Source organism: Erwinia sp. 198 (assembly GCF_003937915.1).
Lineage (GTDB): Bacteria > Pseudomonadota > Gammaproteobacteria > Enterobacterales > Enterobacteriaceae > Erwinia > Erwinia aeris.
Genome location: NZ_RHUM01000010.1, coordinates 110,713 through 168,383, shown reverse-complemented (window position 1 = coordinate 168,383; position 57,671 = coordinate 110,713). Strand labels below are relative to the sequence as shown.

Genomic DNA, 57,671 nt, shown 5'->3' with positions numbered 1-57,671 from the left:
CCTGCAGCATGGGCGGAATACCGGCAATAATAGGGCCGATATTGGGAATATAGTTTAAAACGAACGCCACCACGCCCCACATTAGCGCGAACTGCACATCCAGCAGCATCAGCACCAGCCACACGGAGAACCCGGTAATCAGGCTAATCAGCGTTTTCAACGCCAGGTAATGGGTAACGCCTTTTAGCGCTTTATGCAGCCCGGCGATGCGAATTTTAGGATTGATCAGCGCGAAACGCAGCTTGTAGGGCAGGTGATGCACCTCAAACAGCATAAATACCACCGTCATAATCAGCAGCACCAGGTTGGTCAGCGCGCCGGAAAACTGGCTGAGGATCAGCGTCGCCATGCCCATAATGGCGTTGGGATCGAGCCGGGCCGCCAGGCTGTTCGTAGAAAGATTAATATGAAAAGGCGCGACAACATGCTGAAGCTGCGCCAGCCTTTGCGTCATTTGCTGCTGAAGCTGCGGATAAACGGTAGAGAACTCATCCGCCGAACCGGCAATCATCGCCACCAGCAGCCCGAAGGCAACCAGCACCGCCGCGATCACCAGGCTGATAGCCATACCGCGCCGGACGCCGCGCCGCATCAGAGCAGTAACCAGCGGGTTTAAAATAATGGCCAGAAACAGGGCCAGTAAAAAGGGAACCAGGATAGCCGAAGCTGCCTTAATGCCAGCTAAAACCACGACCAGCGTCGCCATTTTTAGCAGCATATTCTGCCCCATCTTCTCCTGCTGTGGTGCGTTCATTCCTTCTCCTTCAGGCTTTTTGTGATTAAGTGTAGCGACTGTTTTCCGGCTGGCTTCTGATTTCAGGAAAGGTCTCAGCACCGGGATATTTTGTACGACGCAGAGCAGGATACGTCAGCAATAGCTGGTCTGGCTGCAGGCCGTGCTAAAAATAGCGTCCCGCATAATTTATGCACTGGCCGCCTGCGAGCCGGGAAATCAGGTTATAGTTATTATTTATGTCGTTTCGGACAGGATATTCTTCGCTATGCCTGAACAACCCGCTCCGGAGGCTCCGGGCGCTTTACGTCTGAACCTGCGCATCATTTCCGTTGTGATTTTCAATTTCGCCGCTTATCTGACCATTGGCCTGCCGCTGGCGGTGCTGCCTGGCTATGTCCATGATGTGATGGGCTACAGCGCATTTTGGGCTGGATTAGTGGTGAGCCTGCAATATTTCGCCACGCTGATCAGTCGTCCGCACGCGGGGCGCTTTGCCGATCTGCTGGGGCCGAAAAAAGTCGTGGTGGCTGGGCTTTGTGGCTGTCTGATCAGCGGGCTGTGCTATGCGCTTGCCGCGTTAACCGCAACGCTTCCGATGGTTAGCCTGCTTTTGCTTTGCTTTGGCCGGATCGTTCTTGGCATTGGGCAAAGTTTTGCCGGAACCGGCTCTACGCTTTGGGGCGTCGGCGTAGTGGGATCGCTGCATATAGGACGCGTAATTTCCTGGAACGGCATTTTCACCTATGGCGCGATGGCGATTGGCGCGCCGCTGGGCGTGGGTATTTATCGCTGGGGCGGCCTGCTGCTGCTGGCAGGCGTGGTAACGGCTATCGCACTGCTGGCGGTGCTGATGGCGCTGCCGCGGCCTGCCGTCAAAAGCAGCAAGGGCAGACCGCTGCCTTTTCGCGCCGTGCTGGGTAAGGTCTGGCGCTTCGGTATCCTTTTGGCGATGGGATCTGCCGGCTTTGGCGTAATCGCTACCTTTATTACGCTCTTCTACCAGGACAAAGGCTGGGACGGCGCGGCCTGGGCGCTGACGCTGTTCAGCGGCGCTTTTGTCGGCACGCGACTGCTATTTCCCAACGCCATTAACCGGCACGGTGGGCTGATGGTGGCGGCGGTTTGCTTTGCGGTAGAAGCCGCCGGTTTATTTCTGGTCTGGAGTGCGGCGGATCCGTGGATGGCGAAGCTGGGCGCGCTGCTGACCGGTGCCGGTTTCTCACTGGTTTTTCCGGCGATTGGCGTGGTGGCGGTGAAGGCCGTGCCCGCGCAGAATCAGGGCAGCGCGTTGGCGACCTATACGGCCTTTATGGATCTTGCGCTGGGCATCACCGGGCCGCTGGCCGGGCTGGTAATGAGCTATGCCGGCGTCCCGGTTATTTATCTGGTTAGCGCGCTGCTGGTTTGTCTGGCTATGCTGTTGACGTTGAAGGCCCGCCATGCGACAGCGGAAGGTGCCTGAGCTGCGTTTGCATTGCGCAGGGCGAGCGAGTTGCGCGGGAAGGCCGTTGCTAACGCTCATTGCACGGGAAAACTACTGATATCGCACATGGCACAGGAAAACTACTGATGAGGTATAGTTATGCGAACGGGCTGTTGATACGGTAAACGCGCTGAAAAAAAGGCGGCCATCAGACCGCAAGATACGACACAGATAAAAGAGAGGGAATAAGGGGGCAGAGCGCAGCCAAAGCGCCGGGCCGCGCGCTAAAAAATTTTATGCCTGCAACAGCTGAATGCTTTGACGGATTTCCCGCTCAATATCCGCAGCGCTCCAGTTTTCCATAACAGAAGAAAAAGGTTCCAGCGCGTACATGCCCCGATACCCCATACGTTCCAGCCGCTGTACCTGAGCCACGCTTCCCAGCATGTCACCTTCACTCAGCATAATGCGTTCTTCATCGGTCAGTTCCGCCGTTGGCCTTGTATCCTCGACGCCGGAAAGGTGGACCAGGCCAATATTGTCGATATCGATCCCGCTTTCAAATTCCGCTTCCGCCTTTTCGTACAGATGATGGTGGAAGGTATCCACTAACAGGCGGAAAGGCACGTTGGCATTGCGGATGAGTGCCTGGGCATGGACGGCGGAACGCAATGAACTGATCGGAAAGCCGAGAGGTTCAACCAGGCCTGCAATGCCATATTGCTCAAACAGCGGCGCCAGTTTTTTCAGCGCGCTGATAGTTTCTTCCGCAGAAACCGGCGTCCCGTCATTTAACGGACAGAGCACCAGCGCTTTTGCGCCCACGCCTCTGGCGTCTTTCAGCAGCGCTTCCGTTTTTGCCAGCAGGGCTTCATCCGCCTGGTTGAAAGGATAGACCGCGTTGATGGTAACGATTTCCAGTCCGTATCGCTGCGCCAGCTCGCGTACCTCTTCGTGGCTCAGATTGTCCGTCACCTTGCCGCTGGACATATCGTTGCGCAGCTCAACCTTATTCAGACCGAGCCCGTGAACCAGTTGGAAAAATTGCTCAATGCCAAGACCGGGAGCAATTTTACGGTTAATACAGATACGGGTTGGATCAATCGCCATCTTGCTGCTCCTGCAATGTAAAAGAGATAAATATCGAGGCTGTTGGCAAGAACTTTGACTGGCCTGCACCATCAGTAATCAGACCAGCACCGTTAACCTGAACTTTCAGCCTGTATCACAGACTGGCAAACCTTACGCCGCAGGAAAACATTTATTTCATTATAAGGGAATTATGAAACTTAAATTTTTAGATCTTCCTCGCAAAATTTCGTTTTGAGTCGGCTTTATAGATAAAATTCCGCGCCGTCCTGAGTAAGGGAAAACACCTGCATGTGCAAGAAGAAAAACCTCCGTTAAGGCTCACGATCCCTGTCACCGCTGGATTCTTAATTTTAACGCTCTGTGCTGGCGCAGCATAAAACCAGCGGGCAGTGCGAAAAGGAAAATGCGATCCAGGCCGCTAAAAACAGATTTTCTAAAGTGGAATATTTGAAAAATTCATTCCAATATAATAGTGTCTTTGCATGCATTCGGGAGTTGCCTGGTTGGGCCGTCCGCTAAAAGGCTGCGCCCACGGGGAATACCACCATTTAAGAGGCCAGAACATGACTATTACAGGAAACTTTATCGGCGGAAAAACGTCTTTGAGCGCCAGTAACGAAACAATTCCGGTTTACGATCCGGCGACCGGCAAACCGGTGCGTGAAGTGACGCAAAGTACGACACAAGAGGTCGCTCACGCCATTGAAGTCGCGCATAACGCCTTTGAAGGCTGGTCTCGCACGTCGCCGCTGCGCCGCGCCCGCGTCCTGTTTAATTTCAAGGCTCTGATGGAGCAGCATCGCGACGAGCTCGCTGCGCTAATCGTTAGCGAGCACGGTAAAGTCTGGTCAGACGCGCTGGGAGAACTGACGCGTGGTATGGAAGTTGTGGAATTTGCCTGCGGTATTCCTCATTTGATCAAAGGCGAAAATTCGGCGGACGTCGCGACAGGCGTGGACAGCTATTCGCTGATGCAGCCGCTGGGCGTCGTCGCCGGCATTACGCCTTTCAACTTCCCGGCGATGGTGCCGCTGTGGATGTTCCCTATCGCGCTGGCCTGCGGCAACACCTTTGTGCTTAAGCCGCCGGCGCTGGATCCCTCCGCCTCCGTGCGCATGGCTGAACTACTCACGGAAGCCGGACTGCCGGATGGCGTCTTTAACGTTATTCACTGTTCCAATGAAGATGCTGAACAGCTTTATACCGATCCGCGCGTTCAGGCCGTCAGCTTTGTTGGCTCTTCCGGCGTGGCGGAACATATTTATAAAACCGCAAGCGCACATGGCAAGCGCGTGCAGGCCTTCGGCGCGGCCAAAAACCATGCGATTGTCATGCCGGATGCGGATTTAGACGCCACGGTCAATGCCATTATGGGTGGTGCCTTTGGTTCTGCGGGCGAACGCTGCATGGCGCTGCCGGTAGTGGTCGCGGTAGGCGATGATACGGCCGATAAGCTGATTGCCGCGCTGACGCCGCTGGTCAAGGCTCTGCGCGTCGGTCCCGGCATGCAGCAAGGCAGTGAAGAAAACGAAATGGGGCCGGTGGTTTCCGCCGCACATCAGAAAAAAGTGCTGGGTTATATCGATAAAGGGGTAGAGGAAGGCGCGAAGCTGGTTGTCGATGGACGTAATTTCCAGGTGCCGGGCTATGCGGAAGGTTACTACGTGGGCGGGACGCTCTTTGATAACGTCACTTCCGATATGGTTATCTGGCGCGAAGAGATTTTTGGCCCGGTGCTGAGCATCATGCGCTCGCCGGATTACGAGACGGCGCTAAAACTGGTTAACAGTCATGAGTTCGGCAACGGCAGCGCGATCTTTACCAGTAACGGTCATACCGGTCGCGACTTTGTACGCGAAGTGCAGGCGGGCATGGTAGGGGTTAACGTACCGGTTCCTGTACCGATGGCATTCCACAGCTTCGGCGGCTGGAAGCGTTCCGTGTTTGGCGCGCTGAACGTTCATGGGCCGGACGGCGTGCGTTTTTATACCCGAATGAAAACCGCCACCGTTCGCTGGCCGAGCGGACAGAAAACCGTTTCTGAATTCAGTATGCCAACGCTGGGCTAACGCGTAAGGAGGAGCACCATGTCATTGCTGTCCAAAGCACAACGTCCGGATGCGCAGGGACGTATCCAGCAGATTACACCGGAAAGCGCAAACTGGCGCTATGTCGGCTTCGAGGCCTGGCAGCTGAAAAAGGGCCAGACCCTGCAGCTGGAAAGCGGCAGTCAGGAGCTGTGCCTGGTGCTGGTGGCCGGGCTGGCATCGGTAAAGACCCGCGACGCAGAGTTTCCGGATATCGGCAGACGCATGTCGCCTTTTGAACGCACGCCGCCTTACTCCGTTTACGTGCCGCATAACGATCGGGTAGAGGTTCGGGCTGATTCCGATCTGGAACTGGCGGTGTGTCGCGCGCCTGGCAACGGTAACCTGCCGGCACGCCTGATTGCGCCCGGCGACGTGGGCGTTGAGAGGCGCGGCAAAGGGCGCAATAAACGGCTGGTGCATAATATTCTGCCGGATGATCGGCCCGCTGACAGCCTGCTGGTGGTCGAGGTATATACCGACGAGGGCGATACCAGTTCTTATCCCAGCCATAAGCACGACAGGGAGGATTCAGAAACCGAAACCTATCTGGAGGAAACCTATTACCACCGTTTTAATCCGGAGCAGGGTTTTGCAATGCAGCGAGTCTATACCGACGACCGCTCGCTGGATGAGTGCATGGCGGCCTATAACCACGACGTGGTAACAGTGCCGCGAGGCTACCATCCGGTGGCGACTATCGCCGGTTACGACAATTATTACCTGAACGTGATGGCCGGGCCGGTTCGTCTGTGGAAGTTCAGCTGGGAAAAAGATCATGCCTGGGTAAACAGCGAAGATTACCCGCGCAAACCGGACTAGCGGATGGCCCTCAGGCGATAAGCGACAGTTTGTCATTGGTTATAAGCCCGGATTTGTTCCGGGCTTATTTATTTGATGATATTTCGTCCTGTTCCAGCGTATTTCGGGATTTGATGATATTCCGGCGTACTTCATTATATTTCAGGTATATTTGATGATGCTCCGCCTTATTTCATCGTATGCCCGGCACATTTAATAATGTCCAGACCTGCTTTACCCTGTTCCGGGCCTGCTTGATGATGCCCGAAATTATGCGATCGTCATCCCTTAATCGATCTCTTTGGCTTTCTGCTCCCTGGCCCGCCGCAGCAGCAGCCACATTCTTACCGTTCTGACCGCTACGCTGCGCGCGGCCGTAGACTGAACGGTTTCTTCGGGCGCGCATTCAACGCGGCTGTGTGTACCTTTACCATTCAGGATCAGATTCGCTACGATCGCTACACAGGTGCCGATCGTGATACCGCTGTGCAAAAACATTTTTGTCATTTCCGGCAGCTGTGCGAACAGCGACGGTACCAGTACCGGCATCAGCCCCAGCCCCAGCGTCAACGCCACCACCATGCCGTTATTGTTATTGCGGTAGTTGACCTCGCCGAGCGTCCGAATACCGGATACTGCCACCATGCCGAACATCACCACGCCAGCGCCGCCCAGCACCGGTTTCGGCACAATCACCACCAGCGCAGCCATTTTGGCAAATAGCCCCATCAGGATCAGAATGCAGCCGGAAACCGCCACGACAAAGCGACTTTTTATCCCGGTCAGGCTAATCAGCCCTACGTTTTGCGCAAAGGCCGCATAGGGAAACAAATTAAACAAGCTGCCGCAAAAAGTGGCTAATCCGCAGGCCAATAACCCCTTTTTCAGCGTTTCCTGGTCTGCTTTACGTCCTACGATTTCGCCTGTAGCCAGCATGGACGACATGGTTTCGACCATTACCACCACCATCACCATCGACAGCAGCAGGATCGGCACCAGATGAAATTCAGGTATGGCAAACCGTAGCGGCACAGGCAGATTTAACCACGGACTGGAAACCACACGGCTGAAGTCCAGGCTATCGACGAAATACCATAACGTCGTACCCGCCACCAGACCAATCAGCACGGCAATATTTTTAACCAGACCTGAGCCAAAGGTATAAATATTCAGAATGATAACCAGCGTCACGGCGGCCATCGCCAGTGCGGTCGCGCTGCCGAAATTGGTCATGTCGCTGCTCCCTCCGCCTATCCAGCCGCCCGCCACAGGCATAATTGACAGGCCTATCAGCGTAACGATGGACCCCATTACCACTTTCGGGAAAAAACGTACCAGCCGGCAAATCCAGAGCGCGCTGATTAGCGTGAAGGCCCCGGCAACCATGACCGCGCCTGAGATGCCGCCCATGCCGTACTCTTTGCCGATTAATACCAGCGGGATCAGTGCGGCAAAGGTGCAGCCCTGTACCACCGGCAGGCGACAACCCAGCCAGCGTCCGATGCCCAGCGTTTGCAACAGCGTAGCCAAACCGCAAACCACCAGATCGCAGCTGATAAGAATAATAATATCGGCATCTTTCATGCCCAGCGCTGCGCCAACAACCAGCGGCACCGCAACGGCTCCGGCATACATCACCAGCACGTGCTGTAGACCATAAAGGATCATCTGGCCGGCGGGTAATAACCGATCGGCAGGCGGTACAGAAACCGCAAGCGGTTCAGAATGGGTTACAGAGGCGTTCATTAATGTATCTCCCTTACGGCCGGGAATGCGCCCGGCTACGATTCGAAGGCGTACAGACCTATAGCTTTGCCATGTTTTGCCACAGCCTGGCCGCGGCTTTTTGCGCGCGCGCGTAGAGCGGTTCAATGTCGAAGGGGAACTGACGATCTTCATAGACCAGCCTGCCGGCGATCATGACGCTGTGCACTGCCGCGCTGTTAAGTCCAAAAGCCAGATGCCCGGCGAGATTTTCCGCCTGCAGCGGCGTCGGCGAAACGTAGTCGCAGATGGTCAGGTCAGCGGTATAGCCAGCCGCCAGCTGACCAAAAGGCTGGGCAAAGTTACGTTCCAGCAAAATATTGCCGTTATGCAACATGCGCAAAAAGCCGTCAGGCCAGAGCGGGCCGCCCGCGTCCCGATGTTTGAAATAAGCGAATTTCAGCTCCTCAAACATGTCAACGCCGATGCCGTCAGTGCCAAGCGCCGCCAGTTGATAATCAGCCAGGCGATGGTTGTAGCCGACGTGATTATTCATATTGGAGCGAGCATTGTGCGCCAGACAGGCGCGACGCTGGTTCAGTAACGCAATCTCATCGGCCGAGAGCCATAGCGCGTGGGCGATAAGCGTTTTCTCATCCAGCAGGCCGAATTGATCAAGGCGGGCAATGGGATCCATGCTGTATCTGTCATGACTGTGTGAAACGTCGTAACGATCTTCCGCTACGTGAATATGCAGACCACGCCCCGTTTCCTGCTTCGCTTCGGCCAGCATCGCCAGGCCGCTGTCCGGCACGGTGAAAGGAGCATGCGCGCCAAGATGGCATTCCACCAGGCGCTCTTCCAGACCTGCGCTTCGCCGGGTATCAATCAGCCGGGCAAAATCGATATTCTCCGCGACACCTGCTTCCAGCTCCTTCAGGCCGCCGTTGCGATCCGTGGTTTCAAAACAGGTCATACCGCGCAGTCCGGCTTCGATAAAGCCGCGCCGCAGGATCGCCAGCGATCCTTTAATAAGGTTTGGCGAGGCATGATGATCGATAACCGCAGTGCAGCCATGGCGGATGGCTTCCAGCGAGCAGATCAGGCCGCTGTAATAAAGCGACTCTTCATCCAGCGCGCGATCCAGCCGCCACCAAAGATTTTTTAACGTAGAGATAAAGTCCGGGCAGGGCGCTATCGGCGCCAGGATCCCTCGTGAAAGGCCGGAGTAAAAATGATTATGCGCACAGACCAGTCCCGGCATAACCAGTTTTCCGTGCAGAGATTTACATTGCGCATGGGGGTAATCCGCTGACAAATCGCCGCCGACGGCAATAATTTTTTCGCCATCGATGGCGATGTCACCGTTGTCGACAACCCGGGCGGGATTGAAGTCGATGAGAGTGCAGTTTTTTAGCAGCAGCATGGTTATTCCTCCACTCTGCTCAGCAGATAAGAATGCTGCTGACGCGTATAGCTGATGATACGGGCCATTGTCTTTAAGTCGTCAGGCAGTGCTTCCGTGATTTCGCCCCGGTCATCAACGTTGAGCTGCCAGACGCGATTGTTCAGCCGTAGCCGCACGCTCTGCTTATCCAACAGAAACCCGGGGTTGGCGCTGTTGTCAAAATCATCCCGACGACTGAACAGGGTAATCTTGTCCTGATAGGGTTTGCCCTGCCACGGACAGAACTGCGCGCAGTTGCCGCATTCGTTGCAAAGCGCATCCAGATGCAGGATCTGCTGACGACTGCTGAAACCCGGCACGGCAAGCGCGACGTTGGCACGGTTTGGGCAGACATCCACGCAGCGTGCGCAGACGTAGTTGCACTCCAGGCAGCGGGCCGCTTCCTGCCGGGCAAATGCCTCCTGGTCGTCTGCATCAATCTGCCGCACGGCAACAACGCCGTGCCGCTGATAAATGGCAAGGGGATCGCTGTTCAGCCAGCGCTTGTGCTCGTCGTCGCAGTGGATATTTTCTCGTTGGAGGATGGTGCGGGTCGCCTTACGCGCGTCGCCAATTGCGGCCACGACCGAAGCGGGGCCGCTCTGTACGTCGCCGATTAAGAAAACGTCTGGCAGGCTGGTTTCCAGCGTATGCGGGTCAACGTCAACCCGGCCGGAAGCGGAAAGCGGTAGGCCGATTTGCCTGAGAATTTCTCCGTCCGGTTTTTCTCCGGTAGCGGCTATCAGGGCATCAAAGCGTTGATTCAGCGTTTGTGACGTAGCTACCGGTCGACGGCGTCCCTGTGCGTCAGGCTCGCCGGGCTGCATCACCCGTAGCGTCAGGTCTCCGTCAGGCGTAAAGGTTTCCGGATTTACCAGCGTCATAAACTGCACGCCATCCTGCCGGGCTTCCGCTATCTCTTCCGGCCAGGCGGGCATATCCCGCTCTTCCCGACGATAAAGCAGCGTTACCGATCGCACGGCTGGCACCTTCAGCGCGGATCGGGCGCAGTCCATTGCCGTATTGCCCGCGCCGACTACCGCCACATTGCCCTGAATAGCCGGGTCAACACGCTGTTGGTTAAACCGCTGCAAAAACCCAAAGGCGTCGAACACGTGCGGATTGCCGCCCGCCAGCGACAGCGCATTGCTTTTTCTCGCGCCAATGCCTATGCAGATCCAGCGGAAGCCCTGCTGACGAAGCTGCTCAAGCGTCAGATGAGGGTCACAGTTGAAAACAAACTTCACCCCATGGTCGGCGATAAACTGAATGTCCTGCTCAATCAGCTGCGCCGGAATGCGAAAACGCGGCACGATATGCTGCACGATACCGCCTGGCGTGGCTTCCCGCTCAAACAGCGTGACCGGATGGCCCGCCCGCGCCAGAAAAAAGGCGGCGGCAAGGCCTGCCGGGCCAGCGCCCAGGATCGCAGCCGGATGTTTATCGCCCGAGCCAGCCGGTTTATGCCAGCGTTGACGGTACGTCTCCCAGCCTTTTTCCAGCACAATTTTTTTGATACGACGGATATTAAGCGCATTGTCGTAATCCAGTCGGGTGCAGTTGTTCTGGCACTGGTGGTCGCAAATATGGCCCGTAATGGCCGGTAGCGCGTTGCGTTGATAGATAAGATCCAGTGCCTCGACATAACGGCCTTCTCCCGCCAGCCGCAGGTATTCCGGAATATCCTGATGAATGGCACAGGCGGTGACGCAGGGCGCGACATAGCAGTCCGTCAGCGGCAGCGGGCCGCCCGCGTCTATCTGCTCGCGAGACTTCCAGGACTTTTGCGCCCACTGGGCGGAAAGGGCGTTGTCAGCCAGTTTTTGCAGTCCGGCAACATCAATGCACTGGCGTTCCCAGCCCTGACTGTTTTCCAGGATTTGCGCGCAGGCCTTCAACCGCAGATAGCCGCCGGGCTTGAGCAGGTCGGTAGCCAGGGTAATCGGTTGGATGCCGGTCGCGAAAATATCGGCGATATTGTACTGGCTGGCACCGCCGGAATAGGAGATGGGTAACCTGCCGGCGAAATGGGTGGAAAGCAGCGCCGCAACGTTAATCGCCAACGGATAGAGGGCACGCCCCGACATGTACATCTCTTCGCCCGGCAGGCGATGCTTATGATTACGGGTGCCCAACGTATTGGTCAGTTTTACACCGAAAGTCCGCTGTTTTTCCCGCCCCAGCGCCATTAATCTTTCAAGCATCCCTAATGCTTGCCCAAGCGGCAGATCGTGGCTGAAAGATGCTTCGTCCAACCCGACATAGTCAAAACCATTGTTATCGAGGATTTGCCGCACGCGCTGATATCCCAGCAGTGTGGGATTCAGTTTAACAAAGGTGTGTAGGTGTTTCTCCGTGAGCATATAGCGACAAATTGACTCGATTTCGTCAGGCGGGCAGCCATGCATGGTGGAGAGCGTGACGCTATTGACCATGCGGCCGGAAATGCGTGCTGGCAGCGCCTGTAAATCAACGAGCTGCGCTTTTTGCAGCAGCAGCCACTCGCCCTGCATAATAAAGTGCTGTAGCTTTTGTTGATAAAGCGCGAATTTCTCATTCTGAGCGGCATTCAGCATCTCATTGATAAAGGTCTGCATCGCGGGCTGCTTTATGCCCTGTAGATCGTAGCCAACGCTCATATTAAAAATAAAAGAGCGTTTTGCGCCGTCGCGTCGCGGCGTATAAACCGTTTCCAGCAGATGTAGAACAAACCAGGCCTTCAGGTACTCATCCCAGGCTTTCTTCAGCGTAAATTCGGTGGACCACTCGGTGTTAAACGCTTCGTCGCTGGCATCAATACAGGGCTTTTCAAGCTCCAGCCTGTCCAGTATCTGCACGGTTTTCAGCTCGATAAAGCTGCCGCCGGTCAGCCAGGACACAATGATGTTTTGCGCCAGCTGCGTATGCGGCCCGGCGGCTGGCCCGACAGGCGTGTCGCAGCTTTCGCCAAACAAGGTGATTTGGCGACGCGGATCCCGTTGGTAAAATTCCGTTTCCGGGATGCCGAAAATCGAACGACTCTCCTGGTACTCCGCGCAGGTTCGCACCAGAAGTTCATCGAAAGGAATGGGACGCATGATGTCACCCATAAGTAGCTCCTTAATGCTGCTGAGTAATGCCGCTTGTGTAAACGAATGCGGTTTTGTCAACGCTTAGCAACAACTGAGCCAGGGTCGTTTAAGGATATTTTTTCATGCAGGTTTCGTGACAGTATTCGCAAAATTGTGGTCTGGCTGACCACAGAAAAGCGGGTGATGAGAATAAGTAGCATTCAGAAAAGACAGCACTGGCGCGGCGTGGGAAAATGTTCGCAATATAAGAACGTAAGATCTCATTATGAGAAGGCCTGCCTCAGCCGGTTGCTCATCGCGTTGAAAAAAGCGGCACAGAGGTTGTAGCAAACCAGGAGGATCCACACTCAGCAGAAGGAAGTGAGCCTGTTTGCCATGGCCAGCGTTCTGGAGAAAGAAAATCACGTTTTTGCGCTATTACATGTCGTCTAATGTCACGGCTCTGCACCGCGTCATGCTGGTGCGGGAAGAGGGCAAAACGGACGGGACGATCGGGTGTGGAATGATTGAACGTCTGGCGCCGGAAGAGACAGCGGCAAGCATGGTGGCCGCGCAGCTCCGGCGCATCGGCGACAGGACAAGCCTGAAACAGCCGCCGATGCGCCCTCTGCCGCTATTGTTGAACAAGGGTGCCGGTCTGGCCGACAATCCCTTCTCTGGCCTTAGAAAGCATCGTAATCAGGGTCTGACGACCAGGCTTTGATTCGGCAAACGCGACGGCCGCTTCGACTTTCGGTAACATCGAGCCTGGAGCGAACTGATTATCAGCAATATGGTGCAAAGCTTCCTGCGGCGTCAGCGTGTCCAGCCAGCGCTCCGTCGGCTTACGGAAATCGAGAGCAACTTTTTCGACCGCGGTCAGAATAACCAGCATATCCGCATCAATATCCTGAGCCAGCACCGCGCTGGCAAGATCCTTATCAACAACGGCATTCGCACCCTGTAGATGATCCCCCTGGGCGACGACCGGGATGCCGCCGCCGCCAGCGGTAATCACAATCTGACCGGCTTCCAGCAGGGTTTTTACCGCGCGCGCTTCGATGATCTCCAACGGTTTGGGTGAGGCAACCACTCGCCGCCAGCCGCGCCCGGCATCCTCCATCAGCAGGATCCCTATTGATTTCAGCTTGCGCGCCTCCTCTTCTGACAGAAAAGAGCCAATCGGTTTGTCGGGGTGAGTAAAGGCGGGATCGCGCGCGTCCACGCGCACCTGCGTGATCAGCGATACCACATTTTTATCCATGCCCTGATTAAGCAACGCTTCCCGCAGCGCGTTTTGCAGGTCGTAGCCGATATATCCCTGACTGAGCGCCACACATACCGACATCGGCAGCACCGGAGAATGCGCCGCCGTATGGGCTGCCGCTTCAAAGGCCTGATGGATCATTCCCACCTGCGGGCCGTTGCCGTGCGTGATCACCAGCTCGTGGCCTTCGCCAATCAGCGCCGCAATGGTTTCCGCCGTATTCTGCACGGCCTGCATCTGCTCCATCAGCCCCGCGCCAAGCGCGTTGCCGCCCAGCGCCAGTACTATCCTCTTTTTCATAGGTGACTCCCTGTTACAAATGGCTTGCGGGAAACAAAGCGGCCGTGTCCTGCCTGGCCGGTAAAGCGACCTTCCCGACAGACCACCGTGCCGCGTGAAAGGGTCATAACGGGCCAGCCCTGGCAGCAGAAGCCCTCATAGGGCGTATAGTCGCCGTTATCATGCAGATCGGCATGATGGATAATCTGCTGACGTCGGGGATCGAAAAGCACCAGATCGGCATCCGCGCCGGGCTGTAGGCTGCCTTTTTCCGGCCACAGACCAAACAGTTTTGCAGGCATCGTGCTGGTTAGCGAAACAAAGCGTGAACGGCTGATACGTCCTTTCATTACGCCTGCGGAAAAAAGCAGGGCCAGACGATTTTCTACGCCCGGCAGGCCGTTGGGGCAGCGGGTAAAATCGCTGGCCGCCATCTGTTGGCGTTGCCGGTAAGGAAAATTGCAGTGATCGGTAGCCAGGGTATCAATCGCGCCTTCGGCGATGCCAACCCATAATTTATCCCGCTCGCTGCATGGCCGCAGCGGCGGGCTGAGGATGTATTTCAGCCCGTCAGGCCGCAGGTAGCGGTTGATATCCAGCAACAGATACTGGGGGCAGGTTTCTGCCCACACCGGCTGGCCGCTTGCCTGCGCCATACGAACATAATCCAGCCCGAGGCCGTTTGAGAGATGAACGATATATAAAGGCGCATTGTCCGCCAGCCTGGCCAGATTGATCGCGCGCGCGATCGCCTCCGCTTCGCAGGCCAGCGGACGGCTGTGAGCGTGCCAGACGGGCGCCGTTTTCCCCTGCTGCTTAAACTGCTGTCGTCGCCAGCGTATGGCCGCATCGTTCTCCGGGTGCACCGTGGCCAGCGCACCCGCTTCGTTAAGGCTCTGCAGAACGTTCAGAATATCTTCATCGTGCAGCATATAGTCGTAGGTCAGATAAAATTTGAAGCTGCTGATCCCCTCATGCTGCACCATCGGCGCGATCTCCTCCAAAATTTGAGGCGTCACATGCTGGATCACGCCGTGAAAACTGTAATCAATAACCGCATCGACCGCGTCGCGATGATACTTCTCCAGCTGGTGATGCAGCGTGCAGCCTGGCGGGCCAAAGCCCATATGATCGACAATAGTGGTGGTGCCGCCGCAGGCAGCGGCGCGCGTCCCGGCAAAAAAGTCGTCGCAGCTCTGTGCAATGCCGACGTCGATATTAAAATGGGTATGCACATCCACGCCGCCCGGCATTACCAGCAGCTCGCGAGCGTCGATAATGCTCATGGTTTCGTCCGCCTCGATTTGCGGCGCGCGACGAACGATTTTCCCCTGCATGATCAGCAGATCCTGGCGGTATTCCCCGGCATCATCCACCAGGGTGCCTCCCTTCAGTAACGTTTTCATTCCCGTCCTCCTGTCGACGCCGGTTTCCGTGCTGTCAGGCTTGCTGTTGTAGCCAGGTCAAAGGCGTCGCGGCATAGAGTGCGGCGCAGGTGACCAGATGCGCTTTCCAGGTTTTTTCATTCGGCGCGTGAGCTTCTGGCTCTTTACCTGGCCCAAAGCCGATAACGGGAATGCCATGACGGCCCATAATGGAAACGCCATTGGTGGAGAAAGTCCACTTATCCACTACCGGCTCGCGTTTAAACAGGCCTTGATAGGCCGCGCTAAGCGTTTTGACGGTGATGTGGTCAGGCTCCACTTTCCAGGTAGGAAAATAGCAGTCGGTTGGGTAGACCAGCCCCGTCCAGGAAGGGCGCTCGTAGGTATAAAGCGAGACTTCTGCCTTAGCCGCCTTTACGGCAGGCAAAGCGCGGATCTCCTCCAGCGCGTTTTCCCAGGTTTCGCCCCAGGTGAGGCGACGATCGATGGAAATGGCGCAGCTGTCTGCGACGGCGCAGCGGCTGGGCGAGGTGAAAAAGATTTCCGAAACGGTCAACGTGCCTTTACCCAGGAATTCGTCATTGCCCAGTTTGCCGGACAGCGCCTGCAGCTCGGTCAGGACTGGTGCCATTTTGAAAATAGCGTTATCGCCGCGTTCCGGCGCAGAGCCGTGGCAGCTGACGCCCTGAACCTCTACCCGTATTTCCATGCGGCCACGGTGGCCGCGGTAGATTTGACAGTCGGTAGGCTCCGTACTGATGACAAATTCAGGCCGAATATTCATCTGCTCAATAAGATATTGCCAACACAGGCCGTCACAGTCCTCTTCCTGAACCGTTCCGGTAATCAGCAGCGTGTAGTCGTCTTCCAGCCGGAGATCCTTGATGATCTTTGCCGCGTAAACCATTGCCGCCATGCCGCCTTCCTGATCCGAGGATCCTCGCCCGCCGATCAGCTCGTTATCCTCCATGCCTTCGTAAGGATCGAAACGCCAGTTTTTGCGATTGCCGATGCCCACCGTATCGATATGGGCGTCCATCGCCAGCAGGCGTGGGCCGTGACCGATATAACCCAAAATATTTCCCATGGGATCGATCTCGATTTTATCGAACCCTACTTTTTCCATCTCCTGACGTATGCGCGCGACCACACGCTTTTCATCGCAGCTTTCGCTGGGAATGGCGATCATATCGCGCAGGAAGCGCGTCATTTCCGGTTGGTATTTATTTGCCAGGGCAAGAATGTCGTCGAACGGAACGGATTTCATGATTAACTCCTGTTAATTAAGCGGTAATGCCGTCTTTTCCTTCCCACACCACTTCTCGGTAATGCTGAGGATCGGTGTCGCCTTCGGTACTGAGCAGCAGTACGCGCGAAGCCGGGGTAAGCCTGAGTTTTTCTTTTAATGCCTGCGACTGAGGATGATGCAGAACGGCAGCCAGCACGCCAGCGCTGACCGCCCCTGATTCGCCGGATATAATGCGTGGATCGCCGCCCAGGGGATTACCCAGCACGCGCATTCCCAAAGCGGCGACGCGATCTTCGCAGGAGATAAACTGCCGGACGCAGCCGCGCAATAGCGGCCAGCCAAGCGGATTTGGCTCACCGCAGGCCAGCCCGGCCATAATGGTATTCATCTCGCCGCCCACGTTGACCATTTCCCCGCGTTGGGCTGAACGAAAAAGACAGTCGGCTTTGTCCGGCTCTACGACCACGGCATGCAGGCTGGCGGCCTCATATACGTCGCACAAATAGCCGAGCACGCCAGCGGCCATTGCCCCTACGCCCGCCTGCAAAAAAACGTGGGTTGGCGAAGTGCCCAGCGCCTGCATCTGTTCTACGGCTTCATCCGCCAGCGTGGCGTAGCCCTGCATAATCCAGGTGGGCACCTCGCTATAGCCTTCCCAGGCGGTATCCTGCACGACTTTCCAGCCCTGCCTTTCGGCATTGCGCATGGTCAGACGTACCGTATCGTCGTAGTTCATTTGGGTAACGATGCACTCTGCGCCCAGGTCGGTAATATGCTTGACGCGGGCGGGCGAGGAGCCTTTAGGCATATAGATAACGGCATGTTGTCCCAGCTGGCGCGCCGCCCAGGCAACGCCGCGCCCGTGATTGCCATCTGTGGTGGTCGCAAACGTCATGGGTGCGCGCTGCTGCTGACGAAAGGCGGCAAAGGAAAATTCGTTAATCTCGCTGCCGGTTTCTTTGCAGAGCAGGCGGGCAATAGCCCATGCGCCGCCAAGCATTTTGAAAGCGTTCAGGCCAAAGCGTTGCGACTCATCCTTAACCAGGATTTGTTCAACACCGAGCGCTTTGGCCAGAGCGGGCAAAGAGAGCAGCGGAGTCGGACGATAGCCCGGCAGCTTGCTGTGGAAAACCCGTGCGGCCCTGGCGGTATGGCGGTTGAACAGATCGGACTGTGCGGGCGCATAAGCCGCGTTGTCCTCAATAAACATTTTTAACTCGAAGCTGGACATAGCTGACCTTTCCTCAAAAAGTAATCGGGAACCGAGGTTTTCTCAGCATTTGATCCTTGGCTGCGCTTCCTGGAGGCAGCGGGTCAACACGGCAGCGGGATCGGCAAATTTTCGGGCCAGGATCATGCTGGCGATGATCCACGGTTTCCAGCTGGCCTCTTTGTAGGTGGCAATGCGATAGCGCTCAAAAACGCCGGCGGCGACTTCGCCCGCCTCGCAGGAAACGCCGGTGATGTCGGCGGGCAGACAGTGCATATAGAGCGCGCTGCCGTCGCGGGTCAGCCTCATCATCTCTTCCGTACAGTGCCATTGTTGATGACGCGCATTTTGTTGCAGGCAATGCTGCTCAAGGGCTTTTAGTCCGGCGGTATCCTGATTGCGCAGCAGCGTGGTTCTTTGCTGCATCACCTGCCAGGGCGCCCAGGATTTTGGATAGACGATATCGGCGTCGCGGAACGCTTCTTCCATTGTGCTGACCTGACGGAAGCTGCCGCCGGACGCTTCGGCGTTGCGCCGGGTCACTTCCAGCACGTCGGGAATAAGATCGTAGCCCTCAGGATGCGCCAGCGTGACTTCCATACCAAAGCGGCTCATCAATCCAATAATGCCCTGAGGTACCGAAAGCGGTTTGCCGTAGCTGGGCGAATAGGCCCAGGTCATGGCGATTTTTTTGCCTTTCAGCTGGTTCAGCCCGCCGAAATGTTCTTTAAGCCAGGCCAAATCCGCCATTGACTGCGTAGGGTGATCGATATCGCATTGCAGATTGACCAGGGCAGGCCGCTGGGGCAGAACGCCCTGGCTAAAGCCCTCATCCAGCGCTGCACCGACTTCCCGCATATAGGCGTTACCCGCGCCCAGATACATGTCATCGCGGATGCCGATTGCATCCGCGCAAAAGGAGATCATATTGGCGGTTTCACGTACCGTTTCGCCATGCGCGATCTGCGATTTGCCCTCGTCCAAATCCTGTTGCGTCAGCCCCAGCAGATTCAGCGCCGAGGCGTAGGAAAAACGCGTACGGGTGGAGTTGTCGCGGAAAACCGAAATGCCGAGCCCACTATTAAAAATCCGGGTATCGATGTTTTTCTCACGCATGATTTTCATTAGCTGAGCGATGTCCAGCACTTGCTCAAGTTCTTCGCGGGTTTGCTCCCAGGTAAGTAAAAAATCTTTACTGGCCAGGCCAGTTTTTCTCTGGCCAATGGCCCGTAGCAGTGCGCCTGTCTCTTCCATTTAAACGGTTCCTCATAGCGATACATTATCTCTGCCGCTAACGGCACGGCAGAAAGCCTGACCGCTGTAATCAACTTCTATGCCAGGAGTGGGAGGCACGGCTATTGGCGGCGGAAAAACGTGATCTATCGCCGAATTTGCGAGATATGTAGCAATTTTAAAACGATGTGGTTAGTGAAGAGAGCCTGAGCAGGGTAATGGGCATGACAGCCAAGGGCATGACGGAGTATGGTGTTACGCGATCGTTGGATTCTCAGCGCTCAAAATGATAAAGCCTGCTGTTTCTCTCAAAATGAGATTCAGCACAGGGCTCTCCAGGATGAGAGAAGGGATTGTGAACACAAGGACGCACGTCATGGATGAAGCACCATCGTTACCCTCTGGCCTGATGGCCATACAGCCGACCATTCTGAATTTCAGCAGCCTGCTGGCTAACGTGTTGGAAATGGAAGTGGAAGTTGTCGATCGCCACCTCATTCGCATTGCCGGCACCGGCCCTTACAGCTATCGCTTCGGACATAGCCCGGAAAGCAATAACCATCTGCTCAGGAACGTGATCGAAACGCAAAAGGAAATGGTTGTCGTCGATTCACGTTACAACCCCCTTTGCAAAGCCTGTCAGCAACGACAGTTTTGCAAAGAGCGGGCTTTTATCGGCGTACCTATCCTGGCCCCTCACCGTTGTCTGGGCGTCATCAGCCTTATTGCCGTCAATAATGAGCAGCACCGAAAACTCAGCGATAACGCGGATATGTTTGTGCAGTATATGCGACACGTTTCCCGACTGCTGGTGGCTAATCTCGCCAGCGCTCAGCCGCGGCAACCGCAAAGCGATGCCGTCTGGCACACGCTATTAGGCAGTATGGATCAAGGGGTGATCCTGCTGGATCGGGACGGTAAAGTGAAAGCCGTTAACGATCGTGCGCTCAGCCAACTGGCTGCCACTCAGGAAAGTTTAACGGGAAGATCCCTGGCTATTGAGCCGCTTAGCCGTCAGCGGAAAGCGGCTGACGGCCATGCCCAGCACCGCGTGATTATGGGCGAGCAACAGATGCTGTTGACGGGGCAGCTACATCATATCGGTCAGCAAAAACTCTTTTTAATGGCTTTTCATCAGGACGCGCTTACCGCTTCTTTGCTGACTGAAAACGAGCCGCCTGGCATTGAACGGCTGGTAGGAAAATCCAAAGCAATCCACAAACTGAAACGGCTGATTATGCGTATTGCTTCCAGCCCTTCCAGCGTGATGATACTGGGAGAAAGCGGCACCGGAAAAGAGGTCGTGGCGCGGGCCATCCACAGGCTGAGCAAAAGGCACGACAGGCCGTTTGTGGCGATAAACTGTGCGGCTATTCCTGAAAACCTGCTGGAAAGCGAGCTGTTCGGCTATGTAAAAGGCGCTTTTACCGGCGCGGCTCCCGGCGGACGGTCGGGGCTGATCCAGTCAGCCAACGGCGGCACGCTGTTTCTGGATGAAATCGGCGATATGCCGCTGAGCCTGCAGGCTCGTTTACTGCGGGCGATAGAAAATCGCGAGGTGCTGCCCGTTGGCGCAAGTCGCCCTGTGTCTGTCGATATTCGAATTATTTCCGCTACGCATCAAAACCTGCGGCAATTTATTGAGGATGGAAAGTTCCGGGAGGATCTCTACTATCGCCTGAACGTGATCCCGCTGGAGGTACCGCCACTGCGCGATCGCGAAGGGGATATCGAACTTTTGATGCACTATTTTCTTAATCATCACTCGCAGCGCATCGGCTGCGCCTATCCGGGTATCAGCCGGGAAGCGATAGAGCTGTTACAACGCTACCTGTGGCCAGGCAACGTGCGCGAGTTAAGCAACCTGGTGGAATATCTGGTCAATATTGTTCCTGAAGGGGAGATAATAGACGATGCCTTACTGCCGCCGCTGTTCCATACCGCGATCCGTTCTGTGCCGTTGATGGCGTACCCGCCGAAAACGGTTTGCGACCCGATCGAAAAAGAGGAAGAGGAAGGGATAAAGCTGAAATCCGTAGAAAAAAGTCTGATAGAAGAAGCGCTGCAGCGCACCCGCAATAAGAAGCAGATAGCGGAAGAGCTGGGCATTGGCGTAGCGACGCTTTATCGGAAAATAAAAAAATATGGCCTGCATTCCTGAGCTTCAGCGGGCGTTGCCAAGGCGTTGCTGATACTGTGCGGGCCTGTCTAAATCCCAGTGAATGGTTGGGCTGTCGACCGGCACGCTGATGCAGCCATATTCCTGAATCAGCTTGCGCAGCGTACTTTGCTCAGGCGCTGCGATTATTTGCGCCGCCATTCCGGCAGGCAGCAGCACCGGATGCCCATTTTTGCCCGCGTAGCAGGGCAGTTGGCAACAGAGACTTTGATGCTGCCACAGCAGCGCATAGATTGCCGGATCAATCGCGGGCATATCTCCGGGCACTACGAAAAAGCGTCCGCCGGAAAGCGCGGCGGTGCCGCAGCGTACCGAAGAAAACATCCCCGCCTGGTAACCGGGGTTGTGACAAAGATCTACGGCAGGCCAATGGGCGTAACGCTGATGAAGCTCTTCGGCACGATAGCCTGTTACCAGGATAACTCTGTCGCAGAATGCCAGCGCATTGCGAACGGCCATGTCCAGCACCGTTGTATCCTGCCATGGCAGCAGCATTTTCCAACATCCCATACGCGATGAGAGTCCGGCCGCCAGCATAATACATTCCCTCATAATGGCTTTACTCCGTTTTCAGCACCGCCTTAATTGATTTAATAATTGGTTTGTAACCGGTACAGCGGCAAAGATTTCCCTCCAGCGCTTCTGCAATCTGCTGGTCGCTCGGGCGAGGGGTTTTATCCAGCAGCGCTTTGGTGCTCATCAGCACGCCCGGCGTGCAAAAGCCGCACTGTACGCCGCCGTGGCGCACAAATTCCTGCTGCAGCTTTCTACCGGTTTCATCCTGATGCAGTGCTTCAATAGTGCTGACCGTCGCATCATCGCACTGCGCCGCCAGCACCAGGCATGAACAGACAGACTTACCGTTCATGATCACCGTACAGGCGCCGCACTCGCCTACCGAACAGCCTTCTTTGGTGCCGGTCAGCTGTAAATCCTCGCGTAAAAAATCAAGCAGGCGGCGATTGTCCTCAACCGTTCTCTCAACCTCAACCCCGTTTACTGTCAGCCTGATCCTGTTCATTTTTTTGCTCCTTGTTTTGTCCCGGCTTCACGGGCTTCCTGCAACATTTGACGCAGCATATCTAACGCTACCGGCACCTTGTACGCGGCGGACCAGCGATTGCCTATAGCCGCCGTTAGCAGGGCTTGCAGCGCGCTGGCACCCGCCTCTATCTGCGCGGTCGTCAACGCCTGTCCGGTCAGAACTTTCTCTACCGCAATCAAGCGTTGAGGCTTACTCAACAGCGCGCCATCTACCAGACGGCAGCGCACCAGGATCCCCGCATGATTGAAGGTAAACTGGCCGGTAAAGCTCTGACGGGTAATGTTCAGCGCATTACGACGACCCAGCTGAAGATAGCGTTGCTCAAGACCAGGATCGCGATAGGGGACGGGCAGTATCACCGCGGTCAGTAACTCGCCGGGCTGTAGCCGGGTACGGTAGCCTGCGGTGATAAAGTCCGACAGCGGCATCCGGCGCTGCGCCTGCTGGCTCTGCAGCACGACGATAGCGTCATAGATAATCAGCGGCGGTACGGAGTCTGCGCAGGGCGCGGCGTTAACGATATTACCACCCAGCGTCGCCCGGTTACGGAGCTGTAGTGAACCAATGGTGTTGCAGGCGGTAATTAATAGCGGATAGTGCTCCTGAATCCGCTGATCGGCCGTCAAATCACTGAAGCAAACGCCAGCCCCGATGGCCAAGCCCTCATCGCAGAAAGCGATACGCTGTAGTTCTTTCAAACCTGAAATATCCACCAGCGGCAGCGACACCGTACTAAGCCGCGCCTGTACCAGCAGATCCGTTCCGCCTGCAATCGGCCTGGCCCGGCCGTCGGCCAGCGCCCGTAGCGTGTCATCCAGCGTGTCCGGCCGGTAAACTTGTAGCGTGTTCAGCCGTAAAACCTGTTTTTTACCGCCCGATTCAGCCTGTAGCTCGCTCTGGCGGACCGGTTTTTTCAACGCGTAGCCCAGGCGAACCTGCTCCAGCGTCAGCGGTAGCGTGTAGTTGCGACGTCCAAGCGCGAAGCTCACGGCGTTATTTAGCGCCGCGCCGCCAAGCTCCAGCACGGGTTCGCCGATAACCTTGGCGCCATAGGGACCCGCCTTGTCGTGATTTTCTACCGCGACGATGTCGATATTCGGCACGTCTTTAATCGTGGGCAGCAGGTAGGTATCAAAGTTCTCAGATTTAACCTCGCCTTGCTCTATATTGAACTCTTCCAGCATGGCGTAGCCGATCATTCCCTGAACCAGGCCGCCGTAAACCTGTCCTTCAAAACCAACTTTGTTGATCACTTTGCCGACGTCATGCACGGCCGTGGCGTTGTTAAACGTGATTTTTCCTGTGCGGGTATCCAGCGCGATATCGGCGATCTGACAGCCGTAAACCCAGGTAAAGTAGGGACTGCCGCTTCCTTTTTCTTCGTCCCAGTGGATAGCCGGCGCGACGTGCCAGCCGTAAGCCGAAAGATTGGCACCGGTAGCTTTCGTCATGTCAACGACCTGCCGGAACGCCAGTCGCTTAGAAGGGTATTGGCGGTGAAATACGGTGCCGTTTTCCCATACCAGATCGTCGGGATCGGTTACATCCAGCGTTTGCGCCAGCGCTTTAGCCATGCGTCGCTTGATGCTTTTCGCCGCGCTAAGCACCGCCTGTCCGCCCATTAGCGTGCCGCGGGACGCTACGGTAGATCCCCCATCGGCAATCAAGGCGGTCGGTGGATCGGTGAAATGAATTTGTGTCAGATCCAGGCCAAATGCTTCCGCTGCAATAAGCGACATGGTGGTCTGCAATCCCTGGCCGTTTTCAGACACGGAAGTGGAAAGATTCAGGCTGCCGTCGGCGTTGATCTGTATCAGCGCGGAAGAGGCATCCAGCCCCTCGGCCCCCAGTGAACAACCCCGATGACTGAGCGCCAGTCCAATGCCATATTTAATCGGCCCGCCCAGCTGATTGAGCTGCCGATAATGCTCCCGTTTCGCCAAAAACTCGGTTTTGTCGATAGCCTTTTGCAGGACTTCCTGCGCGGAAACCTGATGCTCGCTGAGAACCTGTCCAGCCATGCTGGTGTCGTTCTGGCGCAGTACGTTTCTCAGACGCAGCTCGACGGGCGACAGCCCCATTTTTTCCGCTACCTCATCCATCAGCGATTCATTGGCAAAAATAACCTGCGGCGCCCCAAAGCCGCGATAGGCGGAGGTATAATTATTGTTGGTATAGACGCCGGTAATATCGACACGCACGTTGGGAATATTATAAGGCCCGGCAGCCTGTACGGAGCTACGCCAGGTGACAAAAGGCGTTTGCCCGGCATAGCTGCCGCCATCCGCAAGGATATCTATTTTTATTGCCTGGATACGCGCCCGATCGTCCAGACCGATTTTGTAATGCATCTGATAAGGGTGGCGTTTATAGCTCTCCTGCATTGACTGTTCGCGGTTATAGGTCATTTTTACCGGGCGCGAAGTCAATACGGCCAGCAACGCCGCCCGGCAGGCAAGATGATCGATAATATCGTCTTTGCCGCCGAAAGAGCCGCCCAGCACGGAGCGCTTCACGTTAACCTTTGACTGCGGCAGATCCAGATATTTCGCCACCATGCCGCGCACGCGATGCGCATTTTGTATTGACCCATAAACCGTGACGATTTGTTCATTGTCGTCGTAGCCGACGGTGATGGACTCCGGCTCAATATAGGCGTGCTCCTGAAAGCCGACCTCAAAATCGCGCTCAAAGATATGGCTGGAGGCCGCAAAGCCCGCCTCAATATCGCCCTTAATCGTATGGTGATGATTAATAATATTATTTTCTTTGTCACTGTGGATGAGACGCGCCCCTGGTCTGATAGCGTCTTTAACCGATGTTATCGGTGTCCAGGGCGTGTAGGTCACGCGGATTTTATCGGCGGCCTGGCAGGCTATTTCATAGCTTTCCGCCGCGATCACGGCAATTACGTCCCCGCGAAAAGCGATTTCGCCTTCAACGATAGGCGGATAGTCCGGAATAACCACGCCAACATAGCGCTGGCCGGGGATGTCCTTCCATGTTGCAATTTTTACCACGCCAGGCAGTTTTTCCGCCTCCGTAATATCCAGCGAGGCGATTCGCCCTGCGGCGATATCGGCATAGCGACACACGCCATAAAGCATGTTTTTCAAAACAATATCGTCGCCATATACGGCAGCCCCCCTGACCTTCGCCAGGCCGTCGACGCGCGGCACTTCACTGCCCACTAAAAGAGTTTTCACGGGTTTTGGTCTCCTGATGCTTCCCTGGGGCAGCCCTAAGCAAGGGATATGCCAGAGTATGGCGATGCCTGCGACAAGTTCCAGGGCTGCGAGGCATTCCGAAGAAAGCGGGCAAAAACAAGTCTGTTATTCGCTTGTATGTCGCCGGAGTTGTTTCACTTTGATGTCTTTTTCTCAAAATGAGATGGTAATTCTCTGTCTACGTCAGCCATAGCGACGACATCCCTCTCTTAAACCGACGTTCTCGCCAGCAACTGCGTAATGCCTCACAAAAATCAGCTCTGAATGGCTTTTTTCCGCAAATGTGCCCTTTTTTTGCATAGCCCGACGAAAGGGATTTGTGCGGCATAAAAGGAGTAAAAATGAACCGGTTTGTCACTGTTAATCCCGGCGAGTGTATTGATTGTCATGTTTGTGAAGTGGCGTGTGCATTAGCGCACGGCGATGGCGAATGGCCAGTCGATCGTGGGCAGTTTCGGCCGCGCATTCATCTTGTCAAAGGCTGTGGCCCCGTTACCTGTCGTCAGTGCAACCATGCGCCCTGCGTCGCCAGCTGCCCAACTCAGGCGCTTGTTTTTCAACGCGGCAGCGTGCGGCTGCATGAGGAAAAGTGCATAGGCTGCAAAAATTGTCTGCTGGCCTGTCCGTTTGGCGCGATTGAACCGGCTGCTTCTGAAGACGTTATGAGTAAGTGCGATCTCTGCGAGCAAACCGGGCAGGGCGGCCCCGCTTGTGTGGCTTCCTGCCCGACCCGGGCGCTGCACGTGATGGATGAAAATACATTGACGCGGCTTCGGCAGTACCGTCAGTACGCCACTGCTGACGATAAAGCGCTGCGGCCAGTAGCCGGACGCGCCGCGCAGGCGTTGGATAAGCTGCCGCGCATTGGCGCCCGCAAGCTTAAACCCACGGATCGCGTCAGGCATTTCTGCGAGATTTATCAGGGCCTCTCGCCGTCGCAGGCGGGTTATGAGGCCGAGCGCTGTCTTTATTGCGCGCAAAAAGCGTGGTGCGGCTGGGCCTGCCCGCTGCACAACGCCATCCCCGATTTTATCCGCCTGGTACAGGAGGGGCGAATTATCGATGCGGCAGAGCTATCGCATCAGACCAGCAGCCTGCCGGAAATTTGCGGGCGTGTCTGTCCACAGGATCGGCTCTGCGAAGGCGCATGTACGCTCAGCGGTCGGTCGGGCGCGGTTTCGATAGGTAACCTCGAGCGTTACATCACTGATGAAGCGTTCAGGCAGGGCTGGCACCCGACGCCGCCAGCGATTGAGGCCCGGCCTGAAAAGGTGGCGGTGGTGGGCGCCGGGCCTGCCGGGCTGGGCTGTGCTGATATCCTTGCGCGCAGCGGCGTGCAGGTGGATGTCTACGATCGCCATCCCGAAATTGGCGGGATGCTGACCTTTGGGATCCCCTCTTTCAAGCTGGATAAACAGCTGATGACAACCCGCCGCGCGATTTTCAGCAAAATGGGAATTAAGTTTCACCTTAACTGCGAAATTGGTCGTGACCTTTCTTTCTCTCGTCTGCTGGCGGATTACGACGCCGTCTTTTTAGGGGTGGGCACCTATAAATTGATGCAGGCGGGCCTTGAGCATGAGGATGCGCCCGGCGTCATGCAGGCGCTGCCTTATCTGACCGCTAATACGCGCCGGGTAATGGGGCTGGCAGAGGACAAACAGCAGCCTTATGTCTCACTGAAGGGGAAAAAAGTCGTAGTTCTGGGCGGTGGCGATACGGCGATGGACTGCGTGCGTACCGCCATCCGGCAGCAGGCGAAACAGGTTATTTGCGCCTATCGGCGCGATGAAGAGAGTATGCCTGGCTCTAAAAAAGAGGTCGCCAACGCGTGCGAAGAAGGCGTGGAATTTATGTTTAACCTGCTGCCGCAATATATCGAGCTGGATAAGGGCGGTCGTCTGAGCGGCATAGGGATGATCCGCACCGTTGCCGGTGAGCCAGGCAGCGACGGGCGCCGGCGACCGCAGCTGGTCAAAGGATCTGAGTTCGTGCTGGCTGCCGACGCGCTGATCCTGGCCTTTGGCTTTCAGGCGCACGAGATGCCCTGGCTGGCGGGACAGGCGGTCCGTTTCGATCGTCGGGGGCTGATTAAAACAGGCCAGGCGGGTCGCACAACGCAAACGCATCATCCAAAAGTGTTTGCCGCCGGGGATGCCGTGCACGGTGCCGATTTGGTGGTAACGGCTATGGCGGAAGGGCGTCGCAGCGCGCGGGAGATGCTGGCGATGTTTGAGCAGAGCGCGAAAATGACCCGCGCAGAAATAAAGGAGCGGGCCTTATGAGCCAGTTTATCTTCGCCCAGCCTGAAAAATGTATCGGCTGCCATACCTGTGAGGTTGCCTGCGCCGTGGTGCATACGGGCACGCCGTTACTGGCTACGCAGCACTATTTCCCTCGCCTGAAGGTTATTAAATCGTCGCAGGTTAGCGTGCCCGTTATGTGCCATCAGTGTAATAACGCGCCCTGCGTCTCTGCATGCCCCGTCGCGGCGTTGTATAAGGGCGAGCTGGGTATGATAGAAACCCGCAGTCATCGCTGTATTGACTGCAAAAGCTGCGTGATTGCCTGCCCGTTTGGCGTCATTGAAATCGTCAGCATGCCCGAAGAAAAGCCGCTGATAGTGAAATGCGATCTTTGCGCTGGTCAATCCGACGAGCCCGCCTGCATCCACGTGTGCCCAACCGGTGCGTTAACGCTGATGACCGCCGCCGGACTGGCGCAACGACAGCAGCAAAAGCAGCAGCGAGCCGCAGCAGAAAGCCAGCTGAACGGGCCTTATTTACAGGAGGTGGAGAAACATGGATAAAGCGATTGTTGTTTGTCCCTACTGCGGCTGCGGCTGCAAAATTGCGTTGCAGATTGCAGACGGAAAAGTCGTTGGCGCGGAAGGCGCGCCCGGCGTCACCAATGAAGGAAAGCTTTGCCTGAAGGGCTACTTCGGCTGGGAATTTTTGAATAATACCCGCCTGCTGACGCCGCGCTTGCAGCATCCCGCCATTCGTCGTAAACGAGGCGGGCCTTTTGAAAAAGTCAGCTGGCAGGAAGCTATCGATTTTGTCAGCAGGCGGCTGCAAAAAATCCGGGATCGTTCAGGGCCTGAAAGCATTATGGTTACCGGATCTTCACGCGGGCCGGGAAACGAAACCAACTATGTCATGCAGAAGTTTGCGCGTGCCGTATTGGGAAGCAATAACATCGACTGCTGCGCCAGGGTGTGCCACGGCCCTTCCGTCGCTGGCCTGCGGGCGACGCTGGGCAATGGGGCGATGAGCAACGCCATGAAGGATATTGAAGAAAGCGACTGCCTGCTTATCTTTGGCTATAACGCCGCGGATTCTCATCCGATCGTGGCCAGACGCATTCTGCATGCCAAAGAGAAAGGGGCCAAAATTATCGTCTGCGATCCGCGCTATATTGAAAGCGCCCGGCTGGCCGATCTGTGGCTGCCGCTAAAAAACGGCAGCAATATGGCGCTGGTAAACGCGCTTGCTCACGTACTGATTGCTGAAAAGCTGTGGGACAAAAGCTATATCGATAAGCATACGGAAGGGCTGGAAGCGTGGCGGGAAGGCGTACAGCGCTATTCGCCGGAAGCGGTGGAAGCCATCACAGGACTGAAGCCGGAGCTTATTCGCCAGGCTGCCCGCCTTTATGCCCGCGCCCGCAACGCCACCATTTTATGGGGGATGGGGGTGACCCAGTGGGGGCAGGGCGTGGACGTGGTGAAAGGATTGGCCAGCCTGGCGCTGGCTACCGGCAATTTCGGGCGGCCGGGCGTCGGCGTGGGGCCGGTCAGAGGGCAAAATAACGTGCAGGGCGCCTGCGATATGGGGGCTCTGCCAGATGTTTTCCCCGGCTATCAGCCCGTAACGGATAAGGCAGTACGCGAAAAATTTGCCGCCGCCTGGGGCGTTGGTTCGCTCAGCGATAAACCCGGATACGCCATTACCGATGTACCTCATTTAGCATTGGAGGGCAAGCTGCATGCCTACTGGATTATGGGTGAAGATCCGCTGCAAACCGAACCGGATCTCGCCCTGATGCGTCAGGCGATGGCAAAGCTGGAGCTGATCGTGGTGCAGGATATTTTTATGACCAAAACGGCAGAGCTGGCGGATGTCCTGCTGCCCGCCACCAGCTGGGGCGAGCATGAGGGCGTTTATACCAGCGCCGATCGAGGATTCCAGCGCTTTGAAAAAGCTGTAGAGCCGCAGGGCGACGTCCTGCCGGACTGGGAAATTATCTGCCGCGTGGCGCAGGCGATGGGGTATCCCATGCGCTATGAAAACAATAAAGCGATCTGGGATGAATTGCGTGCGCTTTGCCCGCTGTACACCGGTGCCACCTGGGAAAAAATGGCCGGATTTGGCTACGTGCAGTGGCCCTGTCCTGATGAAGCGCATCCCGGCACGCCTTACCTTTATGAAGGGAACCGCTTTTCGCGTCCTTCCGGTAAAGGGCTGCTGTTTGCCTGTGACTGGCAGCCGCCCGCCGAAGCAACCGATGAAGCCTGGCCGCTGGTGCTCTGTACGGTACGTGAAGTGGGTCACTACAGCTGCCGCTCAATGACCGGCAACTGCCACGCCCTGGCGGCTCAGGCCGATGAACCCGGCAGGATCCAGATGAATACGGCGGACGCGCGTGCGCTGAATATCCATAACGGCGAACTGGTGTGGGTGGCTTCACGGCGCGGCAGGGTGCTCAGCAGAGCTGATGTCAGCGACAGAACAAATCGGGGCGCGGTCTATATGACCTATCAGTGGTGGATAGGTGCCTGTAATGAGCTGACCCTCGATCATGTCGATCCGGTAGCGAAAACGCCGGAGTTTAAACACTGCGCTGTCAGAGTGGAGAAAATTGCCGATGCGCAGTGGGCGGAACAGCAGGTTACGGCGCGCTATCGACAAATGAAGGATCGCCTGGCGAAAGCGGCGGCGCCGCTAACGTAAGGCCTGGTGTTTTATAACCCCGGGAGCAGCGGCTTTTAACTCGCAAAACCGCCTGTTTCTAACCTTCAGGTCTGGTGATTTTCGCCGCTCGGATCTGGTGGTTTGCAACCCTCGGGCATGGCGGTTTCTAACCTTCAGGCTGGCCTTTTCCAACCTTTGGGTCAGCGGCTTTAAACTTCCAGGCCGCCGCCTGTTTTTACACTAAAGCCGACAGGCGATCGATCATTCTTTGACGTTGTGCAGCGCCAGAGAAACGGCCAGCGTCTGCGCAAGGCACAGCGAAGCAACCTGTGAACGGAAGCCGTCGACCTGGGCTTCACGCACCACAAAGCAGACGTCGCTGAAGGCGGCCAGCGGGCTGACCTGACTGTCGGTAATGGCAATCTGCTGTGCGCCGCGTTTTGCACCCAGCTCAACCAGCTCGACGGCTTCACGCGCATAGGGCGAATAGCTGATAGCGATCACCACGTCTTTAGGGTTAACCATGCTGAGCTGCTCGGTAAACATCCCGCCCAGGCCGTCAATTAAAAAAGCGCGACGTTCCAGGTGGCGCAGCGCATAGGTCAGATAGGAAGCAACGCTGAACGAACGACGCAGGCCAATCACATAGATATTTTCCGCCTGCGCCAGCAGCTCTACGGCTTTATTCAGCTGTTCCGGGTTGGTCTGCATTGCCAGCTGCTGCAAGGCCTGGGAATTGACCATAGTAAAGACGTTGAGAATTTCCGCCGGGTTTTCCGGCGGTGTGGCCGTTTCATCCGTCGAGGTCTGGCGGAACAAACGCGCGCGTTCGGTATAGTTAACGGTTTCTTCCATCAGGTGCTGACGAAACACCTGCTTCATTTCGTTAAAGCCGCTGAAACCAAATGCGTTGGAGAAGCGGATTAGCGTAGAAGGCGGCACGTCGGCCTGCTGGGCGATCGAGGCTACGGTGTCAAAAGCGATACTGTTGCTGTTGTCGAGGATGTAGCGAGCCACCTGTTTAAGGCGCTTACTCAGGGTATCGTAGCGACGACGAATATCGTCCTGTAACAGGGAAAGCTGTGTTGGGGTAATAGTCATTGACTCAGGCTCGTTAAATTTTAGTCATATTCTTCTGGCGGTTATTCTATCAGATGAACAAAAAATTTCACTTGCTAACGAAATTCAGCGGTTCTATTTCATCGCTATATGAATCCCATCACAGAAAAAACACGATCGGTGCGGCTTTGCCGACGTTCGCCTTTTTTAAAAACGCAAACCGGGAGGAAGTTAAAAAACGGGTGAAATTAACCGCACCGCCAGCGGGCGGAAAACGCGGCTGGCGGACGGTACAGGCACGGAAGGTCAGGTTGCAGGACGAACTTCCCGCCAGTAGTCGATCAGACGCAGATAATTTCCTTTTACCTCAGCAATCAGGGCTTCATCATTAAGTTCACCTTGCAGCCACTGGCGTGAAGGCTGGCCAAAAATAGTGCGGCCTACCGCAAAACCTTTTACCCAGGGCGCCTGTGCCGCCGCGGCGAATCCCGCCTTCAGCTTCTCTTCCGGCGCATCCAGGCCCAGGATCAAAATGCCGCGACACCAGGGATCCTGCTGCTCAATCAGCCTGCTGATGGCCTGCCAGCTTTCCAGGCTCAGCGGCGGCAGTTTCCACCAGTCCGGCCGGATGCCCAGCGAATAGAAGTGGCTCAGCATCTCCACATAGTAAGACTCTTGCTTATCCGGATTATGTTCCGGCAGGATCACTTCCAGCAGCAGTTCATGGCCGGTCTTATTACAGCCTTGCCAGACGTCAAGGATGAGCTCGTCCTGCTCTTTACGCAGCTCGGCGCTGTCGTGCGGATGATAGAAAACCAGGCACTTCACCACATGCTCCTGCGGCCAGTCCACCAGCTGCGAACCGATATTGCCATGCTCCAGACGCAGCGGCCTTGAGCCCGGCATCTCGATCGGACGACCGATCCACCAGCCTTTGCCGGTAATCGCATTCAGCGTGGGTTGCCCGAAGGTGGTATCGGCCAGAATGCCGCTACGGCGATCCAGTCCGGCTTGCGTGGCGGCTTCCTGCGCTGCGCGCAGCAATAGCGTTTTCAGCTCTGGCAGACGGGTCGTGTCCACCCCTGCCTCTTTCGCCATATCCACCAGCTGTTTACGATGGTCAAAAGCGAACACGCACAGCTCCGGCCACGGCTGTTTACGCGTGGTAACACGATGCAGATGATTCAGGCGGCTGTCCAGGTCGGGCCGCTTAACTTCTTTATCGCGGCTCAGGAAGTCATCCAGCTCGGCTTTGGTCGGCATCGCCGGCGCGCAGCCGTGGCGCGAAACCACCAGAGCGCCGCAGGCGTTGGCGTAGCGGCACGCCTGTTCCCAGCTCTCATCGTTCAGCCAGCCGCGCAGCAGGCCGGACATAAAAGCATCACCCGCACCCAGCACGTTCAACACTTCCACGCGCACGCCGCTTTGCAGTTTCGTCTGCTCCCAGCCTGGCGGGATTTCGCCCTCCAGCACCACGCAGCCCAGCGCTCCGCGTTTGCAAACCAGCGTCGCCTTAGTGGCCTGACGTACGTTTTTCAACGCGGTCAGCGTATCGGTACTGCCGCCGGCGATATGAAACTCTTCTTCGGTGCCGACCACCAAATCGAAATAATGCAGCACTTCCTGCAGCTGCTGCGTCACGTGGCTGGATTCGATAAAGCGGGTTTCTCCATCGCCGAGCGAGGTCAACCCCCACAGAACCGGACGATAATCAATGTCCAGCGCGGTGCGCAGACCGTGGCGACGGGCGATGTCCAGCGCCTTCAGCACGGCAGCCCGGGTATCAGGATGAGACAGATGCGTGCCGGTCACCGCCACGGAGCGGGAAGAGGCGATGTAATCTTCCCGGATATCTTCAGGCGTCAGGCCCATATCAGCGCAGTTATCCCGATAGAACACCAGCGGGAAAGTATCCTGATCTTTGATCCCGAGGATCACCAGGCCTGTCAGGCGGGTTTTATCAGTAATCAGGCATTCGGTATCCGCGCCTGCACGCTGCAGCTCTTCCCGCAGGAAGCGGCCCATATGCTCATCGCCCACGCGGGCCAACATACCGGATTTCAGCCCCTGAATAGCCGTACCGTAAGCGACATTGCCGGACGACCCGCCCAGATATTTGGAAAATGTACTCATATCTTCCAGCCGGGCACCAATCTGCTGACCATAGAGGTCAACGGCAATGCGCCCGATACAGATCACATCAAGCCGCTTCTGTTGTGTACTCATTCTGTTTCCTTCTGTGATAGGCCAGCCGCGCTGTGTCAGCGCATCCCCTGAACGCATAACGGCGTCCGGATATGAAGTGAAAATCAGTATGGGGAATAAATATTTCAAATTCAACCGAGAATGAAATTAATACCCCAAAAATGTGAAGTGGCTAAAACTCTCGCATTTTGCAGCGGCGTGGCGCTGTGACGACACTATTTTCATGGCTCTGGCCAGACGATATACAGGTTAAAAAATATGTATTTATATTAAATATATATCTGATATATAAAGGAATAATTAGAATTTTTATTGCCGGGATCGGGCCATGCTGCCGCTGTTGGGCGAGGCGTCCTGGCGATACGCGTTGCAGGGCATAATTTGATCTCTCTCGCAAAATGAAATGTTTCTTCTGTAATGTGGTTTAGTGAAAAAAATATTTGTTTATAATCGCCTCACGTTTCATTTTCGGCCATTACCGCAGTGGCGATTATTCGGTCGAAACGCGGCAGACCGGCGGTCTGTCGCCGTACCGTAAGGAAGAGCAAATGAGCAAGATCAGATTAACCACGGCACAGGCTTTAGTCAGATTTCTGGACAATCAGTATCTGTCGGTAGATGGCGTCGAAACCAAGTTTGTGAAGGGCATTTTTGCTATTTTCGGCCACGGCAACGTGCTGGGGCTGGGGCAGGCGCTGGAGCAGGACAGCGGCGATCTGATCGTGCGTCAGGGGCGTAATGAACAGGGCATGGCGCACGCCGCTATCGGCTACGCCAAGCAGAAGCTGCGGCGGGAGATCATCGCCTGCACCTCTTCCGTGGGGCCTGGCGCGGCCAATATGATCACCGCCGCGGGCACCGCTTCCGCTAACCGTATTCCTTTACTGCTGCTGCCTGGCGATGTGTTTGCTACCCGCCAGCCCGATCCGGTGCTGCAACAGATTGAGCAGAGTCACGATCTTAGCATCAGTACCAACGATGCGTTTCGCGCGGTCAGCAAATACTGGGATCGGATAAACCGCCCGGAACAGCTGATGACCGCCTGTATCAATGCCATGCGCGTGCTGACCGATCCGGCGGAAACCGGCGCCGTTACCCTTTCGCTGCCGCAGGACGTGCAGGGCGAAGCCTGGGATTATCCCGACTATTTCTTCCAGAAGCGCGTGCATCTGCTCGATCGCCGTCTGCCGACCGAGGCCCAGCTGGCGGCCGCGCTGAAGCTGATCGCTGGCAAACGCAAGCCGCTGATCGTCTGCGGCGGCGGCGTGAAATATTCCGAAGCGGGCGAGGCACTGCGCCAGTTCGCTGAGCGTCACCAAATTCCGTTTGCGGAAACGCAGGCCGGTAAGGGCACGATCCTTTCCGATCATCCGCTGAACGTCGGCGGCGTGGGTGAAACCGGCTGCCTGGCGGCCAATCTGCTGGCGAAGGAGGCCGATCTGGTCATTGGCATCGGCACGCGCTACACCGATTTCACCACCGCCTCAAAATGGATCTTCCAGAACCCGGACGTCAGCTATCTCAACGTTAACGTCAGCAGCTTTGATGCCTGGAAACTGGACGGCGTACAGGTGGTGGCCGATGCGCGCGAGGCGCTTTCTGCGCTGGATAACCGGCTGTCTGCCCAGGGCTTCACCAGCGGCTGGGGAGAAAAAATTGCTCAGGCACAGAGCAAATTACTGAAGGAAACGCAGCGCGTTTATCAGGCGGTTTACAGCAACGATGGTTTTGTGCCGGAGATTGACGATCGTCTGGATCGCGAGGCCGTTTTCGCCGAATTCAACCGGTTGACCGATTCGTTCCTGACGCAAAGCAGCGTGCTGGGCACGCTAAATGAAAATCTCCCAAAGGATGCGGTGATCGTTGCCGCGGCCGGTAGCCTGCCGGGCGATCTGCAACGCGTGTGGCGCAATAAGGATTACAACGGCTATCACGTTGAGTACGGCTATTCCTGTATGGGCTACGAGGTCAACGCTTCGCTGGGGGTCAAGCTGGCCGAGCCGCACCGCGAGGTCTACACCCTGGTCGGTGACGGCGCCTTTATGATGCTGCATTCCGAGCTGGTGACCTCTGTTCAGGAGAACGCCAAGATCAACGTGATGCTGTTCGACAACATGACCAACGGCTGCATCAACAATCTGCAAATGGAACACGGCATGGACAGCTTTACCACTGAGTTCCGCTTCCGCAATGGCGAAGGCGGCAAGCTGGACGGCGGCCTGATACCGGTGGATTTTGCCGCCATCGCCGCTGGCTACGGCTGCAAAACGTGGCGCGTCACCACGCTGGCACAGCTGAAGCAGGCGCTGGAAGAAGCGCGGCAGTCGCCGGTTTCCACGCTGATTGATATTAAAGTGCTGCCAAAAACCATGGTGCATAAATATTTCAGCTGGTGGCACGTGGGCGGGGCGCAGGTATCGCAGTCCGAGCGCATTAATGCCGTGGCCCACATGCTGAACGAGCATCTCGACCAGGCACGTAAATACTAATTCATCCTCTGTGGCCTGAACCGGACGGGCTTTTCCGTCCGGAAAACTCCTCTATACCCTACATTTGAACGGAGTAGTTATGACACTGAAACTTGGCGTAATCGGCACCGGCGCAATTGGCCAGGAACATATTCGTCGCTGCAGCAAAGTGCTGCAGGGTGCGAAAGTGGTGGCTGTCTCCGATATTAATATCGAAGGCGCTAAAGGCGTGGTTAGCCGTCTGGGTCTGGAGGCGGAAGTCTATGCCAACGGGCATGATGTTATTCGCTCCTCTGACGTTGACGCGCTTATCGTCACCTCCTGGGATCCCACGCATGAAGAATTTACGCTTGCGGCCATCGCGGCGGGCAAACCGGTATTTTGCGAAAAGCCGCTGGCGCTGACTGCTGAAGGCTGCCGCCGCGTGGTGGAGGCTGAAATTGCCCACGGCAAGCGTCTGGTTCAGGTTGGCTTTATGCGCCCTTACGATACTGGCTATCGTGCGTTAAAGCAGGTTATCACCAACGGTGATATCGGCGAGCCGCTGATGCTGCACTGCGCCCACCGCAACCCAACGGTGCCGGAAAGCTATACCACCGATATGGCGATCACCAACACGCTAATCCACGAGCTGGACGTGCTGCGCTGGCTGACCGAGGACGACTATAAAACGGTTCAGGTTGTTTTCCCGCGTGATACCAAAAATACCCATGCGAAACTGCGCGATCCGCAAATCGTACTGTTTGAAACGCAAAAAGGCGTGCGCATTGACGTCGAGATTTTCGTTAACTGCGCCTATGGCTACGATATCCAGTGTGAGGTCGTGGGCGAAACCGGGATTGCACGACTGCCGGAGCCAGCCTCCGTTCAGCTTCGTAAAGAGGCGAAGCTGTCCACTTCTATTCTGACCGACTGGAAGGATCGCTTTATCGATGCCTATGACGTTGAGCTACAGGCATTTATCAATGACGTCACGGCTGGCCAACTGCACGGCCCTTCCGCATGGGACGGTTACGCGGCTTCCGTGGCGGCAGATGCCTGCCTGAAGGCTCAGGAAAGCGGGGCGATTGAAAGCGTTGAACTGCCGCCGCGCCCGGCGTTTTACAACAAATAATGCCGACCGGCTCCTCTGCGCAGGCAGAGGAGGTGTCAAATGACGAGCAGGAAGAAACTGATGAAAATCGCCTTTGATGTAGATGTCATTAAAGATTTGGGTATCACCAAAATGGTTCACCAGGTGGCGGAGTGGGGCTACAAATATATTGAGCAGTCGCCGCATCCGCAGATTAATCCGTTCTATAAACATCCTAAGGCCAGTCGGGAAATCATCACCGAATACAAAAACGCGCTGCGCGCAACCGGGCTGGAAATCTCCTCCTATATCGTAGTCTATCGTTGGTCAGGCCCGGATGAGGCACGTCGCCAGGCGGCCGTGCGCAACTGGAAGCGTATGATTGAAATCGCGGTGGAAACCGGCGTGCAGGTTATCAATACCGAGCTTTCCGGCACGCCAAACGAACCGGAGATCTGCGAAGAGATGTTTTACCGTTCTATGGAGGAGCTGCTGCCCATCGTCGAGCGGGAAGGCATTCGTATTGAAGTTCAGTCTCACCCGTGGGATTTCTGCGAAGAAAACAACGAAACAGCCGATCTGGTGAAGTCGTTCCGCAGCGAAAACGTCAAATATCTTTATAGCGTGCCGCACACCTTTTTTTACGACAAAGGCAAAGGCGACGTAAAAAGCATGTTGGAATATGCAGGCGGCGACCTTTCACACGTGCTCATCGCCGATACCATGAACCATACCAAACACTGCCGCTATATTGTCAATCCGCCAGGCGTGGACGCCACCATTCATCAGCACGTGGGCGTGGGCGAAGGCGAAGTGGATTTCGATACGCTGTTTAAAACCCTGCGCGAGATGGATTTTGCCAACCGCACTTATAAGGTCGGCGGCGAGTCGATAGTTGCCGCCTCACTGTTTGGCTATCCGGAAAAAATGAAATATCAGGCAGTAGAAACCCGTGAGCTGATCGAACGCGAACTGCTTCGCTAACCTTCAGGCGCACAGGTTGATCCTACGCGCGGAAAGCCCAGGCAGGCGCACCGCGCCATCTTAATGACAGACCGCTGAGGCACCACCATGAACAAAGAAAACGTAAAGCTGGCGATAGCCCCGATTGGCTGGACCAATGACGATATGCCTGAGCTGGGTGCGGAAAACACTTTCCAGCAGATCGTCAGCGAAATGGCGCTGGCTGGCTTCACCGGCAGTGAGGTCGGCAGTAAATATCCGCGCGATCCGGCGGTGCTGAAACCGATGCTGAACATTCGCGGCATCCAAATCTGCAACGCCTGGTTCAGCACCTTTTTCGCCAATGGCGACAGGGCAAAAACCATTGATGAATTTATCAACCATCGCGATTTTCTTCACGCGATGGGCGCCAAAGTGATCGGCTGCTCCGAGCAGAGCAAAAGCATCCAGGGCACCACGCTGGCGGTGCTGGAAGAGAAACCGCACTTTACCGAAGAGGAGTGGCAGCTGACGGCGGAGGGCTATAACGAGCTGGCCGCGCTGGCGGCGGAAAAAGGCATGCAGGTTTGTTTGCACCATCATATGGGGACGGCCATTCAGACCGCAGCAGAGATCGACAAATTTATGGCGCTGACCCATGACGACGTTTATCTGCTGTTCGATACCGGCCATGCCTACTACTCGGAAGGCAGCCAGGCGCAAATGCTGGCCATCCTGGAAAAATATCTGCCGCGTATCAATCACGTGCATCTGAAGGACGTGCGTGATGAGGTGGTGGCGCAGGTCAGAAGCCAGCGGCTCTCTTTCCTGGACGGCGTAAAAAAAGGCACCTTTACCGTTCCCGGCGATGGCGTGATTGATTTTGATCCGGTGTTTAAAATTCTGGACGAATCGGGCTACAAAGGCTGGATGGTGGTGGAAGCGGAGCAGGATCCGGCGCTGGCGAATCCGTTTGAATATGCCGTCAAGGCCAGAAAATATATCCGCGAACACGCAGGTCTGTAAGCCAATCGGCCAGGCATTGTCCACAGGGAAGTGTTAGCCAGTAAAGGCAGTAAGGAGTAAGCCGGCAAAATGATGGTCAGGGATGCACCGGTCAGAAAAGTAACAGGGCGGAGACGCAGCAGGTCGCGAAAGCAGTAAGTCGGGAAAACTATGGGTAGGGAAGCAGCAGGTCGCGAAAGCAGTGAACCGGGAAAGAAATGGCTCGGGAAGCGGTAAGCAAGCCAATCCTGTCCTGTCGTAACGGTACACAAGGACGACAGAGGCGGGCAAACGGCGCGGGCGGGAAAAGCCTTTTGCAAAGCCGCTGCCTAAATAAAAATAGCGCCTGGCTTTTCTGCCGGACGCTATTTTTAAAGGGGAATTATTTCAGCACTACCGTATTGATAATGTTTTCCGCTTCGGTCTGCGACTGCTGCTGATTGTCCGCAGGCAGCGTAATTTGCAGAGTCAGCAGTTTGCCATCGACTTTCGCCAGCAGCACTGACGACCAGGAAGACTGGCCCTTGGCCGAAATCACCGAATCCAGCTGCTGTGCTGGCTGGCCTTTCAGCTCGACAGATTTGTTCGTCACTACCTGCAGCTGCGCATCGCGGTTACGCTGCTGATCTTCCAGGCGCTTCGCCAGCACGTCCAGGCTTTCGTTCGTGGCATCGCCCGCAATCACAATAATCGCTTTCTGGCCGCTGGCATCGGCGTATACGTGCATATTATTGGCCTGCGTGCCCATTTTTCCACTCTGATCGGACATGCCTGCCGGCAGCGAGAAGCTGAGCTTGCCGTCCATCAGGGTAACGGTCTGGCTGCTTTGGCTGCTGCTGACGCCGTTATCATCGGCGGCGGCTTTATCATCTTTGCCGTCGCAGGCGGCCAGTCCGACCACCAGTAAACCGATACCGGCATATTTCAGTAAGTTACGCATCGTGATCCCTTTTACGTTAGTCGTTCGCGCTGTTCAGCAACTTATACAATAGTAATCAGCGGCTAAAAGCAACCTGCCGTGGCGCGCTGCCCACCAAAACGCATGGCCGGGCGCGACGTCACAGTGTGACAGACTAGCCGAAGTTGACCTGAGCGCCAGAGGATTTTTCCGTTATCCGCTTCAGCATGGCGTTTAACAGCACGCCATAGGCTGGCAGGAAGAAAATCACGCAGATAAGAACCTTAAAGCTGTAGTCCACCAGCGCAATTTCCACCCAGTTCTGTGCCATAAACGGATCGGGGCTTTTGTAGAAAGCGATAAAGAAAAACGCCAGCGTGTCGCTGATATTACCCAGGAACATAGCGGAGGCAGGGGCTACCCACCATTGCGGCAGTTTGCGCAAGCGGTTAAAAACGTGCACGTCGAGGATTTGTCCCAGCGCATAGGCCATAAAGCTGGCGCAGGCGATACGAGCGACAAACAGGTTAACGCTTGCCAGCGCGCCCAGCCCCTGCCATTCGCCCTGATAGAAAAGCGCAGAAATGCTGTAGGAGATAAACAGCGCCGGGATCATCACCGCAAGAATAATTCGTCGGGCCAGCGGCGCACCGAAAATTCGTACCGTTAAATCGGTAGCCAGAAAGATAAAGGGAAAGCTGAACGCTCCCCAGGTAGTATGGAAACCAAAAATCGAAATGGGCAGCTGCACCAGATAATTACTGGAGGTAATGACCAGCAGATGGAACAGCGATAGCCAGATCAGCGCATGTTTACGCTGACGAGAAGAGAAAGAGATCATCAATGTAGCCTTTTTTAACTATGGGGTGAGGGAACCCAAAAAATTGTCTCGCCCGAGCGATTGCGCGGCATCTTACCGAATCAGTCTGCTAATGCAATGGTTAATTTTAGCGCAAACGTTGTCGTTCAGAGCCTGGCTTGCACATGCCGACGTCGGGAGTAAAATAGGGGGCATTTCCTGTCTGATTGAGAATGTTATGAGCGAATCGTTCGCAAATCCCGACCAAACCCTGGATGCTTCAGGCCTGCGCTGCCCTGAGCCGGTGATGATGGTGCGTAAAGCCGTGCGCCATATGCAGGAGGGCGAAACGCTGCTGGTGATCGCTGACGATCCGGCCACCACGCGCGATATCCCCGGTTTCTGCCGCTTTATGGAACATACGCTGCTGGCGCAGGCGACTGAGGAACTACCCTATCGCTATCTGTTAAAAAAGGGGTTGTAGCGTCGCGTCCTGCCCGTATCAGTGCGGGCAGGTAAAGTTAGCGCTTACTCAGCAATCGCAGCGCGTTCGCCGTGACCAGCGCGGTGGCACCAGAGTCCGCCAGCACGGCCAGCCATAGCCCGGTAATGCCCAGCAGCGTAGTGACCAGGAATACCCCCTTCAGCCCGAGCGCCAGCGAAATATTCTGTCGAATATTGGTATGGACGGCGCGTGCCAGACGGATTGTCGTCGCCAGGCCCGCCAGCCGGTTATGCGTCAGCGCCGCGTCGGCGGTTTCCAGCGCAACGTCGCTGCCGCTACCCATAGCGATGCCGACAGTCGCCGCTTTCATCGCGGGTGCATCGTTGATGCCATCGCCGACCATTGCAACGGCGCGCCGTTGGTTTAGCGCATGAATAGCCGCTACTTTATCTGCAGGCAGCAGGCCAGCGCGATAGCTGATGGCGAGCTTGTTGGCGATAGCTGCCGCCGCGCGCGGATTGTCGCCGGTCAGCATGATCGTTTCTATATTTAAAGCATGAAGTTCGCTCAGCGCGGCAACCGCGTCCGCACGTAGCGTATCGCGCAGCGCGATAAGCCCGACCGGAACAGCATCCTGCACGACAATGACGACCGTATTTCCTGTCGATTCCAGCTCTGCGACGCTCATCTGCTGCTCGGCCGTCAGCCTCAGCTTGCCGGGCGTGCAGATTAAGAGTTTGTGACCGCTAACTACCGCTTCTATACCGCTTCCTGCAAGCGCCCGCTGCGCCGTAGCGGCAGGTATAACAAGCTGGCGCTGTTCTGCCAGCTGCACAATTGCCCTGCCCAGCGGATGAGAGGAACCCTGCTCAACGGCAGCGGCTTTAGCCAGCAATTCCGCTTCATTGAGGGCAGCAAAGGCCTGAATGCTCTCAATACGGGGTTTGCCTTCGGTCAGCGTACCGGTTTTGTCGAACGCCAGCGTGCGCACGCCGTTCAGGCTTTCCAGCGCCGCGCCGCCCTTAATCAGTACGCCATGGCGGGCCGCAGCGGCCAGGCCGGAGGTGATCGCCGCTGGCGTGGAGATCACCAGCGCACAGGGACAGCCAATCAGCAGCAAAGTCAGTCCCTTATAAATCCACGACTGCCAGTCGCCAGCAAAGAATAGCGGCGGTACGGTGGCCACCAGCAGCGCAACAGCCATCACCAGCGGCGTGTAAATGCGGCTGAAACGATCGAGAAAACGTTCGACCGGCGCGCGGTTGGCGTCTGCCTCTTCAATTAAACGCAGGATACGGTCGATAGCGCTCTGACCAGGTTTTGACGTGACTTTCAGCCTCACCAGGCTATCGATGCTCAGGCTGCCTGCCGCCACGGATTCACCTGCCCGTCGCTCCACCGGCATGGATTCGCCAGTTAATGCGCTTTCATCAAAGCTGGCGAAAGGCGTAACCAGACAGGCGTCGGCAGGCAGGCGTCCGCCTGCGGCAACCTCAATAAGATCGCCAGGCCGTAGCGCGCTTACGGCCACGGTTTCACGCGCATCGTTCCGGATGCGTCGCGCCTGCTCGGGTTTTAACGCCATCAGCGCCGTTACGCCACGACGCGCGCGCCCTGCGGCAAAAGCCTCCAGACGTTCCCCAAGCATAAACAGCAGCAGCACCATGGCTGCCTCCGCGGCTGCGCCGATAAAAAGCGCGCCAATGGCGGCTACGGTCATTAAAGTTTCAATGGCAAAAGGCGTTCCGCTGCGCATCAGGCGCAGGGCGGTACGGGCAACGGGCCAGCAGCCCGCCAGTGTGGTGACGATAAACGCGATTTTTCCGGCCTGCGGATCGATCGTCTGTAGCAGCCAGCCGGTGAGCAGCAGCCCGCCGAGCAGCAGCAGCATGCCGTTTTCCTGCCAGAACCCTGCTGACTTTGCCGCTGGCTGCGTGGCAGAGCGCAGGGTAAATCCGGCTCTGGCGACCGCCTGCTCAACCTGCTGCTGCACATCTTTATCGGCGCTTACCACCAGCTTTTCCGTAGCGAACAGCACGCGAGCCTGAGTGACGCCTTGCAGCTGGCCTACGGCGTTTTCGATCTTTCTGGCGCAGCCCGGACAGTCCATTCCGCCGATTTGCCAGCTGTAATCCGCACCGATTCTTTCTTCTTTTTCAGGCTGCGGTTCGCAGGCGGCTGTAGCACAATGGCCGTTAAAAGAGGTGATTTTCCCCAGGTTGGGACGCGGTTTGCTGCAACCTTGCTGTCCGGCCGCGTGGCGCTGCCCGCAAGGGCAGGGAGAAGATGGATGTTGTTGCATGATGCCTCCTGATAAGCATGACGGGCTGCTTCCCCGCCAGGCTTATCTTACACTCTGGAGCTGACTCCAGAGTCAAGGCGTAAATCAGAGATAGAGCGAGCGGACAATCATAAAGTGACCCGCAAAATAACAGGCGGCGGTAATGGCACTGTCGGCGGCAAAGCGGCGACGATAGTGGCTAACCAGCCAAACGATATTGGCGAGCAGCAGCAGCGACGTTCCGACCATTAATGAGAAACCATAGTCCGTCGGCCGGAAAACGTATTGCTCGGTGGTCAGCCAGACCATCAGCAGCGTCATGCCGATAAAGGTGCAAACCGGCCAGCGCAGATCCTCCAGCTTTGTCCAGATAGCCGCAATCAGCAGCGCGCCCATAACCAATACGGTCAATGGGATCGGCCAGAAGAACGTCAGCGTCATATGGCTGGCGAAGCAGATGGTATAAAGCAGATGCGAGAGGAAAAATGCGCCGATAGCGTAGAGCATTCGCCGTTCAGGCAGCAGCATCAGCGCATCGCCGACCAGCGTCGCCAGCAGGCCAAACAGAATGAGATAATCCGTAGCGCTTAACGCTGGCGCTTGCCATGCCCAGGCGAGCAGCAGCAAAAGCGTGACCGGTTTAAAGACCCAGCGCTGCCATTGCGGGCCACGGTAAGTAGCGTCAACGTACAGCCAGCCGGAAAAAAGCACTGCCAGAAACGACCAGATCATAATGTGTCCCTTTGTTTTTAGATGCTAAATTCCACAGTTCTGGTTTTAGTTTAGGACAGGGGCCAACGATGTGACAATGAGAGGTCTCTGGTTGTATTCTTTCTGTTTACGCTGCAAAAAAGAGGAAAAGTTGTGAAGCCACCCCTGATTTTTTTTATTACGCTGGCCATTATCGCCGTGCTGGCAACCCGGCAATTTATCAAACAGCGGCAGGAAGTGGCGGTCAACGATGCTTCGCCCGTACGCAGCCTGCCGGTCGAAATCAAAGACAAACGGGAAGTCTCCACCTCTGCGCTGCGCTCGCGCCAGCGGGAAAATATTCCGGTCGAAGCAATGCGATACGAGGCGTGGTTCCATCCGCTGAACGGCGCGGGAGATTTTAAGCTGGTGCTGAAAGCCGGCGACTATCACCAACTGGCACGGGGAGAAAAAGGTGAACTACAGGTGCAGGGCACGCGATTTATCGCCTTCCGGCCACGCTGACGGCATGGCCGGAAAGAAGACCCGGCCGCCTACTGTTTGGGAAACTGCTTTTTCTGCCAGGCCAGCAGCTCAAACACACCAAAAAAGAAAATCTTAGCCTGAAGCGCGCCGCTCAGTTTTGGCGCTTCTTTAGACTGCGTGGCGCGCATCAGCACCAGCTGTAGGCCGTGCATAATCACCATAAAGAACAGCGCGACGTTGATAAAATATTTTAGCGGCGCGGGGTAAGGATGGACCAGGTTGAGCAGCAAAAAGGCCCACACGCATACCATTAGCGCTCTGCCCAGATTAATCAGCATGGCTTTCTCTCTTCTCAGGGGAACGACGAACATAAAGACGACAGGCAACCTGTCCGGCGGTTTTCTCGCGGTACAGCTGCCAGTTTACCGGCACAGGCGGCACGCCGCTTTCCACTTCGCTTTCTACATAGATTAAAGCCTCTTCCGCCAGCCAGCCCTGGGTTTCCAGCAGCGTCAGCGTTTCTTCCAGCAGCCCTTTGCGGAACGGCGGGTCGATAAAGGCCAGCTGGTGAGGTTCGCCAGGCTTAGCCAGAAACTGTAGCGTATTGGTATTAATTACGCGGCCGTTTGCCGCACCCAGCGTGGCCAGATTTTTCTCCAGCTGCTGCGCGACCGGGCGCTCCAGCTCCAGCAGCGTAGCCGAGGCCGCATGGCGCGACAGGGCTTCCAGACCCAGCGCGCCGCTGCCGGCAAAGCAGTCCAGGCAACGCGCGCCATGAATATCGGGCGCCAGCCAGTTAAACAGCGTCTCACGCACGCGATCGGTGGTAGGGCGCAGTCCGGCGCTGTCGGGCACCGGCAGCTTTCTGCCGCGCCACTGGCCGCCAATGATGCGGATCTGTCCGGCGCTGCCGCCGCGAGGTTTTTTATTCATCTGACTTAACTCTTCATAATTTGTTGCACAGTTTAACGGGCTTACCGGGCAGAGGAAACGTAAAAAGGGTGCTGTGTTGCGTTAGCAGGAAAGTGTTAGACTAGGGGATTAAGATTATTTTCAGAGACCTGACGGTTTTTTTCCCCGCGAGGAGTGTGGTTGCACCATGGCAAAAAATAAAAAACGTGGCTTTTTTTCCTGGCTGGGATTAGGACGCGAAGAAAAAGCGCCTGAGGAAGAGGTCCAAACGTCAGAACAGCAGCAGAGCGAAACCGCGGACGCTGCCACGCCTCCTGACGTGGAGCAGCGTGCCGAAGCCGTTGTAGAAGTGACGGAAACCGTTGCTCGCGAGCAGGCTGCACGGGGCCCGAGCGAACAGGACAGCACAGAGCCGGAAGCGCACGCAGCCGCTAAGCCTGCGCCGCTGGCGGAAGAAACTGCCGCCGCCAGCACGGAGCCGAAAGCGGAGCCGTTGCCGGAAGAGCATGCGGCCGCTAAGGCCGAACCAGAAGAAGAATGGCTGCCGGAAGAGCAAGCGGTCGCTAAGGCCGAACCAGAAGAATGGCTGCCGGAAGAGACGGCGGCCGTGCAGGCGGAGCCGGAACCTTTGCCTGAAGAGATTGTTGCCGCCGCGCCGGAACCGGAAGAGGCGGCGATCGCCGCAGAACAGGCCGATGACATCACGCCGGAAGAACTGGAAGCCGCCGCGCTCTCTGCCGGTGCCTCAGAAGCTGAGCTAAAGGTCATCGAGGAAGAAGAATCCGTCGCTGCCGCGCTGGTTAAAGTTGAGCAGGCTAACGCCGCTGAGGAGCAGGAGCAGGCTGCGGAAGAGCAGGCACGCCCGACCAAAGAAGGCTTTTTCGCCCGCCTGAAGCGCAGCCTGGTCAAAACGCGCCAGAATTTAGGTTCCGGCTTCGTCAGCCTGTTCCGCGGTAAAAAAATCGATGATGAGCTGTTTGAAGAGCTGGAAGAGCAGCTGCTGATCGCCGACGTAGGCGTTGAAACCACGCGCCGCATCATTACTAACCTGACCGCTCAGGCAAGCCGCAAACAGCTGCGCGACGCCGAAGCACTGTACGGGCTGCTGAAGCAGGAAATGGCCGACATTCTGGCGAAAGTCGAGGCGCCGCTGGAGGTTACCGGCAAAACGCCGTTCGTTATCCTGATGGTCGGCGTCAACGGCGTGGGTAAAACCACCACCATCGGCAAGCTGGCGCGCCAGTATCAGGCGGAAGGCAAATCGGTCATGCTGGCGGCGGGCGATACCTTCCGCGCGGCAGCGGTCGAGCAGCTTCAGGTCTGGGGGCAGCGTAACAACATTCCGGTTGTCGCCCAGCATACTGGCGCGGATTCCGCCTCGGTAATTTTCGATGCCATCCAGGCGGCGAAAGCGCGCAATGTCGACGTCCTGATCGCCGATACGGCGGGCCGTTTGCAGAATAAATCGCACCTGATGGAAGAGCTGAAGAAAATCACGCGCGTGATGAAAAAACTGGATGAACAGGCACCGCACGAGGTCATGCTGACCATCGACGCCAGCACCGGCCAGAACGCCATCAGCCAGGCTAAGCTGTTCCATGAGGCAGTGGGCCTGACGGGCATTACGCTGACCAAACTGGACGGCACCGCTAAAGGCGGCGTGATCTTCTCGGTGGCCGATCAGTTCGGTATTCCTATTCGCTACATCGGCGTCGGCGAAGGCATTGAAGATTTACGCTCGTTCAAGGCAGACGATTTTATAGAGGCACTATTTGCCCGAGAGGACTAGTTAGGATGATTCGCTTTGAAGAAGTCAGTAAGGCTTATCTCGGCGGTCGGCAAGCGCTACAGGGAGTGGATTTTCATCTGCAACCGGGAGAAATGGCGTTTCTGACCGGGCATTCCGGGGCGGGGAAAAGCACCCTGCTGAAGCTGATCTGCGGCATTGAGCGCCCCAGCGCCGGCCATATCTGGTTCAGCGGGCATGACATCAGCCGCCTGAAGAGCCGGGAAGTGCCTTTTTTACGCCGCCAGATCGGTATGATTTTCCAGGATCACCATCTGCTGATGGACAGGTCCGTCTATGACAACGTGGCTATTCCGCTGATTATCGCGGGCGCAAGTGGGGAAGATATTCGCCGCCGCGTGTCTGCCGCGCTGGACAAAGTCGGTCTGCTGGACAAAGCGAAAAGTTATCCTATTCAGCTGTCGGGCGGCGAACAGCAGCGTGTTGGCATCGCTCGCGCGGTGGTTAACAAGCCTGCGGTGCTGCTGGCGGATGAACCAACCGGCAACCTGGATGAAGCCCTGTCCGAAGATATCCTGCGCCTGTTTGAAGAGTTCAACCGCGTGGGTGTTACCGTGCTGATGGCTACTCATGACCGGGCGCTGATCGCCCGCCGCAACTATCGTCTGATGACGCTGAACCAGGGACGTCTGCACGGAGGCAACTATGGCGAATAAGCGTAACCCGCGTCCGGCTGCGCCAAAAACGGCGAAGCAGCCTTCCAAAAGCAAAGCGCTGAAGGGCGGGTGGCAGGAGCAGTGGCGCTACGCGCTGCGCGGTACCCTGTCCGACATGTGGCGTCAGCCGCTGGCAACGCTATTGACGGTAATGGTGATCGCCATCTCCCTGACCTTGCCAAGCGTGTGCTTTATGGTGTGGAAAAACGTCAGCAGCGCGGCGCAGCAGTGGTATCCCGCGCCGCAGCTGACGGTGTATCTGAGCAAAACGCTGGATGACGACGCGGCGGAGAACGTTGTGGCCCAGCTGAAAAAAGAAGAAGGCGTGGATAAGGTTAACTACCTGTCGCGCGAAGAAGCGATGGGCGAGTTCCGCAACTGGTCCGGCTTTGGCGGTGCGATGGATATGCTGGAGCAGAATCCGCTGCCGGCTGTGGCCATCATCACGCCGCAAATCAATTTTCAAAACTCGGACACCATGAACAACCTCAGCTCCCGCGTGGCGAAAGTGCAGGGCGTGGATGAAGTAAAAATGGACGACAGCTGGTTTGCCCGGCTGGCGGCGCTGGCGGGCCTGGTCGGCCAGGTAGCGACCATGATCGGCATCCTGATGATCGTTGCGGTTTTCCTGGTGATTGGCAACAGCGTGCGGCTCAGTATTTTTGCTCGTCGCGACACCATTAACGTGCAGAAGCTGATCGGCGCGACCGACGGCTTTATTCTGCGACCGTTTCTATATGGCGGCGCGCTGCTGGGCTTCTGCGGCGCGCTACTGTCGCTGGCGCTGTCCGAAATACTGGTTTTCCGCCTGGAATCGGTGGTCACTCAGGTCGCTGCCGTGTTCGGCACCACCTTTAGCCTGCACGGTCTGGCCTGGGATGAAAGCCTGCTGCTGCTGCTGATTGCGGCCATGATCGGCTGGGTTGCCGCCTGGCTGGCGACGGTGCAACATTTACGTCGATTTACGCCGCAGTAACCTCTTCTCATTTTTTTTGGTATACTATTCCTCTGTTGCATGAGCATCGTGCCGCAGAGGAAGTCCTCCTCGTAAAAATCTTTCCGGCCTGCTCCCCTTCCCGAGAAATGTGTGTATATTACGCACCGCTGATAGTGAACTTGTGGATAACTTTGTAGTCGAAGTAGCACAGATTGCTCTCCTTTCTCGCTATCGTTCACGTAGTCTTGTGAACCGCTCAGGGAAAGTGCGGCAATATTGTTTAATACAGAGAGGGTTTGAATGACCAAAGAAATGCAAACTTTAGCTATTGCTCCTTTAGGCAACCTGGATTCCTATATCCGGGCGGCTAATGCCTGGCCTGTGCTGACGGCAGAAGAGGAAAAAGCGCTGGCTGAACGGCTGCATTACCAGGGCGATCTGGAAGCAGCCAAGAAGCTGATCCTGTCTCACCTGCGCTTTGTTGTTCATGTCGCTCGTAACTATTCCGGCTACGGTCTGCCGCAGGCGGATCTGATCCAGGAAGGCAACATCGGCCTCATGAAAGCCGTGCGTCGCTTTAATCCGGAAGTGGGCGTGCGTCTGGTTTCCTTTGCCGTGCACTGGATTAAAGCTGAAATCCACGAATACGTTTTGCGTAACTGGCGTATTGTTAAGGTCGCCACCACCAAAGCGCAGCGCAAGCTATTCTTCAACCTGCGTAAAGCCAAGCAGCGTCTGGGCTGGTTTAATCAGGACGAAGTTGAAATGGTGGCGCGCGAACTGGGCGTGACCAGCAAAGACGTGCTCGAAATGGAGTCGCGCATGGCGGCTCAGGATATGACCTTTGATCCGACGCCAGAAGATGAAGGCGAAGGTCGCTCAATGGCGCCAATGCTTTATCTGCAGGACAAATCTTCTGACTTTGCTGACGGCATTGAAGAAGACAACTGGGATAATCACGCCGCAGACAAGCTGAGCGACGCCATGCAGGGCCTGGACGAGCGCAGCCAGGATATTATTCGTGCCCGCTGGCTGGACGATGACAACAAAACCACGCTGCAGGAGCTGGCCGACAAATACGGCGTTTCCGCCGAGCGCGTCCGCCAGCTTGAAAAGAACGCGATGAAAAAACTGCGCGTCGCGATTGAAGCGTAATTCGTAGCGGTAAAAAAAGGCGGCCTCCGGGCCGCCTTTTTGTTTTCAGGCTCCGCATGCTGATAAGCTTTCTCATACTGAAACCCCAGGTCCGACGTTCCGGACTTCAGATTCAAACCCTGGGTTCCGAAGCCTGACCTCAGGCCCAAAGCCCGGAATTTATAACCCAAAGCCTTCTATCTTAAGCGGCTCTTACTGCCTAAGCCCGCTGCCAAACCCAGCCGTCTGCGCCAGCGATAAATCCTTGCCTGCACATAAAAGCCGAAAGCCCTTCGTCATCCGTTTTCGGCATCCGCCAGCGCGTTACGGCCGCGTTTTGCGCCAGCGCTTCTTCCAGCAGATAGCTGCCGACGCCGCGCCGCCTGGTGGCTTCCCGCACCATAAAATCCGTCAGCTCGCCCTGCGCTTCATTCAGCGTCACTTTCACGGCCGCCAGCAGCCGATCGTTGAACCTGGCCGCATAGAGCCGATGACGATCGTCCAGCCTGTTTTCCAGATCTGCCGGATCTTCCTGCGGCCAGATTTTGCTCAGATCCACAAGATCCTGAGCGCTTAAGCGTTGCAGCCTGAGAATAGTCAGTTTCATAAAAATTTACCGTGCCGACGTGAGAGGCAGATTGTAGCGAAAATGCGCGTGAAGAGGCGCGTAACTTTTTTTGTATAAAAACAAAGCAATCTGTCAGGGTGGCGTTTAAAGTTAAAGATAAACGCTGAGTTAATGCGATGAATGCAGAATAACCCGCTGGCTGGACGCCCAAACAGCCCGCATTCGTACCAGTCATTTATGCTGATGCTGGCGGTAATATCACATGAAGTCAGTTGATTTACAGAAGAAAATTCCTGTTTAATAACCTGAAATTTATAGTCTTATTAATAAAATGGCTGTATCCCGCGTTAACCCGTTCTTCTTATGGCGTTTATCGATGGGAGCAGTATAAAAAACAGCAAACACAAGATGGGGTAGTCAGGATGAAAATGAAAGGTAGCGCGTTTTTAGCAGGCTGCATGGCATTGGCGCTCAGTCATGCCGCCGCCGCAGAAGACATTAAAGTGGCCATCGTTGGCGCTATGTCTGGCCCGGTTGCGCAATATGGTGATATGGAGTTCACCGGCGCGAAACAGGCTATTGCCGATATCAACGCCAAAGGCGGCGTCAACGGCAATAAACTGGTCGGCGTGCAGTATGACGATGCCTGCGATCCAAAACAGGCGGTTGCGGTCGCCAATAAGGTTATCAACGACGGTATCCGCTATGTTATCGGCCACCTTTGCTCTTCTTCTACCCAGCCCGCCTCCGATATCTATGAAGACGAAGGCGTACTGATGATTACCCCGGCGGCCACCAACGCCGACCTGACCACCCGTGGCTATAAAATGATTATGCGCACCACGGGCCTGGATTCCGATCAGGGCCCGACCGCAGCGAGATATATTCTTGATCGGATCAAACCGCAGCGCATTGCCGTGATCCACGATAAGCAGCAGTACGGCGAAGGGCTGGCGCGCTCCGTGCAGGCGAGCCTGAAAAAATCGGGCGGCAACGTGGTGATGTTTGAAGGCGTGACCGCAGGCGATAAAGACTTCTCCACGCTGGTGGCGCGCCTGAAAAAAGAGAACGTCGATTTTGTCTATTTTGGCGGCTACTACCCGGAAATGGGGCAGATCCTGCGGCAGTCACGCGCGGCCGGGCTGCAAACCCGCTTTATGGGGCCAGAAGGCGTAGGCAACGCTTCGCTCTCTAATATCGCCGGCGCGGCTTCCGAAGGCATGCTGGTTACGCTGCCGAAACGTTACGACCAGGTGCCGTCTAACCAACCCGTTGTCGATGCGCTGAAAGCGAAAAAGCTCGATCCAACCGGCCCGTTTGTCTGGACGACCTACGCCGCGCTGCAGGCCTTAACCACCGGTATGGAGCGCAGCAAAAGCGCCGAGCCGGAAGAGATTGCTAAAAACCTGAAAGAGGGCGCGCCGGTGCCAACGGTAATGGGCGACTTAAGCTGGGACGCCAAAGGCGATCTGAAAGGCTTTGAGTTCGGCATCTTTACCTGGCATGCCGACGGCTCTTCTACCGCGGTAAAATAATAATAGCGGACGTCACAGACTGACGTCCGTAGCGCGATGCTTCACGGGCTGCCCGCATCATTGCTTATCAGGGTTTAAAGGGGTGGAAATATCGGGGCGCCGCATCGGCCCCGATAACGGACTGCTTTCCGCCCGTGTTGTTAAAGCATCTCTCTTTCCGCCTGGGCGGATAGCAGTAAGGTATTCTTTATGTCCGAGCAGTTTCTCTATTTTCTGCAGCAGATGTTCAACGGCGTCACGTTGGGCAGCACCTATGCGCTGATCGCCATCGGTTACACCATGGTGTACGGCATCATCGGCATGATCAACTTCGCTCACGGCGAGGTATATATGATCGGCAGCTATGTCTCTTTTATCGTCATCGCCGCGCTGATGATGATGGGCATTGATGCCAGCTGGCTGTTGATCGGCGCCGGTTTTCTCGTGGCTATCGTTATTGCCAGCGCCTATGGCTGGAGCATCGAACGCGTGGCTTATAAGCCCGTGCGTTCCTCCAAGCGGCTGATCGCGTTGATTTCCGCCATCGGTATGTCTATTTTTCTGCAAAACTACGTCAGCCTGACTCAGGGCTCGCGCGATTTGGCCCTGCCGGGCCTGGTCAGCGGGCAGTGGACGCTGGGCGTCAGCAACGGTTTTGCCGCCACCATCTCCACTATGCAGGTAGTGATTTGGGTGGTGACCTTTGTCGCGATGCTGGCCCTGACGCTATTTATCCGCTACTCGCGCATGGGCCGCGCTTGCCGCGCCTGCGCCGAAGATCTGAAAATGGCCAGCCTGTTGGGCATTAACACGGATCGCGTGATCTCACTGACCTTCGTGATCGGCGCGGCAATGGCGGCGGTAGCGGGCGTTCTGCTGGGCCAGTTCTACGGCGTCATCAATCCTTATATCGGCTTTATGGCCGGGATGAAAGCGTTCACCGCGGCCGTGCTGGGCGGCATAGGCAGCATTCCCGGCGCGATGCTGGGCGGCCTGATCCTGGGCATTGCCGAAGCGCTGACCTCCGCCTACCTCAGCACTGAATATAAAGACGTGGTCTCTTTTGCGCTGCTGATCGTTGTGCTGCTGGTAATGCCAACCGGCATTCTGGGCCGTCCGGAGGTAGAAAAGGTATGAAAAACCTGCTTAACGCCTCTGTTTCCGCACTGATGCTGGTGGTGCTGGCCGCATTCTTTATGGGGATGCGCCTTAACCTGGACGGCACGCATCTGGTGGTTAACAACGCCGGCAGCGTGCGCTGGAACTGGATCGCCCTCGGCTGCGCCGTGGTCTTTTTCTTTCAGCTGCTGCGGCCGGTTTTTCAGCGCGGGCTAAAGAAAATTTCCGCGCCTTCGCTGGTACTGCCGGGCATTGACGGCTCCACGCCAAAGCAAAAACTCTTTTTGCTGTTGCTGATCGTCGCCGCTGCGGCCTGGCCTTTTATGGTGTCTCGCGGCACGGTCGATATCGCCACGCTGACCCTGATTTATGTGATGCTGGGCCTGGGCCTGAACGTGGTGGTCGGGCTTTCCGGCCTGCTGGTGCTGGGCTACGGCGGCTTTTACGCCATCGGCGCCTACACCTTTGCGCTGCTTAATCACTACTTCGGTTTGGGCTTCTGGGAATGTTTGCCGCTGGCGGGTATTGTGGCCGCGCTGTTCGGCCTGCTGCTGGGCTTTCCGGTGCTGCGCCTGCGCGGTGATTACCTGGCGATTGTTACGCTGGGCTTTGGCGAAATCGTTCGTATCCTGCTGCTGAACAACACCGGGATCACCGGCGGGCCAAACGGCATCAGCCAGATCCCGAAACCGTCGTTTTTCGGTCTGGAGTTTAACCGTAGCGTGCGCGACGGCGGCTGGGACACCTTCCACCATTTCTTTAACCTGAAATACGATCCCAGCGACCGCATTATCTTTCTCTATATGGTAGCGCTGCTGCTGGTTGTGCTGACGCTGTTTGTAATCAACCGGCTGTTAAGAATGCCGCTGGGCCGCGCCTGGGAAGCGCTGCGCGAGGATGAAATCGCCTGTCGTTCGCTGGGCCTTAGCCCGACGCGCATCAAGCTCACCGCTTTTACTATCAGCGCCGCTTTTGCTGGCTTCGCGGGGAGCCTGTTCGCCGCGCGGCAGGGTTTTGTCAGCCCGGAATCCTTTACCTTCGCCGAATCGGCCTTTGTGCTGGCTATCGTGGTGTTAGGCGGCATGGGGTCGCAGTTCGCCGTGATCCTCGCTGCCGTGCTGCTGGTAGTTTCACGTGAGCTGATGCGCGATCTGAATGAATACAGCATGCTGGTGCTGGGCGGCCTGATGGTGCTGATGATGATCTGGCGACCGCAGGGCCTGCTGCCGATGCAGCGTCCGCACCTGAAGTTAAAAAGCGTGGAAAAAGGAGAGCAGCCATGAAGCCTTTATTGGCCGTAAACGGCCTGATGATGCGCTTTGGCGGCCTGCTCGCGGTCAACAACGTCGAGCTGGAGCTGCGAGAGCAGGAAATCGTTTCGCTGATTGGCCCCAACGGCGCGGGCAAGACTACGGTATTTAACTGCCTGACCGGTTTTTACCGGCCGACGGGCGGCAGTGTCAGGCTGGGCGAGCGGCAGCTGGCGGGTCTGGCGGGGCAGGAGATTGCGCGGATGGGTATCGTGCGCACTTTCCAGCACGTTCGCCTGTTCCGTGAAATGACGGTGATTGAAAACCTGCTGGTAGCGCAGCACCAACATCTGAAAAGCGGCGTGTTTGCCGGCCTGCTGAAAACGCCGGGCTTCCGTAAAGCGGAAAGCGAAGCGCTGGATCGGGCGGCCAGCTGGCTGGATCGCGTAGGATTACTCGCGCTCGCTAACCGTCAGGCGGGCAATCTGGCCTACGGGCAGCAGCGTCGTCTGGAAATCGCCCGCTGTATGGTTACGCGCCCGCAAATCCTGATGCTGGATGAACCGGCGGCGGGCCTGAACCCCAAAGAGACGCTGGAGCTGGACGAGCTGATCGCCGAGCTGCGCAACGAACACAAGGTATCGGTACTGTTGATTGAACACGATATGAAACTGGTCATGGGCATTTCCGATCGCATCTATGTGGTCAATCAGGGCACGCCGCTGGCAAACGGCACGCCGGAAGAAATCCGCAACAACCCGGACGTGATCCGCGCTTATCTGGGAGAAGCATAAAATGGCTATGCTTTCTCTGGAAAACGTCAGCGCGCACTATGGGAAAATCCAGGCCTTGCACAGCGTCAGTTTGCATATCAATCAGGGCGAAATCGTTACGTTGATTGGGGCTAACGGCGCGGGGAAAACCACCATTCTGGGCACGCTCTGCGGAGATCCGCGTGCGACTCAGGGGCGGGTGGTTTTTGACGGCAAGGATATTACCGACTGGCAAACGGCGCGCATTATGCGCGAGGCGATAGCCATCGTGCCGGAAGGTCGCCGGGTCTTTTCCCGCATGACGGTAGATGAGAACCTGGCGATGGGCGGTTTTTTTGCCGATCGTCAGCAGTATCAGTCACGTATCAGGCGCGTCTACGAGCTTTTTCCGCGACTTTATGAACGCCGCGTACAGCGTGCGGGCACCATGTCCGGCGGCGAACAGCAGATGCTGGCGATTGGACGCGCGCTGATGAGCCAGCCGCGCCTGCTGCTGCTGGACGAGCCGTCGCTGGGGCTGGCGCCGATCATTATTCAGCAGATCTTCGACACCATCGAGCAGCTACGTCAGGAGGGAATGACCATCTTCCTGGTGGAACAAAACGCCAATCAGGCGCTGAAGCTGGCCGATCGCGGTTACGTGCTGGAGAACGGCCACGTGGTGCTGAGCGACAGCGGCGAGGCGCTATTGGCTAACGAAGCGGTACGCAGCGCCTATCTGGGCGGCTGAGATTACGGGGCTGGTTTACCGGCCCCTTTATTATTCCCGGTATTTTTCAATTAATAGCCTGCTTATTTCCACGTTATTAAAACGCTCTCCCGCTTATTCTCTTCCTGAAGTGCTCTGTATTTATTTTTCAAGCCAATGCTGCATAACCTCAGAAAATGCCGCCTTAAATTATTGCAGATAGCTATGTAGTGGGTGTATGCTTTTTGTTCAGCAGTGAATGGAAAATAAGCACAAGGAGAGGCTGTGTCGCAACCAAAGCAAGGGCTACTGACTTTTCGCGCGGAAGGCAATAATTTCAGAGGGAATCGTTATTATTCCCGGATTATTCACTGGCCTGGCAATGCCTCAGCTTGTCAGGGGGATGCGTCGGGCGTGACGATTGGACGCGGATTCGATATGGGCAGCAGAACCAAAGCGGAATCCTATAGTTGTCTGATAAAGGCCGGAATTGCGTCCGAAAGCGCAAAAAAGATAGCGGACGGGGCAGGGCTAAAATATTGCCGGGCAGAAAATTTTGTGACTGCCAATAAAAAAATATAGAAGAAATATCAGAAGAACAGCAGCTAAGTTTATTCACAATGACTTATAGTGATTATTATTACAAAGCGGAGAATTTTTATTTCAGAAGAAAAGGAAAAGATGCGGTAGCCTGGAGAGATCTGGATCAGGCGCTAAGAGACGTTTTCGTGGACATGTTCTATCAGGGCAGGCTAAATCCAAATCGGGTTAAATATTTTGAAAAAAATGACAGAAGCAATGTTATCAGGCTCATAAAAGGCAACAGACTACTGTCTGGGGATGAAGCAGGAAGAAACAGGATAGGTTATCTGCTGGTCGAGGGCGCATGATAAAATTATTATTGCCTACATTACTATTTATCAGCCTGACAAACGTGGGGTTTCCCGGTACTGTAGCTGCTGAATATAATTTAAAACCGCTTTGCAATGTTAATAAAAAATCAGAAATTAAAAGTGTGTGTGTAAATAATTTCCAGGTGCAGAAGGAAGAATATAAAAAAACCTATAAAGAATTTTACAGAAAGGTCATCGCTGAAAGGAAGCGTATAGATAATTTTACCGATTTTATCAATAATATTGAAGAAAGCGAGAGACTATGGGAAAATTATATAATCAGAGAGTGCTCGGCAGAAGCCTCTTTGAAAAAACAATACTCAGATGATTACCTGCTTACCTATGAAAACTGCATGGCGCATCATTATGTTAATAAAACAAATTATTATGAGAATTTTAAATTAGATTAATTTAATGTCTTCGGAGGAATATATTAACTTCCTTGTAAGTCTTATTATTAATTGATTGTTTTAATTTTATTAATAAATTTTAGGATTAAAAAAAGATTTTCAGCATTCTTTAAGTGCCTTTAGATAATTATCTTCATTTGATAATCTCTTTTATAGCTGGTTATTTTGCATTGCTTATTATCAATAATTAAAATTCTATTGTGGATGCATACGAAGCGGGCATATGATTTTTGTTCAGATTTGAATGGCGAATAAACACAAGGAGAGGCTATGTCGGAACCAAAGGAAGGGCTACTGACTTTTCGCGCGGAAGGCAATAATTTCAGAGGAAGT

General features: G+C 55.9%; 47 protein-coding genes (1 of these 47 running past the window's edge). 25 read left to right on the top strand and 22 right to left on the bottom strand.

Going from position 1 to position 57,671, the window contains the following annotated elements; translation table 11 throughout:
• Positions 1–754 carry the 5' portion of an AI-2E family transporter gene (locus tag EGK14_RS15375; protein ID WP_125289970.1) on the bottom strand. It extends 308 nt beyond the left edge of the window, so 754 of the gene's 1,062 nt are visible here — the first part of the coding sequence; the start codon lies at positions 752–754; the stop codon falls past the left edge of the window.
• 247 nt (positions 755–1,001) lie between these two features.
• Between EGK14_RS15375 and EGK14_RS15370 the strand changes: the two genes are divergently transcribed.
• Positions 1,002–2,198: an MFS transporter gene (locus EGK14_RS15370; RefSeq protein ID WP_125289969.1), complete on the top strand. Its 1,197-nt coding sequence runs from the start codon at positions 1,002–1,004 to the stop codon at positions 2,196–2,198.
• Between the two features lie 255 nt (positions 2,199–2,453).
• Here the strand turns inward: EGK14_RS15370 and EGK14_RS15365 are convergent, their stop codons facing one another.
• Positions 2,454–3,269 carry a TIM barrel protein gene (locus tag EGK14_RS15365; protein WP_125289968.1) on the bottom strand — a complete coding sequence of 272 codons (816 nt, stop codon included), beginning with the start codon at positions 3,267–3,269 and terminating at the stop codon, positions 2,454–2,456.
• Positions 3,270–3,814: 545 nt separating this feature from the next.
• On the opposite strand from EGK14_RS15365, the gene EGK14_RS15360 reads away from it, so the two are divergent.
• On the top strand, positions 3,815–5,320 hold the full coding sequence (locus EGK14_RS15360; protein WP_125289967.1) for a CoA-acylating methylmalonate-semialdehyde dehydrogenase: 1,506 nt from the start codon (positions 3,815–3,817) through the stop codon (positions 5,318–5,320).
• Positions 5,321–5,338: 18 nt separating this feature from the next.
• Positions 5,339–6,160 (top strand): 5-deoxy-glucuronate isomerase, encoded by an 822-nt coding sequence (gene iolB / locus EGK14_RS15355; RefSeq protein ID WP_125289966.1) that lies wholly within the window; start codon positions 5,339–5,341, stop codon positions 6,158–6,160.
• Between the two features lie 267 nt (positions 6,161–6,427).
• Here the strand turns inward: iolB and EGK14_RS15350 are convergent, their stop codons facing one another.
• The 8 genes from EGK14_RS15350 to ygeW form a co-directional block, all read right to left on the bottom strand.
• Positions 6,428–7,885 carry a nucleobase:cation symporter-2 family protein gene (locus EGK14_RS15350; protein ID WP_158616058.1) on the bottom strand — a complete coding sequence of 486 codons (1,458 nt, stop codon included), beginning with the start codon at positions 7,883–7,885 and terminating at the stop codon, positions 6,428–6,430.
• 58 nt (positions 7,886–7,943) lie between these two features.
• Entirely contained in the window at positions 7,944–9,269 is a 1,326-nt protein-coding gene (ssnA, locus tag EGK14_RS15345; protein WP_125289965.1) for a putative aminohydrolase SsnA, read from the bottom strand.
• 2 nt (positions 9,270–9,271) lie between these two features.
• Entirely contained in the window at positions 9,272–12,379 is a 3,108-nt protein-coding gene (gene ygfK / locus EGK14_RS15340) for a putative selenate reductase subunit YgfK (RefSeq protein WP_125289964.1), read from the bottom strand.
• A 595-nt stretch (positions 12,380–12,974) separates the two neighbouring features.
• Positions 12,975–13,907, bottom strand: a complete 933-nt coding sequence (arcC, locus tag EGK14_RS15335; protein ID WP_125289963.1) for a carbamate kinase — start codon at positions 13,905–13,907, stop codon at positions 12,975–12,977.
• Complete coding sequence (gene hydA / locus EGK14_RS15330) at positions 13,904–15,292, bottom strand: dihydropyrimidinase (protein ID WP_125289962.1); 1,389 nt, start codon at positions 15,290–15,292, stop codon at positions 13,904–13,906. Before hydA ends, arcC begins: the two co-directional genes overlap by 4 nt.
• A 34-nt stretch (positions 15,293–15,326) precedes the next feature.
• The gene (locus EGK14_RS15325; protein WP_125289961.1) at positions 15,327–16,541 is read right to left on the bottom strand and encodes a YgeY family selenium metabolism-linked hydrolase; all 1,215 of its coding nucleotides are present in this window, start codon (positions 16,539–16,541) and stop codon (positions 15,327–15,329) included.
• 13 nt (positions 16,542–16,554) lie between these two features.
• Positions 16,555–17,751, bottom strand: a complete 1,197-nt coding sequence (locus tag EGK14_RS15320; protein WP_125289960.1) for a diaminopropionate ammonia-lyase — start codon at positions 17,749–17,751, stop codon at positions 16,555–16,557.
• A gap of 42 nt (positions 17,752–17,793) precedes the next feature.
• On the bottom strand, positions 17,794–18,984 hold the full coding sequence (gene ygeW, locus EGK14_RS15315; RefSeq protein ID WP_125289959.1) for a knotted carbamoyltransferase YgeW: 1,191 nt from the start codon (positions 18,982–18,984) through the stop codon (positions 17,794–17,796).
• A gap of 355 nt (positions 18,985–19,339) precedes the next feature.
• Between ygeW and EGK14_RS15310 the strand changes: the two genes are divergently transcribed.
• Positions 19,340–21,124, top strand: a complete 1,785-nt coding sequence (locus EGK14_RS15310; protein WP_125289958.1) for a sigma 54-interacting transcriptional regulator — start codon at positions 19,340–19,342, stop codon at positions 21,122–21,124.
• Positions 21,125–21,127: 3 nt separating this feature from the next.
• Here EGK14_RS15310 and EGK14_RS15305 read toward each other — a convergent pair whose 3' ends face one another.
• Genes EGK14_RS15305 through EGK14_RS15295 form a run of 3 tightly spaced genes read right to left on the bottom strand, consistent with a single transcriptional unit; the run spans position 21,128 to position 25,393 of the window.
• Positions 21,128–21,694, bottom strand: a complete 567-nt coding sequence (locus EGK14_RS15305; RefSeq protein ID WP_233598510.1) for an NTP transferase domain-containing protein — start codon at positions 21,692–21,694, stop codon at positions 21,128–21,130.
• A gap of 7 nt (positions 21,695–21,701) precedes the next feature.
• Positions 21,702–22,163 (bottom strand): (2Fe-2S)-binding protein, encoded by a 462-nt coding sequence (locus EGK14_RS15300; protein WP_125289957.1) that lies wholly within the window; start codon positions 22,161–22,163, stop codon positions 21,702–21,704.
• Positions 22,160–25,393: a molybdopterin cofactor-binding domain-containing protein gene (locus tag EGK14_RS15295; protein ID WP_125289956.1), complete on the bottom strand. Its 3,234-nt coding sequence runs from the start codon at positions 25,391–25,393 to the stop codon at positions 22,160–22,162. The genes EGK14_RS15300 and EGK14_RS15295 overlap by 4 nt, the downstream gene beginning before the upstream one ends.
• A gap of 347 nt (positions 25,394–25,740) precedes the next feature.
• Between EGK14_RS15295 and EGK14_RS15290 the strand changes: the two genes are divergently transcribed.
• Genes EGK14_RS15290 through fdhF form a run of 3 tightly spaced genes read left to right on the top strand, consistent with a single transcriptional unit; the run spans position 25,741 to position 30,366 of the window.
• On the top strand, positions 25,741–27,699 hold the full coding sequence (locus EGK14_RS15290) for an FAD-dependent oxidoreductase (RefSeq protein WP_233598511.1): 1,959 nt from the start codon (positions 25,741–25,743) through the stop codon (positions 27,697–27,699).
• The gene (locus EGK14_RS15285; RefSeq protein WP_125289954.1) at positions 27,696–28,223 is read left to right on the top strand and encodes a 4Fe-4S dicluster domain-containing protein; all 528 of its coding nucleotides are present in this window, start codon (positions 27,696–27,698) and stop codon (positions 28,221–28,223) included. The genes EGK14_RS15290 and EGK14_RS15285 overlap by 4 nt, the downstream gene beginning before the upstream one ends.
• Entirely contained in the window at positions 28,216–30,366 is a 2,151-nt protein-coding gene (gene fdhF / locus EGK14_RS15280; RefSeq protein ID WP_125289953.1) for a formate dehydrogenase subunit alpha, read from the top strand. The genes EGK14_RS15285 and fdhF overlap by 8 nt, the downstream gene beginning before the upstream one ends.
• A gap of 222 nt (positions 30,367–30,588) precedes the next feature.
• Here the strand turns inward: fdhF and EGK14_RS15275 are convergent, their stop codons facing one another.
• Positions 30,589–31,428, bottom strand: coding sequence for a MurR/RpiR family transcriptional regulator (locus EGK14_RS15275; RefSeq protein WP_125289952.1), 840 nt, complete (start codon positions 31,426–31,428; stop codon positions 30,589–30,591).
• A gap of 264 nt (positions 31,429–31,692) precedes the next feature.
• Complete coding sequence (gene iolC, locus EGK14_RS15270) at positions 31,693–33,612, bottom strand: 5-dehydro-2-deoxygluconokinase (protein WP_125289951.1); 1,920 nt, start codon at positions 33,610–33,612, stop codon at positions 31,693–31,695.
• Between the two features lie 527 nt (positions 33,613–34,139).
• Between iolC and iolD the strand changes: the two genes are divergently transcribed.
• The 4 genes from iolD to iolE all read left to right on the top strand — a co-directional run bounded on the left by iolD (position 34,140) and on the right by iolE (position 39,099).
• Complete coding sequence (iolD, locus tag EGK14_RS15265; protein ID WP_125289950.1) at positions 34,140–36,080, top strand: 3D-(3,5/4)-trihydroxycyclohexane-1,2-dione acylhydrolase (decyclizing); 1,941 nt, start codon at positions 34,140–34,142, stop codon at positions 36,078–36,080.
• 79 nt (positions 36,081–36,159) lie between these two features.
• Positions 36,160–37,173, top strand: a complete 1,014-nt coding sequence (locus tag EGK14_RS15260; protein ID WP_125289949.1) for a Gfo/Idh/MocA family protein — start codon at positions 36,160–36,162, stop codon at positions 37,171–37,173.
• 60 nt (positions 37,174–37,233) lie between these two features.
• Complete coding sequence (locus EGK14_RS15255) at positions 37,234–38,115, top strand: sugar phosphate isomerase/epimerase family protein (RefSeq protein WP_125289997.1); 882 nt, start codon at positions 37,234–37,236, stop codon at positions 38,113–38,115.
• 87 nt (positions 38,116–38,202) lie between these two features.
• A complete protein-coding gene (gene iolE, locus EGK14_RS15250) occupies positions 38,203–39,099 on the top strand; it encodes a myo-inosose-2 dehydratase (protein ID WP_125289948.1) in 897 nt (298 codons plus the stop codon).
• Positions 39,100–39,460: 361 nt separating this feature from the next.
• Here iolE and EGK14_RS15245 read toward each other — a convergent pair whose 3' ends face one another.
• A complete protein-coding gene (locus EGK14_RS15245) occupies positions 39,461–40,018 on the bottom strand; it encodes a DcrB family lipoprotein (RefSeq protein WP_125289947.1) in 558 nt (185 codons plus the stop codon).
• A 133-nt stretch (positions 40,019–40,151) separates the two neighbouring features.
• On the bottom strand, positions 40,152–40,817 hold the full coding sequence (locus EGK14_RS15240) for a 7-cyano-7-deazaguanine/7-aminomethyl-7-deazaguanine transporter (RefSeq protein WP_125289946.1): 666 nt from the start codon (positions 40,815–40,817) through the stop codon (positions 40,152–40,154).
• A 196-nt stretch (positions 40,818–41,013) separates the two neighbouring features.
• On the opposite strand from EGK14_RS15240, the gene tusA reads away from it, so the two are divergent.
• Positions 41,014–41,259: a sulfurtransferase TusA gene (gene tusA / locus EGK14_RS15235; RefSeq protein WP_125289945.1), complete on the top strand. Its 246-nt coding sequence runs from the start codon at positions 41,014–41,016 to the stop codon at positions 41,257–41,259.
• Positions 41,260–41,296: 37 nt separating this feature from the next.
• On the opposite strand, the gene EGK14_RS15230 is transcribed toward tusA, so the two are convergent.
• Complete coding sequence (locus EGK14_RS15230) at positions 41,297–43,522, bottom strand: zinc/cadmium/mercury/lead-transporting ATPase (RefSeq protein ID WP_125289944.1); 2,226 nt, start codon at positions 43,520–43,522, stop codon at positions 41,297–41,299.
• Positions 43,523–43,606: 84 nt separating this feature from the next.
• The gene (locus EGK14_RS15225) at positions 43,607–44,233 is read right to left on the bottom strand and encodes a lysoplasmalogenase (RefSeq protein WP_125289943.1); all 627 of its coding nucleotides are present in this window, start codon (positions 44,231–44,233) and stop codon (positions 43,607–43,609) included.
• 132 nt (positions 44,234–44,365) lie between these two features.
• Between EGK14_RS15225 and EGK14_RS15220 the strand changes: the two genes are divergently transcribed.
• Positions 44,366–44,716 (top strand): DUF2500 domain-containing protein, encoded by a 351-nt coding sequence (locus tag EGK14_RS15220; protein ID WP_125289942.1) that lies wholly within the window; start codon positions 44,366–44,368, stop codon positions 44,714–44,716.
• A 29-nt stretch (positions 44,717–44,745) separates the two neighbouring features.
• On the opposite strand, the gene EGK14_RS15215 is transcribed toward EGK14_RS15220, so the two are convergent.
• Entirely contained in the window at positions 44,746–45,015 is a 270-nt protein-coding gene (locus tag EGK14_RS15215; protein ID WP_125289941.1) for a DUF1145 family protein, read from the bottom strand.
• On the bottom strand, positions 45,005–45,610 hold the full coding sequence (rsmD, locus tag EGK14_RS15210; RefSeq protein WP_125289940.1) for a 16S rRNA (guanine(966)-N(2))-methyltransferase: 606 nt from the start codon (positions 45,608–45,610) through the stop codon (positions 45,005–45,007). Before rsmD ends, EGK14_RS15215 begins: the two co-directional genes overlap by 11 nt.
• A gap of 166 nt (positions 45,611–45,776) precedes the next feature.
• Between rsmD and ftsY the strand changes: the two genes are divergently transcribed.
• The 4 genes from ftsY to rpoH all read left to right on the top strand — a co-directional run bounded on the left by ftsY (position 45,777) and on the right by rpoH (position 50,144).
• Positions 45,777–47,378, top strand: coding sequence for a signal recognition particle-docking protein FtsY (ftsY, locus tag EGK14_RS15205; RefSeq protein WP_125289939.1), 1,602 nt, complete (start codon positions 45,777–45,779; stop codon positions 47,376–47,378).
• Between the two features lie 5 nt (positions 47,379–47,383).
• The gene (ftsE, locus tag EGK14_RS15200) at positions 47,384–48,052 is read left to right on the top strand and encodes a cell division ATP-binding protein FtsE (RefSeq protein ID WP_125289938.1); all 669 of its coding nucleotides are present in this window, start codon (positions 47,384–47,386) and stop codon (positions 48,050–48,052) included.
• Positions 48,042–49,028: a permease-like cell division protein FtsX gene (ftsX, locus tag EGK14_RS15195; protein ID WP_125289937.1), complete on the top strand. Its 987-nt coding sequence runs from the start codon at positions 48,042–48,044 to the stop codon at positions 49,026–49,028. Before ftsE ends, ftsX begins: the two co-directional genes overlap by 11 nt.
• Positions 49,029–49,289: 261 nt before the next feature.
• Complete coding sequence (gene rpoH, locus EGK14_RS15190; RefSeq protein WP_125289936.1) at positions 49,290–50,144, top strand: RNA polymerase sigma factor RpoH; 855 nt, start codon at positions 49,290–49,292, stop codon at positions 50,142–50,144.
• 199 nt (positions 50,145–50,343) lie between these two features.
• Here rpoH and panM read toward each other — a convergent pair whose 3' ends face one another.
• Positions 50,344–50,730: an aspartate 1-decarboxylase autocleavage activator PanM gene (panM, locus tag EGK14_RS15185; RefSeq protein ID WP_125289935.1), complete on the bottom strand. Its 387-nt coding sequence runs from the start codon at positions 50,728–50,730 to the stop codon at positions 50,344–50,346.
• Between the two features lie 383 nt (positions 50,731–51,113).
• Here panM and EGK14_RS15180 point away from each other — a divergent pair, with 383 nt between their 5' ends.
• The 8 genes from EGK14_RS15180 to EGK14_RS15145 all read left to right on the top strand — a co-directional run bounded on the left by EGK14_RS15180 (position 51,114) and on the right by EGK14_RS15145 (position 57,338).
• Positions 51,114–52,226: a branched-chain amino acid ABC transporter substrate-binding protein gene (locus EGK14_RS15180; protein WP_125289934.1), complete on the top strand. Its 1,113-nt coding sequence runs from the start codon at positions 51,114–51,116 to the stop codon at positions 52,224–52,226.
• A gap of 189 nt (positions 52,227–52,415) precedes the next feature.
• Positions 52,416–53,342 carry a high-affinity branched-chain amino acid ABC transporter permease LivH gene (gene livH, locus EGK14_RS15175; protein WP_125289933.1) on the top strand — a complete coding sequence of 309 codons (927 nt, stop codon included), beginning with the start codon at positions 52,416–52,418 and terminating at the stop codon, positions 53,340–53,342.
• On the top strand, positions 53,339–54,607 hold the full coding sequence (locus EGK14_RS15170) for a high-affinity branched-chain amino acid ABC transporter permease LivM (protein ID WP_125289932.1): 1,269 nt from the start codon (positions 53,339–53,341) through the stop codon (positions 54,605–54,607). Before livH ends, EGK14_RS15170 begins: the two co-directional genes overlap by 4 nt.
• A complete protein-coding gene (livG, locus tag EGK14_RS15165; protein ID WP_125289931.1) occupies positions 54,604–55,368 on the top strand; it encodes a high-affinity branched-chain amino acid ABC transporter ATP-binding protein LivG in 765 nt (254 codons plus the stop codon). The genes EGK14_RS15170 and livG overlap by 4 nt, the downstream gene beginning before the upstream one ends.
• 1 nt (position 55,369) lies before the next feature.
• Entirely contained in the window at positions 55,370–56,077 is a 708-nt protein-coding gene (gene livF / locus EGK14_RS15160; protein WP_125289930.1) for a high-affinity branched-chain amino acid ABC transporter ATP-binding protein LivF, read from the top strand.
• A gap of 243 nt (positions 56,078–56,320) precedes the next feature.
• Complete coding sequence (locus tag EGK14_RS15155) at positions 56,321–56,617, top strand: hypothetical protein (RefSeq protein ID WP_125289929.1); 297 nt, start codon at positions 56,321–56,323, stop codon at positions 56,615–56,617.
• 38 nt (positions 56,618–56,655) lie between these two features.
• On the top strand, positions 56,656–56,925 hold the full coding sequence (locus EGK14_RS15150) for a hypothetical protein (protein WP_125289928.1): 270 nt from the start codon (positions 56,656–56,658) through the stop codon (positions 56,923–56,925).
• The gene (locus tag EGK14_RS15145) at positions 56,922–57,338 is read left to right on the top strand and encodes a lysozyme inhibitor LprI family protein (protein ID WP_125289927.1); all 417 of its coding nucleotides are present in this window, start codon (positions 56,922–56,924) and stop codon (positions 57,336–57,338) included. The genes EGK14_RS15150 and EGK14_RS15145 overlap by 4 nt, the downstream gene beginning before the upstream one ends.
• Positions 57,339–57,671: the final 333 nt, after the last annotated feature.

Excerpts from the sequence above, each read along its gene's own strand:
- ssnA (WP_125289965.1), bottom strand. The coding sequence starts at position 9,269 with ATGCTGCTGCTAAAAAACTGCACTCTCATCGACTTCAATCCCGCCCGG.
- EGK14_RS15180 (WP_125289934.1), top strand. The coding sequence starts at position 51,114 with ATGAAAATGAAAGGTAGCGCGTTTTTAGCAGGCTGCATGGCATTGGCG.
- iolD (WP_125289950.1), top strand. The coding sequence starts at position 34,140 with ATGAGCAAGATCAGATTAACCACGGCACAGGCTTTAGTCAGATTTCTG.
- EGK14_RS15240 (WP_125289946.1), bottom strand. The coding sequence starts at position 40,817 with ATGATCTCTTTCTCTTCTCGTCAGCGTAAACATGCGCTGATCTGGCTA.
- EGK14_RS15275 (WP_125289952.1), bottom strand. The coding sequence starts at position 31,428 with ATGACTATTACCCCAACACAGCTTTCCCTGTTACAGGACGATATTCGT.
- EGK14_RS15370 (WP_125289969.1), top strand. The coding sequence starts at position 1,002 with ATGCCTGAACAACCCGCTCCGGAGGCTCCGGGCGCTTTACGTCTGAAC.
- ygfK (WP_125289964.1), bottom strand. The coding sequence starts at position 12,379 with ATGGGTGACATCATGCGTCCCATTCCTTTCGATGAACTTCTGGTGCGA.
- fdhF (WP_125289953.1), top strand. The coding sequence starts at position 28,216 with ATGGATAAAGCGATTGTTGTTTGTCCCTACTGCGGCTGCGGCTGCAAA.
- EGK14_RS15255 (WP_125289997.1), top strand. The coding sequence starts at position 37,234 with ATGAAAATCGCCTTTGATGTAGATGTCATTAAAGATTTGGGTATCACC.
- EGK14_RS15215 (WP_125289941.1), bottom strand. The coding sequence starts at position 45,015 with ATGCTGATTAATCTGGGCAGAGCGCTAATGGTATGCGTGTGGGCCTTT.
- iolB (WP_125289966.1), top strand. The coding sequence starts at position 5,339 with ATGTCATTGCTGTCCAAAGCACAACGTCCGGATGCGCAGGGACGTATC.
- iolE (WP_125289948.1), top strand. The coding sequence starts at position 38,203 with ATGAACAAAGAAAACGTAAAGCTGGCGATAGCCCCGATTGGCTGGACC.
- EGK14_RS15245 (WP_125289947.1), bottom strand. The coding sequence starts at position 40,018 with ATGCGTAACTTACTGAAATATGCCGGTATCGGTTTACTGGTGGTCGGA.
- arcC (WP_125289963.1), bottom strand. The coding sequence starts at position 13,907 with ATGAAAAAGAGGATAGTACTGGCGCTGGGCGGCAACGCGCTTGGCGCG.
- EGK14_RS15360 (WP_125289967.1), top strand. The coding sequence starts at position 3,815 with ATGACTATTACAGGAAACTTTATCGGCGGAAAAACGTCTTTGAGCGCC.
- EGK14_RS15150 (WP_125289928.1), top strand. The coding sequence starts at position 56,656 with ATGACTTATAGTGATTATTATTACAAAGCGGAGAATTTTTATTTCAGA.
- EGK14_RS15365 (WP_125289968.1), bottom strand. The coding sequence starts at position 3,269 with ATGGCGATTGATCCAACCCGTATCTGTATTAACCGTAAAATTGCTCCC.
- EGK14_RS15305 (WP_233598510.1), bottom strand. The coding sequence starts at position 21,694 with ATGAGGGAATGTATTATGCTGGCGGCCGGACTCTCATCGCGTATGGGA.
- EGK14_RS15350 (WP_158616058.1), bottom strand. The coding sequence starts at position 7,885 with ATGAACGCCTCTGTAACCCATTCTGAACCGCTTGCGGTTTCTGTACCG.
- rpoH (WP_125289936.1), top strand. The coding sequence starts at position 49,290 with ATGACCAAAGAAATGCAAACTTTAGCTATTGCTCCTTTAGGCAACCTG.
- EGK14_RS15300 (WP_125289957.1), bottom strand. The coding sequence starts at position 22,163 with ATGAACAGGATCAGGCTGACAGTAAACGGGGTTGAGGTTGAGAGAACG.
- EGK14_RS15145 (WP_125289927.1), top strand. The coding sequence starts at position 56,922 with ATGATAAAATTATTATTGCCTACATTACTATTTATCAGCCTGACAAAC.
- livG (WP_125289931.1), top strand. The coding sequence starts at position 54,604 with ATGAAGCCTTTATTGGCCGTAAACGGCCTGATGATGCGCTTTGGCGGC.
- livH (WP_125289933.1), top strand. The coding sequence starts at position 52,416 with ATGTCCGAGCAGTTTCTCTATTTTCTGCAGCAGATGTTCAACGGCGTC.
- rsmD (WP_125289940.1), bottom strand. The coding sequence starts at position 45,610 with ATGAATAAAAAACCTCGCGGCGGCAGCGCCGGACAGATCCGCATCATT.
- EGK14_RS15230 (WP_125289944.1), bottom strand. The coding sequence starts at position 43,522 with ATGCAACAACATCCATCTTCTCCCTGCCCTTGCGGGCAGCGCCACGCG.
- hydA (WP_125289962.1), bottom strand. The coding sequence starts at position 15,292 with ATGAAAACGTTACTGAAGGGAGGCACCCTGGTGGATGATGCCGGGGAA.
- tusA (WP_125289945.1), top strand. The coding sequence starts at position 41,014 with ATGAGCGAATCGTTCGCAAATCCCGACCAAACCCTGGATGCTTCAGGC.
- iolC (WP_125289951.1), bottom strand. The coding sequence starts at position 33,612 with ATGAGTACACAACAGAAGCGGCTTGATGTGATCTGTATCGGGCGCATT.
- livF (WP_125289930.1), top strand. The coding sequence starts at position 55,370 with ATGGCTATGCTTTCTCTGGAAAACGTCAGCGCGCACTATGGGAAAATC.
- EGK14_RS15170 (WP_125289932.1), top strand. The coding sequence starts at position 53,339 with ATGAAAAACCTGCTTAACGCCTCTGTTTCCGCACTGATGCTGGTGGTG.
- ygeW (WP_125289959.1), bottom strand. The coding sequence starts at position 18,984 with ATGGAAGAGACAGGCGCACTGCTACGGGCCATTGGCCAGAGAAAAACT.
- EGK14_RS15285 (WP_125289954.1), top strand. The coding sequence starts at position 27,696 with ATGAGCCAGTTTATCTTCGCCCAGCCTGAAAAATGTATCGGCTGCCAT.
- ftsX (WP_125289937.1), top strand. The coding sequence starts at position 48,042 with ATGGCGAATAAGCGTAACCCGCGTCCGGCTGCGCCAAAAACGGCGAAG.
- EGK14_RS15260 (WP_125289949.1), top strand. The coding sequence starts at position 36,160 with ATGACACTGAAACTTGGCGTAATCGGCACCGGCGCAATTGGCCAGGAA.
- EGK14_RS15320 (WP_125289960.1), bottom strand. The coding sequence starts at position 17,751 with ATGTCCAGCTTCGAGTTAAAAATGTTTATTGAGGACAACGCGGCTTAT.
- ftsE (WP_125289938.1), top strand. The coding sequence starts at position 47,384 with ATGATTCGCTTTGAAGAAGTCAGTAAGGCTTATCTCGGCGGTCGGCAA.
- ftsY (WP_125289939.1), top strand. The coding sequence starts at position 45,777 with ATGGCAAAAAATAAAAAACGTGGCTTTTTTTCCTGGCTGGGATTAGGA.
- EGK14_RS15225 (WP_125289943.1), bottom strand. The coding sequence starts at position 44,233 with ATGATCTGGTCGTTTCTGGCAGTGCTTTTTTCCGGCTGGCTGTACGTT.
- panM (WP_125289935.1), bottom strand. The coding sequence starts at position 50,730 with ATGAAACTGACTATTCTCAGGCTGCAACGCTTAAGCGCTCAGGATCTT.
- EGK14_RS15310 (WP_125289958.1), top strand. The coding sequence starts at position 19,340 with ATGGATGAAGCACCATCGTTACCCTCTGGCCTGATGGCCATACAGCCG.